This is a genomic window from Pseudomonas putida (assembly GCF_001976065.1).
In the GTDB taxonomy this organism is placed as follows: Bacteria; Pseudomonadota; Gammaproteobacteria; order Pseudomonadales; family Pseudomonadaceae; genus Aquipseudomonas; species Aquipseudomonas serbica.
The window spans coordinates 286,392-344,062 of sequence record NZ_MNAH01000006.1 but is presented as its reverse complement, the minus strand read 5'-3'; the positions used below and the strand labels follow the sequence as shown (position 1 = coordinate 344,062).

Genomic DNA, 57,671 nt, shown 5'->3' with positions numbered 1-57,671 from the left:
CGGGCGCCTCGGCGTCGACGAACCGCCGACACCGGGTACGTCGAAGGCGATGACTTCGAGGTCCGGGTCCAGCGCCGCGACGAACGGGAACACCAGCTCCAGGTTGGCGCCGATGCCGTTGAAAATCAGCAAGGGCGTCAAGTGAGGCTTGCCGGGGCGCACCGCCGTGCGGAGGGTCTGGCCATCCAGGTCGACGGTGCGGAATATGAACGGTTGCGGCATGCTTCTGGCCCTGTGGGTGGATCGTAATTCCTGACACACATCCTGTAGGAGCCGGTTTGCTGGCGATGCGTTCAGCGCGGTTTGCCAGTCTCACCGTGATGAGGCAATCGCCAGCAAGCCGGCTCCTACAAGTCTGTGGGTCTAGCGCTCGTGTACGTAAGTGCCGGGAGCCGCCTCGCCTGCCGGGTAAGCCTTGTTGCCCAGTTTTACCGGGGACTTTTTCAGTTCGCCGGAGCGCTGAGCCTGCCAGGCCTGCCAGTGCAGCCACCAGGAATCGGTGTGCTTGGTGGCGTTCTGTTGCCATTCATCGGCACTGCTCGCCGGTTCGGTGCTGGTCATGTAGCGGGATTTCGGATTGCCCGGTGGATTCAGGATGCTCTGGATATGCCCGCTGCTCGACAGCACGAATTCAACGTTGCCGCCGAACAGTTGCGCCGACTTGTAGCAGGACTTCCACGGGGTGATGTGGTCGTTGGTGCCGGCCAGGGAAAAGATGTCGGCCGTCACTTGCTTGAGGTCGATGGCGGTGCCGCACACTTCCAGTGCATTCGAGCGAATCAGTGGGTTGTTTTTGAACAGCTCGATCAGGTCGCCGTGGAATGCGGCGGGCAACCGGGTAGTGTCGTTGTTCCAGAACAGGATGTCGAACACCGGCGGTTCGTTGCCCAGCAGGTAATTGTTGACCCAGTAGTTCCAGATCAGGTCGTTGGGACGCATCCAGGCGAAGACTTTCGCCATGTCGCGGCCTTCCAGTACACCGGCCTGGTACGAGTGGCGCTTGGCGGCTTCGAGGGTCTGTTCGTTGACGAAGAGGGCGACGTCGCTGTCCAGGGTGGTATCGAGCACGCTCACCAGCAAGGTCAGGGCATTGACCTTGTTCTCGCCGATCGCCGCATAGTGGCCCAGCAGCGCGGTGCAGGTGATGCCGCCGGAGCAGGCCCCGAGCATGTTCACGTCTTTGCTGCCGGTGATCGCGGTGACCACGTCAACCGCTTCCTTGAGGGCTTCGATGTAAGTCGACAGGCCCCACTCGCGCTGTTCCTTGGTCGGGTTGCGCCAGCTGACAATGAAGGTCTGCACGTTGTTGCGCAGGCAGAACCGCGCCAGGCTCTTGTCCGGGCTCAGGTCGAATACGTAGAACTTGTTTATCTGCGGCGGCACCACCAGCAATGGTCGCTCGTGGACCTGCTCGGTGATCGGCTTGTACTGGATCAGTTCCAGTACATCGTTGCGGAATACGACCGCGCCTTCGGTCACGCCCAGGCTCTTGCCGACCTCGAACGCGCCCATGTTGACCTGGCTCGGCATGCCGCCGTTGTGTACAAGGTCCTTGGCCAGGTGCGAAAGGCCATCAAGCAGGCTTTTGCCGCCGGTTTCGAAAAAGCGTTTGACTGCCGCCGGGTTGGCTGCGGTGTTGGTCGGCGCCATGGCTTCGGTCATGAGGTTGATCACGAAGTGCCCGCGTGCCACATCCTTGGGGGTGAGGTTACTTTCGTCGATCCAGTCGTGGAGTTCCTTGCGCCACGCCAGGTAGGTTTGCAAATAACGTTTATAGAGCGGGTTCTGGCTCCAGGCCGGATCGGCGAACCGACGATCATCGCTGGTCGGTTGCAGCCCGGATTTACCAAACAGCACGTTCTTGAGTTCGAGGCCAAAATGCGCAACGTGCTTGACGCTGTGCACCGGTTGCCTGATGGCCTGCCTGAGCACCATTCGAGCAGAAGCCAGTAGATCCTTTCCACGCAGCCCAACGACAGGATTGAGCCCCAAGGTGTTTTCTGAGGCTTGATACTTCAACTCATCGTTACTCTTGTTACTCATCTACGACGCTCCATTGCCCTGAGACGAGTACCTTGATCCTGCTGTGTAGTCACACAACAACGGCAAGGTACTACTGCTTGGGTGACTTTAATTCTGCATCACTGCTTTTTAGTTCAGAGAGCACTGCAGGGAACTTGCCAATCCATTGGTTACCCGAGTTTAATTTTTTTCGCAAGCGGGCCAAGCGTCGGCCCTGAAGCCGAGCATTCAAACAGATGAAATTAGAAAATGCCCTCTAAAGAGCAAGAGGCTCGGGCTAGAGCATCAGCTTGACGACAGATTCGTTCGGGTCGCGGGTTTTCCCTGCGGCTTTGAGCTCGGCAAGATAATCCTCCCAGAGTGCGTCATGACGTCGCCCCAGTTCGTAGAGGTATTCCCAGGTGAACAGGCCGCTGTCGTGGCCATCGTCGAAGGTCAGCTTCAATGCGTACTGACCGGCAGGTTCTATCTTGCTCAGCCCTACGTTGATCTTGCCAAATTGCAGGATGGGTTTGCCGTGGCCCTGGACCTCGGCGGAGGGAGAGTGCACGCGCAGGAACTCGGCGGGCAGGGTGTATTCCTCGCCGGACGCGTATTTGAGCGTCAGGGTTTTCGAGGCTTTGTGCAGCTTGATGTCGGTGGGGAGCTGGGTCATGGCCGGATGTCCGATTAGGTGTGGGACCCCGATTCAAATGTGGGAGCGGGCTTGCTCGCGAAGGGGCCTTAACATTCAACATGGATGTTGATTGTCAGACCGCTTTCGCGAGCAAGCCCGCTCCCACAGGGTCCGTCATCGCTGTAAGTATGGCTTACAGGATATAACGGGACAGGTCTTCGTTCTGCGCCAATTCACCCAGGTGGCTGTTGACGTAGTCGGCGTCGATCTGGATCACCTTGTCGTCATGGACGCTGGCCAGGTCGCCGGCACTGAAAGACACTTCTTCCAGCAGGCGCTCAAGCAAAGTGTGCAGGCGACGGGCACCGATGTTTTCGGTTTTTTCGTTGACCTGCCAGGCGATCTCGGCAATGCGCTTGATGCCGCTCGGCAGGAACTCGATACCCAGGCCTTCGGTTTTCAGCAGTGCGCAGTATTGCTCGGTGAGCGAGGCGTGAGGTTCGCTGAGGATACGCTCGAAGTCTTCCGGGCTCAGGGCCTTGAGTTCGACACGGATCGGCAGACGACCTTGCAGCTCGGGCACCAAGTCGCTTGGCTTGCTCAGGTGGAACGCACCCGAAGCAATGAACAGGATGTGGTCGGTCTTGACCATGCCCAGCTTGGTGTTGACGGTGCAGCCTTCGATGAGCGGCAGCAAGTCACGCTGCACGCCTTCGCGGGACACATCGACGCCGCCGGAGTTGCCGCGTTTGGCGACCTTGTCGATTTCGTCGATGAACACGATGCCGTGCTGTTCGACCGCTTCCAGTGCCTTGGCTTTCAACTCATCATCGTTGACCAGGCGACCGGCTTCTTCGTCGCGCACCATCTTCAGCGCTTCTTTGACCTTGAGCTTGCGAGCTTTTTTCTTGCCCTTACCCATGTTGGCAAACAGGCTTTGAAGCTGGTTGGTCATTTCTTCCATGCCCGGTGGCGCAGAGATGTCGACGCCGGCCATTTCGGCGACTTCGATCTCGATCTCCTTGTCGTCCAGTTGACCTTCGCGCAGGCGCTTGCGGAACAGTTGGCGTGTGTTGGAATCAGCAGTCGGGGCATCGTCGTTGCTGAAACCCATGCGTGCCGGTGGCAGCAGGGCGTCGAGGATGCGCTCTTCTGCTGCGTCTTCGGCACGGTGGCGAACCTTGACGATTTCCTGTTCGCGCAGCAGCTTGATCGCGGCATCGGCCAGGTCACGAATGATCGATTCGACGTCGCGGCCGACATAGCCGACTTCAGTGAACTTGGTCGCTTCGACCTTGATGAAAGGTGCGTTGGCCAGTTTCGCCAGGCGACGGGCGATCTCGGTTTTACCGACACCGGTCGGGCCGATCATCAGAATGTTCTTGGGTGTTACTTCAACGCGCAGCTCTTCAGGCAGCTGCATGCGACGCCAGCGATTGCGCAGGGCAATGGCGACGGCGCGTTTGGCATCGTCCTGGCCGATGATGTGGCGATTGAGTTCGTGGACGATTTCACGGGGAGTCATGGACATAATATTCAAAGGACCTCAAGCAAGAATGAGCCGTGGCACAGGGCCAAGTCAGGCTTTACTCGGCGCAGTCCTGCTCCTCAATGGTCTGGGTGTGGTTGGTGAATACACAGATGTCGCCGGCAATACCGAGGGCGGTTTCAACGATTTCCCGGGCCGACAGGTCGGTTTTTTTCAGCAGTGCGCTGGCTGCCGCTTGTGCATAGGCGCCGCCGGACCCCATGGCGATCAGGCCGTCTTCAGGCTCGACCACGTCGCCGTTGCCGGTGATGATCAGGGAGGCGTCTTTGTTGGCGACCGCGAGCATGGCTTCGAGGCGGCTCAGGGAGCGGTCGGTACGCCATTCTTTAGCGAGTTCGACAGCGGCGCGTACCAGGTGACCCTGGTGCTTTTCAAGTTGGCCTTCGAAGCGTTCGAACAGGGTAAAGGCGTCAGCGGTGGCACCGGCAAAACCTGCAATGACCTGGCCGTGGTACAGGCGACGAACTTTTTTCGCGTTGCCTTTCATCACGGTATTGCCAAGAGAAACCTGGCCGTCGCCGCCCATGACGACTTTGCCGTGGCGGCGAACTGAAACGATGGTGGTCAAGGGAAGAGTCTCCACGCTGCGGGGCGAAAATGCCTTATGCCCATTCATATGGGGGTGGTGGAGAGGATTTCAACTGTTGGGCGGGAGAGGGGACGGGCGGTGGGAGACAGAAATGGCTTTGGTGATAATGAGGACGCCTTCGCGAGCAGGCTCGCTCCCACAGGATTTACGCTAACCCTGTGGGAGCGAGCCTGCTCGCGAAGAACGATGACGCGGTCTCAGCGGCTCTGGCGTTGTTGTAACAACAAATTGCTGAAGCCTGCGCCCGCCAATTGTTTCTGCGCCGTGGTCAGTTGCTCACGGTTGCTGAACGGACCGACCAGAACCCGGTACCAGGTCTCGTCTTTCACGGTGCCGGACTCAACCGCCACAGCCTGGCCGAGCAGGATGATCTGCGCGCGAACCTTATCCGCATCAGTCTCCTTGCGGAACGAACCGGCCTGCAGGAAAAACTTCGTCACAGGCGCCGCCTTGACCGGCGGTGCAGGAGGCGGAGTAATCCCGGACAAGGCAGCCTGGGCGCGCGCGGTGTCGATCTTCGCCGCTTCAGCCGGTGTCACCGGCGTGGTCGGAATGGCCGGTACCTGTGGCGTCGGCAGGGTTTTTTCCGGTACGGCATCCGGTGGCACTATGACTTCCGATTCCGGCAGCAGGGTGTAGAAGTCGTATTTCGGCTTCACCGGTTGCGTCGGGCTCGGCGGCGTCTTGTTAGCCTCGGCGATCTTGGTGGCTTTCTGTTGTTGCTCCACCTTCTCGCGCTTGACCGTGTCGCTGCCTTTGCCCGGCTCCAGCTTCATCAGGAAAACGATGAATGCGCCAACCGTCAGGCCAATGGCCATCCACAGCCAACCCGGGATCGGTTGTTTCGCTGGAGCTTGGTAACGGCTGGCGCCACGCTTGGGTGCAGGTTTTTTCTTGGCAGCCAACTTACATACGCTCCAGAGTTTCCAGGCCCAAGAGCTCCAGGCCTTGCTTGAGGGTGCGACCGGTCAGTGCGGCGAGGCGCAGGCGGCTCTGCATCTGTGCCGGGGTGTCGGCGGCGAGGATCGGGCAGTTCTCGTAGAAGCTGGAGAACAGGCCGGCGACGTCGTACAGGTAAGTGCAGAGAATGTGCGGCGTGCCTTTCTCGGCCACGTTGTTCAGCACTTCGCCAAACTGTGCGAGCTTTGCCGCCAGTTCGTGTTCGTGGGTGGCTTCGAGCACGATCTGGCCTTCGACTTCGCTGAAGTCCTTGCCGAGTTTGCGGAACACGCCTGCCACACGGGTGTAGGCGTACAGCAGGTAGGGCGCGGTGTTGCCTTCGAAGTTCAGCATCAGGTCGAAGTTGAAGCTGTAGTCGCTGGTGCGGTGCTTGGACAGGTCGGCGTATTTCACCGCGCCGATGCCCACGACCTTGGCGATGTTGCGCAGGTCGGCTTCGGCCAGCTCAGGGTTCTTCTCTTTCACGAGGGTGTAGGCGCGTTCCTGGGCTTCGGTCAGCAGGTCGATCAGCTTCACGGTGCCGCCATCACGGGTCTTGAACGGGCGGCCGTCAGCGCCGTTCATGGTGCCGAAGCCCATGTGTTCCATTTCCATTGGATGGGTCACGAAACCGGCCTTGCGCGCCACGGCAAACACCTGCTGGAAGTGCAGGGCCTGACGCTGGTCGACGAAGTACAGCGCGCGATCAGCCTTGAGCTTGCCGCTGCGGTAGCGTACGGCGGCCAGGTCGGTGGTGGCGTAGAGGTAGCCGCCATCGGCCTTGACGATGATCACCGGCAGCGGGTCGCCGTCGGCGTTCTTGAACTCGTCGAGGAACACGCACTGGGCGCCGTTGCTCTCGACCAGCATGCCAGCGGCCTTGAGGTCGTTGACCACGTTGATCAGGTCGTCGTTATAGGCGCTTTCGCCCATCACGTCGGCCATGGTCAGCTTGACGTTCAGCAGTTCGTAGATTTTCTGGCAGTGGGACAGCGAGATGTCCTTGAACTTGGTCCACAGCGCCAGGCAATCGGCATCGCCGGCCTGCAGCTTGACCACCAGGCCACGGGCGCGGTCGGCGAACTCTTCGGATTCGTCGAAGCGTTGCTTGGCGGCGCGGTAGAAATTTTCCAGGTCCGACAGCTCGTCGCTGGTAATCGGGTTTTCCTGCAGGTACGCCATCAACATGCCGAACTGGGTGCCCCAGTCGCCGACGTGGTTCTGGCGGATCACTTCATCGCCGAGGAACTCGAGTACGCGGGCCACGCCGTCGCCAATGATGGTCGAGCGCAAGTGGCCGACGTGCATCTCCTTGGCCAGGTTCGGGGCGGACAGGTCGACCACGGTGCGCTGCACTGGGCCGGCCTTGCGCACTCCGATGTTGGCGTCGGCCAGGGCGGCGTCCAGGCGCGAAGCCAGGGCATCGGTGTTCTGGAAGAAGTTCAGGAAGCCAGGGCCGGCGATTTCGGCCTTGGAGACGTTTTCGTCGGTGGGCAGCGCGGCGATGATTTTTTCCGCCAGGTCGCGCGGCTTCATGCCGGCCGGTTTCGCCAGCATCATGGCGATGTTGCTGGCGAAGTCGCCGTTCTTCTTGTCGCGGGAGTTTTCCACCTGGATCGCCGGCGACAGGCCTTCAGGCAACACACCTTCGTTGACGAGTTGGGTGATGGCTTGTTGGATCAGCTGACGAATGGTGTCTTTCATGGTCTTCTCTTTCGACCGCAAGCGCGGCGGCGCATCGTGCGCTGGTGGAAAAACTGGGCATTATCCGTTGCCCGGGCAAGCTTGCCAACTATAGCGGGCAGGTTATGGATATGTGGTGACAAATCGGCCGGCCCGTTCAATACAAATCGACGGGATCAACATCCAATGACCAACGCACCGCCCGCCCGCTCGGCATCTGTTCCAAAACCAGCAGCCAGCTGGCAAGCAACCGATGCAGCGGCGCCCGTGCGGTAGCCTGCAGCAACAACTGCGCACGATAACGCCCGGCCCGCCGCTCCATCGGCGCCGGCACCGGCCCGAGCAGTTCGATTCCGGTCAGATTCTGATCGGCGAGCAAACGCTCGGCCTCGCTGCACGCTTCATCAAGAAAGCCTTCGGCCTGACCCGGCTTGTGCGCTTCGGCCCGCAGCAGCGCCAAATGCGCAAACGGTGGCAATCCCGCCGCGCGCCGCTCGCTCAAGGCCTGTTCGGCAAAGGCGAAGTAACCCTGTTCAGTCAGTTGCACCAGCAACGGATGGTCGGCCAGGTGCGTCTGGATGATCACCTTGCCCGGCTCTTCCGCCCGGCCCGCGCGACCGGCGACCTGGACAATCAGTTGCGCCATGCGCTCGCTGGCGCGGAAATCACCGGAGAACAGCCCGCCGTCGGCATCCAGGATCGAGACCAGGGTGACCCGTGGAAAGTGGTGTCCCTTGGCGAGCATCTGCGTGCCGACCAGGATGCAGGGGTGACCTTTCTGGATAGTGGCGAACAACTGGTTCATTGCGTCCTTGCGCGATGTACTGTCGCGGTCGACCCGCAGCACAGGAAAGTCCGGGAACAGGATCCCCAGGCGTTCCTCGGCCCGTTCGGTACCGGCTCCCACGGGGCGCAAGTCGACCTTGCTGCACTTGGGGCACTGGCGCGGCACGCGTTCGACATAGCCGCAATGATGGCAGCGCAGTTCGCCGTAGCGCTGGTGCACGGTCATGCGCGCATCGCAGCGTTGGCACTCGGACATCCAGCCGCAGTCGTGGCACAACAGCGTCGGGGCAAAGCCGCGGCGGTTGAGGAATACCAGCACCTGTTGGCCGGCGGCAAGTGTCTGGCCGATGGCTTGTTGCATGGGGCCGGAAATGCCGCTGTCCAGCGGACGGCTTTTCACATCCAGGCGCAGGAATCGTGGTTGCTTGGCACCACCCGCGCGCTCGTTCAGCCGCAACAGTCCATAGCGGCCGGTGTAGGCGTTGTGCAGGCTTTCCAGCGAGGGCGTGGCGGAGCCCAGGACAATCGGGATGTTTTCCTGGCGCGCCCGTACCAGCGCCAGGTCGCGCGCGTGGTAGCGCAAGCCTTCCTGCTGCTTGTAAGAGCCGTCGTGTTCTTCGTCGATGATGATCAGTCCCGGGTTTTTCATCGGCGTGAACAGCGCCGAGCGGGTGCCGATAATGATGTCGGCTTCGCCGTCGCGGGCGGCGAGCCAGGCGTCGAGACGTTCGCGATCATTGACCGCCGAGTGAATCAGCGCGATGCGCGCATTGAAGCGCTGCTCGAAGCGCGCCAGGGTTTGCGGCCCGAGGTTGATTTCCGGGATCAGTACCAGCGCTTGCTTGCCGGCCTCCAGGGTTTCGCGGATCAGTTGCAGATAAACTTCGGTTTTGCCGCTGCCGGTAACTCCGGCGAGAAGGAACGCGTGATAACTGTCGAACCCGGCGCGAATGGCTTCATAGGCTGCCCGCTGTTCCGGGTTGAGTGGCAGTTCGGGTTGGGCCAGCCAGTGTTCGTGGCGGGCGCCAGGAGCGTGCCTGCGGATCTCGACCTGGACCAGTTCCTTGGCCAGCAACAGATCGAGGCTGTCCTTGCTCAGCATCAGCTTGCTCAGCAACTGATGGGCGACGCCGTGAGGGTGCTGGGCCAATGTTGCCAAGGCTTCGCGCTGGCGCGGGGCTCGGGCGATACGCGGGTCATCGAGGCTGGCGCCTGGCGCAGCGGACCAGAAGCGCTCCTGGCGCGCCTCGGCCAGTTCACCCTGGCGCAGCAACACCGGCAGTGCCCAGTTCAAGGTGTCGCCGAGGCTGTGCTGGTAGTACTGGGATGTCCACAGGCACAGCTTGAACAGCGCGGGCGGCAGCGGCGGCGTGGCATCCAGCAGTGCGAGGGCAGGTTTGAGTTTCTCCACCGGTACTTCACTGGTGTCGGTAACTTCCACCAGGATCCCGATCATCTCCCGTCGACCGAACGGCACCCGCAAGCGCATGCCGGGGTGCAACTGCGCACGCATCACGCCGGCCGGCGCCCGGTAGTCGAACAGGCGGCGCAGGGGCGAAGGCAGGGCGAGGCGCAAAATGGCGTCGGGCACGCGGGGGAGTCTCGATCAACAGGCAATGAAGGGTATGACACATAACCTAAGGGAGCGGGCTTGCTCGCGAAAGCGGTGTGTCAGACGCCTTGAATGCTGGCCGGCACACCGCTTTCGCGAGCAAGCCCGCTCCCACAAGGATCGCGCTTTGGATCGGGAGCCTAGCAGACGGTCGGTCTCAGGGACAGCTTGCGTGATTGGCATTGTCTGGTAGAATCCGCGGCCTAATTACGTGCGGTATTCAACAATAGTGTTGGGTGGCGGCACGCTAGCCAGAGGAAGACACCATGAAAGCTGATATCCATCCAGAATACCCAGCAGTTGCTGTTACCTGCAGCTGCGGCAACAAGTTCGAAACCCGTTCGACCTTCGGCAAAGCCCTGGCGATCGACGTTTGCAACGAATGCCACCCGTTCTACACCGGTAAGCAGAAGACTCTGGACACTGGCGGCCGCGTTCAGCGCTTCGCAGACCGTTTCGGTGCTTTCGGTGCGAAAAAGGCCTAAGGCCGATCAACCTGGGAAAGCGTTGCCGTTTTTCCATGCTGATAAAAAAGGCGTCCCCTGGGGCGCCTTTTTTGTGTCTGGGATTTGGCTGCAATGGCCATTTTTAAATAATTGTAGACATTTTTAATGTGGATTGTGAACAGTCTATCCCTTGTGTTCCGTGGCTCTTGGGCCAAAGTCGTAGGGACGGGTGCTTGACAGGGGTGACCGGTCAGTCTTGTGGGGATTTTGCGAGGCGCGTATCCTCGCTGACCAGTCTGTCCAACAGTAAAAGCGGAATGCCAAAATGTCTGATCTGAAAACTGCCGCTCTCGAATATCATGCCAATCCTCGTCCAGGGAAGCTGAGTGTCGAGCTCACCAAGGCCACCGCTACCGCCCGCGACCTGTCGCTGGCCTACAGCCCCGGCGTAGCTGAACCAGTACGCGAGATCGCCCGCGATCCTGAGCTGGCCTACAAATACACCGGCAAAGGCAACCTGGTTGCAGTCATTTCCGATGGCACCGCGATTCTGGGCCTGGGTAACCTCGGCCCATTGGCCTCCAAGCCAGTGATGGAAGGTAAAGGCGTGCTGTTCAAGCGCTTCGCCGGTATCGACGTATTCGACATCGAAGTCGACTCCGAAAGCCCGCAAGCCTTCATCGACACCGTCAAGCGCATCTCCATCACCTTCGGTGGCATCAACCTGGAAGACATCAAGGCACCTGAGTGCTTTGAGATCGAACGTGCCCTGATCGAGCAGTGCGACATCCCGGTATTCCACGACGACCAGCACGGCACCGCGATCGTGACGGCTGCCGGCATGATCAACGCCCTGGAAATCGCTGGCAAAACCCTGCCGCAAGCCAAGATCGTGTGCCTGGGTGCCGGCGCTGCCGCCATCTCCTGCATGAAATTGCTGGTGAGCATGGGTGCCAACATCGAAAACATCTACATGGTTGACCGTACCGGTGTGATTCACTCCGGCCGTGACGACCTGAACCAGTACAAGGCTGTTTTCGCTCACGCGACCGACAAGCGCACCCTGGCAGACGCCCTGCAAGGCGCAGACGTGTTCGTCGGCCTGTCCGGCCCGAACCTGCTGAGCCCTGAAGGCCTGCTGTCGATGGCGCCTAACCCGATCGTGTTCGCTTGTTCGAACCCGGATCCGGAAATTTCCCCGGAGCTGGCGCATGCCACCCGCAACGACGTGATCATGGCCACCGGCCGTTCGGACTACCCGAACCAGATCAACAACGTACTGGGCTTCCCGTTCATCTTCCGTGGTGCCCTGGACGTTCGCGCCAAGCGCATCAACGAAGAAATGAAAGTGGCTGCGGCCAACGCCCTGCGCGAATTGGCCAAGTTGCCAGTACCTCAGGAAGTGTGCGACGCCTACGGCGGCATCGCGCTGGAATTCGGTCGTGAGTACATCATTCCGAAACCAATGGACGCCCGCCTGATCACCGTGATCTCCGATGCCGTGGCCAAGGCTGCGATCGAGACCGGCGTGGCAACCCTGCCGTATCCGAAGAACTACCCGCTGAAAAGCGTGGATGACGTGTTCAACGGCTAAGTCGTTGTAGCGCTTCAACCAAAAGCCCCGGCTCATTTTGAGTCGGGGCTTTTTCGTATCTGTGAGTTTTGCGTCGAGGGTGCGGGCGCCGCTAATCCCAGTGGGAGCGGGCTTGCCCGCCAATACGGCAGCTCAATCAATGCAAGGCTGGCAGGCAATAAAAAGCCCCGCGCTTCACTCGAAGGCGGGGCTTTTTGCGCTGCTATACGGGATCAGAACAAATCAATCGGTGCCGCTTCATCCGCCGGCAGTGGGCTGCCTGGCGCAGTGCCGTTGCCCAGCTCATTGCCCGTCGGCGGCGTATCCTCGACCTTGAACAGTTCGAAGTAAGCCCCTGGCGTGCCTGGAGTGGCCGCACGACCACTGACAGGGTCTACCCGCAGGCTCAGGATGCCTTCCGGCTCCGGCTGGGTGTGTGGCGGCAGTCCTTCGAGCGCAGCCCCCATGTAGTTCATCCAGATCGGCAAGGCGACGGTGCCGCCGAACTCCTTGCGACCCAGGCTCTCAGGCTGGTCGAAGCCGGTCCAGACGGTGGTGACGTAATCGGCGTTGTAGCCGGAGAACCAGGCGTCCTTGGACTCGTTGGTGGTGCCGGTCTTGCCCGCGATGTCGCCGCGTCCCAGGGCCAGCGCGCGACGGCCAGTACCGAGCTTGATCACGTCTTCGAGCATGCTGTTGAGGATGTAGGTTGTGCGTCCGTCGACAATGCGCTCAGCCACGGCGGGTGCTTGCGCGGCTGGTGCCTCGCCCGGTACTTGGCCAGGTGTTGCATTGACCGTAAAGGCTTCGGCGGCAGGTGCGGCGATACCGTCGGTCGCGACAGCGCCTTTTGGCACGCTTGGCGGGTTGGCGACGAACAGCGTATCGCCGTTGCGGCTCTCGATCTTGTCAATGATGTACGGGGTGATCTTGTAGCCGCCATTGGCGAAGGTAGCCCAGCCCGTGGCAATTTCCATTGGTGTCAGGGTCGCGGTGCCCAGGGCCAGGGAAAGGTTGGGCGGCAGATCCTGCTTGTTGAAGCCAAAGCGGCTGATGTAGTCGATGGTTTTACCTACCCCCATTGCTTGCAGCAGGCGGATCGAAACCAGGTTGCGCGACTTGTAGAGCGCTTCGCGCAGGCGGATCGGGCCGAGGAAGGTGTTGGTATCGTTTTTCGGGCGCCAGACCTTGTCCAGGTACTCGTCGACAAACACGATCGGTGCGTCGTTCACCAGGCTGGAGGCGGTGTAGCCGTTATCCAGGGCGGCGCTGTAGACGAACGGCTTGAAGCTCGAGCCCGGCTGGCGCTTGGCCTGAAGGGCGCGGTTGTAGTTACTCTGCTCGAAGGCGAAACCGCCGACCAGAGAGCGGATGGCGCCATTTTGCGGGTCAAGGGAGACCAGTGCGCCCTGGGCTTGCGGGATCTGGCTGAACTTCAGCGTATTGTCCGCCTGGCGCTGCACGCGTATCAGGTCGCCGACCTGGGCTACGTCCGAGGGTTGTTTCGGATTGGGCCCCATGCTGTTGGTGTTCAGGAATGGGCGAGCCCATTTCATGCTGTCCCAGCCAACGTGCTCGCTGCCGGTGCGGGTCAGCACTTGCAGGCCGTTCTTGTCGACCTGGGTGACGATGGCCGGCTCGAGACTGCTGACGGTGCGTTGCTTGGTCAGTTCGGTCGCCCACGCCTCGCGCGTCTTGCCCGGCAGGCGCGACTCGGGGCCCCGGTAGCCGTGACGCTGGTCATAGGTCATCAAGCCTTCGTGGAGGGCGGTGTTGGCCATCTCTTGAAGGTTGCTCGGCACCGTGGTGGTGACGCGGAAACCTTCGGTGTACGCATCGCTGCCATATCGACCAACCATTTCGGCGCGAGCCATCTCGGCGATGTAGGGCGCGTTCACTTCTGGCGTTGGTACGTGATAGCTGGCGTTCAGTGGTTCGTTGATGGCGGCCGTGTAGTCGGCTTCGCTGATTTTGCCCAGCTTGTACATGCGCCCCAGGATCCAGTCGCGACGCTCCTTGCTGCGGGCCGGGTTGGCCAGCGGGTTGAATCGCGAAGGGGCCTTGGGCAGGCCGGCGATCATCGCCATCTGCGCCAGGCTGATGTCGCGAATCGACTTGCCGTAATACACCTGCGCCGCCGCTTCGATGCCGTAGGCACGATTGCCCAGATAGATCTTGTTGACGTAAAGCTCAAGGATTTCGTCCTTGGTCAGTTGTCGTTCGATCTGCAGGGCCAGGAGAATCTCGGTGGTTTTGCGCGAGAAGCTGCGTTCGCTGGTCAGGAAGAAGTTCTTCGCCACCTGCATGGTGATGGTGCTGCCGCCGGACTGGATATGGCCGCTTTTCACCAGCTGAGTGGCGGCGCGCATCAGGCTGCTGGGATCGACACCGTAGTGGTTGGCGAAGTTGTCGTCTTCAGCACTTAGTAACGCATTAATGAAATTGGGGGGAATGTCGGCGAAACGGATCGGTGTACGGCGCATTTCGCCGAATTCTGCGATCAACTTGTTATCGCTGCTGTAGACCCGCAAAGGGATCTGCAACTGGATGCTTCTCAGTGCCTCTACGGACGGTAATCCGGGACTAAGGTAAAGAAACGCCCCACTCAGACCCAGAAGCAGTCCGCAGAATACGGCGACGATGGACCAACCGAAAAATTTCAGCAGACGAATCAAGGCTTTTGGACATCCAGGGTAAAAAATGAATTTGGCATCAGGGTTCAGGCTAAGGAGAACGACCCGCGCTTGAGAAAAAGCGGAAAAAAACGCTGGGCATTATAAGCATTTTTCCGTCCATGGCGTTATTTGCGCTGCTGTCAAGACGGGTGGTTTGAACGCAACCCCCGTTATGGAGTCCGTAACACACGGAAAGTCATAGGGAATTGGTAGTGCTAGGACTCTTCAATAAAAAAGCCAGGTCGCTTCTGGGGATCGATATCAGCTCCACATCGGTGAAGCTGCTGGAGCTGAGCCGCCAGGGCAGTGGCTATCGGGTCGAAACTTACGCGGTCGAGCCGTTACCCCCCGGTGCGGTCATCGAAAAAAACATCACCGAGCTCGATGGCGTGGGCCAGGCCGTGGCGCGTGCGCTGGTCAAGGCCCGGACCAGCCTCAAGAACGTAGCCGTGGCTGTGGCCGGTTCGGCGGTGATCACCAAGACTATCGAGATGGAGGCCGGTCTTTCCGATGACGAGATGGAAGATCAGCTGAAGATTGAGGCCGATCAGTACATTCCTTATCCGTTGGACGAAGTTGCCATCGATTTCGAGGTCCAGGGCGCGTCAGCGCGCAATCCTGAGCGGGTCAACGTATTGCTCGCCGCCTGTCGCAAGGAGAACGTCGAGATCCGAGAGGCCGCCTTGGGCCTGGCGGGCTTGACTGCGCGCGTGGTCGATGTCGAGGCCTATGCCCTGGAACGATCTTGCAGTCTGCTGAAGAACCCGCGAGGGGGCTTCCAAGGGCGACTGGTGGCGGTGGTCGACGTCGGCGCAACCATGACCACCCTGAGCGTGCTGCATGACGGAAGGATCATCTACAGCCGCGAACAGTTGTTTGGTGGCCGCCAGCTCACCGAGGAAATTCAGCGCCGATATGGTCTGACCGTCGAGCAAGCGGGCCTGGCGAAGAAGCAGGGTGGTTTGCCTGACGATTATGCCAGTGAAGTCTTGCAGCCATTTCGTGAGGCGCTGGTGCAGCAAGTGTCGCGTTCGTTGCAGTTCTTCTTTGCTTCGGGCCACTACAAAACGGTCGACCACATTCTGCTGGCAGGGGGAACTGCGTCGGTCTCCGGCCTGGAGCAGTTGATCGAGCAGCAACTGGGTACGCCGACACAGGTGGCCAATCCGTTTTGCGACATGACCCTGAGCAGCAAGGTCAACGCCGCGGCGCTGACCAGCGATGCGCCCGCACTGATGATCGCCTGCGGGCTGGCCCTCAGGAGTTTCGACTGATGGCGCGGATCAATCTATTGCCCTGGCGCGAAGAGCGGCGCGAACAGCGGCGCAAGCGCTTTCTACTGATGCTGGTCGGTGTACTGGTGGGCTCGACGGGTGCGCTGTTCTTCGCCAACCAGGTCATCAGCAGCGCCATCGAGCGGCAGCTTGCGCGTAATGATTACATCGGCAGACAAATCGCCGTGGTCGACGAGCGGATCAAGCAGATCAGTGATCTCAAGGCCCGTCGCGAGCAATTGGTCGAGCGCATGCGCATCATCCAGGACTTGCAGGGCAATCGTCCGATCAGCGGGCGAATGTTTGATCAATTGGCGCGCACCTTGCCCGATGGGGTGTTTTTCACTGAAGTCAAAATGGCGGGCAAGACCTTGTCCATTACCGGGGCGGCGCAATCGAATAATCGCGTTTCAGACTTGATGCGCAACCTTGATGCGTCCGACTGGTTTGATGCGCCCAGCCTCACTGAAGTCAAGGCGACGACCGCTGGTCAGCTGGACCAGGCTAACGTTTTTCAGTTGACCGTTCGTCAGACCCAGCCTGCGGCCACGGAGGTCGACAAGTGAGTCCGTCCGAGTGGTTCGTAGGGCTTCGCCGGATCGACATCAACGATCTGGACACCAATAACATCGGTACCTGGCCACCCGCGATCAAGGTCCTGACGGGCATTGTGGTCGCAATCCTGGTGCTTTCGATCGGCTACAGCTTTTCCACGAGCGAGCTTGAAAGCCAGCTCGAACTCAAGCGCAAGGAGGAGTCGACCCTCAAGGAGCAATTTGCCAGCAAATCCCATTTAGCGGCGAATCTGGAGCTCTACACCCAGCAGATGAAGGAGATGGAGAACTCCTTTGGCGTGCTGCTCCGGCAACTGCCCAGCGACACCGAAGTCCCCGGCTTGCTGGAGGACATCACGCGAACGGGGCTGGGCAGCGGCCTGGAGTTCGAAGAGATCAAGCTGCTGCCGGAGGTCACCCAGCCTTTCTATATCGAATTGCCGATCCAGATCACGGTTACCGGCGCCTATCACGACCTGGCCACTTTCGTCAGTGGCGTGGCCGGGTTGCCGCGTATCGTCACCCTGCATGATTTCGACCTGGCGCCGGTCAATCCCGACGGCGGGCCGAAGTTGCGCATGAGCATCCTGGCCAAGACCTACCGCTACAACGACAAGGGGCTGCATCGATGAGCCCGCTTCGTGGTTATTCGCTGATGGTGTTGATGGCCATATTGGCTGGCTGTGGCGGCAGCGATGATTTCAGTGATCTGGACGCTTACATGAACGAAATGCGCCTGCGGGCACCGGGCCAGATTGAACCAACGCCGACATTCCGGTCTTACCCGACATTCACCTATAACGCCGCCAACCTGCGCAGCCCGTTTTCCCGGCAGGTCAAGGTCGATCTCGCACTCAAGCAGGGGGCGCGCAATGTCCAGCCGGACCCCAACCGGGTCAAGCAGTACCTTGAGGGTTTCAATATCGAGCAGTTTGAAATGGTCGGCACAATCTCCAATGCAGCGGGCTCCTTTGCCTTGTTGCGCGGCGCCGGTGGGGTGCATCGGCTGAAAGTCGGTGATTACCTGGGGCGTAACGACGGTCGGATAGTCGCCATCAGTGGCTCGCAAGTCGATGTGGTCGAAATCGTTCCCGACGGTGAAGGGGCTTGGCTGGAGCGGCCGCGGACCCTTCCTTTGAAAGAGCATTCATAGTGGAACTCGAACAATGAACAGGATTCTCTCCGCCCTCGGCGTATCGCTATGGATAGCGTTGCTGGCGCCGATGGTACAAGCGGCCAAACTCAAGGCGCTGGATGTCGCCGCTTTACCGGGAGATCGCGTCGAGTTGAAACTGGTGTTCGACGAGCCACCTCCGACGCCCCGTGGCTACACCACGGAATCCCCCGCCAGGATTGCCCTGGATCTGCCCGGTGTCGTCAGTCAATTGGCGAGCAAGACGCGGGACCTGGGCAATGGCAATGCCCGTAGCGCGACTGTGGTGGAGGCCAAGGATCGTGCGCGGCTGATCATCAATCTGACCCAGTTGAGCCCCTACGACTTCCGGGTCGAAGGCAATAATCTGTTTGTGGTGATCGGGCAGGGTGGCAAAGGCATGGCCCCGCGAGCGGCCCCTACCGCCGTTCCCGTCCAGGCCTCGAAACGTGCGGCTGCGCCGGCTGGCAAGGCCATTCGTGCGGTGGATTTCCAGCGTGGCACTCAGGGGGAAGGCAATGTCGTGATCGATTTGTCGGATCCGTCCATTGCCCCGGACATTCAGGAACGCGAAGGCAAAATCATTCTCGGTTTTGCCAAGACCCGATTGCCCGAGCCATTGCGCGTGCGCCTGGACGTCAAGGATTTCGCCACCCCAGTGCAGTTCGTCAATGCCAGTGTCATAGGGGATAGGGCGACGATCACGATCGAGCCCGGTGGTGCCTTCGATTATTCGACCTATCAGACCGACAACAAGCTGACCGTCAGCGTCCGTCCGATGACTGTCGACGACCTGCAAAAGCGCAACGCGGACCGTAATGCCTACAGCGGTGAAAAGCTCTCGCTGAATTTCCAGGACATCGATGTGCGCTCGGTGCTGCAACTGATCGCCGATTTCACCAACCTCAATCTGGTCGCCAGTGACACGGTGCAGGGGGGCATTACCTTGCGCCTGCAAAATGTACCCTGGGACCAGGCGCTGGACCTGGTGCTGAAAACCAAGGGCCTGGACAAACGCAAGGTGGGTAATGTGCTGCTCGTTGCGCCGGCCGACGAAATTGCGGCCCGTGAGCGTCAGGAGCTTGAATCACAGAAGCAGATTGCCGACCTGGCGCCGCTGCGTCGGGAACTGTTGCAGGTCAATTACGCCAAGGCGGCCGATATCGCCAAACTGTTCCAGTCGGTGACCAGTGCCGAGGCGAAAGCCGACGAGCGGGGGTCGATCACCGTCGATGAGCGCACGAACAACATCATTGCCTACCAGACCCAGGACCGGCTCGACGAACTGCGGCGAATCGTTGCGCAACTGGATATCCCGGTGCGTCAGGTGATGATCGAGGCGCGCATCGTGGAAGCCAACGTTGATTATGACAAAAGCCTCGGCGTGCGCTGGGGTGGCTCGATACAGAACAAAGGCAACTGGAATGTTTCCGGGGTCGGTAGCGGCGCCGACGCCAGTAGCGGTTCGCCGTTCGTCGACTTGGGTGCCGCCAACAACTCGTCGGGCATCGGCATTGCCTTCATCACGGACAACGTATTGCTGGACCTCGAATTGACGGCCATGGAAAAGACCGGCAATGGTGAAATCGTCTCGCAACCCAAGGTAGTCACCTCTGACAAGGAAACCGCGAAGATCCTCAAGGGCACCGAGATTCCCTATCAGGAAGCCAGCTCCAGCGGTGCTACGTCGGTCTCCTTCAAGGAAGCTTCGCTGTCGCTGGAGGTGACGCCGCAGATCACCCCGGACAACCGGATCATCATGGAGGTCAAGGTCACCAAGGACGAGCCGGACTACCTGAACAAGGTCCAGGATGTGCCGCCGATCAAGAAAAACGAAGTCAACGCCAAGGTCCTGGTGAACGATGGCGAGACCATCGTCATTGGCGGTGTTTTCTCAAATACTCAAAGCAAGGTTGTAGATAAGGTGCCATTTCTTGGCGATGTGCCGTATCTTGGCCGCCTTTTCCGGCGCGACGTGGTTTCGGAGAAAAAATCCGAGCTGTTGGTGTTTCTCACTCCGCGTATCATGAATAACCAGGCGATTGCTGTGAGTCGTTGATTCTGTGCGAAATTTGATACTTGTAGGACCGATGGGGGCTGGCAAAAGCACCATCGGCCGATTGCTGGCCAAAGAGCTGCGCTTGCCATTCAAAGATTCCGACAAGGAAATTGAATTACGCACGGGCGCCAATATCCCATGGATCTTCGACAAGGAAGGCGAACCGGGCTTTCGTGAGCGCGAGCAGGCAATGATTGCCGAGCTGTGCGATTACGATGGCGTGGTGCTAGCGACCGGCGGCGGGGCAGTCATGCGCGAAGCCAATCGTCGGGCGCTGCGCGCTGGCGGGCGGGTGGTCTATCTGCATGCCTCTGTCGAGCAACAGGTCGGTCGCACGTCCCGCGATCGCAATCGGCCCTTGCTGCGCACCGCCGATCCGGCCAAGACCCTGCGGGATCTGCTGGCGATCCGTGATCCCCTTTATCGGGAAATCGCCGATCTGGTGGTGGAAACCGATGAGCGACCACCGCGAATGGTCGTGCTCGATATCCTGGAGCGTCTGCAGCAATTGCCGCCCCGTTAAAGCGCTGCACGAAATGCGCTATCCTCGGCGTCCGGCCATGACCGCTCCAGGTTGTGGCGAACGGCCGACGAACGGCGTCACACCAGCAGTGGCCGTAGACATTCGTTAACTCAAGGCAGGTTGCCTGATTCCATCTTCACTGTGGGGACACATGCAGACACTCAAGGTCGATCTAGGCGAGCGCAGCTACCCGATTCATATTGGCGAAGGTTTGTTGGACCAGCCTGAGCTGCTGGCCCCCCATATTCGTGGACGGCAAGTGGCAATCATTTCCAATGAAACCGTCGCGCCGCTCTATCTCGAACGTCTGACCCGCAGTCTTGCGCAGTTCTCGGTAATTTCCGTGGTGCTGCCTGACGGTGAGGCCTTCAAGACCTGGGAAACCCTGCAACTGATATTTGATGGCTTGCTGACCGCGCGGCATGATCGACGCACCACGGTGATCGCCCTGGGGGGCGGTGTGATTGGCGACATGGCCGGTTTCGCGGCGGCCTGCTACCAGCGCGGTGTCGATTTCATCCAGGTGCCGACCACGCTGCTGTCGCAGGTCGACTCTTCGGTGGGTGGCAAGACCGGTATCAACCATCCGCTGGGCAAGAACATGGTCGGTGCCTTCTATCAGCCGAACGTCGTGCTGATCGACACCACTTCTCTCAATACCTTGCCGGCCCGCGAGCTGTCCGCCGGCCTGGCCGAAGTCATCAAGTACGGGCTGATCTGCGATGAGCCGTTCCTGACCTGGCTCGAAGACAACGTCGACCGCCTGCGCAGCCTGGATCAGCAAGCCCTGACCTATGCCATCGAGCGCTCCTGTGCGGCCAAGGCGGCCGTGGTCGGCGCCGACGAGAAGGAAACCGGTGTGCGGGCAACGCTCAACCTGGGTCACACCTTCGGTCACGCGATCGAGACTCATATGGGCTATGGTGTCTGGCTGCATGGTGAAGCGGTGGCTGCTGGCACGGTAATGGCTCTGGAAATGTCCGCGCGCCTGGGCTGGATCAGCGAGCAGGACCGCGACCGTGGCATCCGACTGTTCCAGCGTGCCGGCCTGCCGGTCATTCCGCCTGAAGAAATGACGGAAGCCGATTTTCTCGAGCACATGGCAATTGACAAGAAAGTGATCGACGGTCGTTTGCGCCTGGTGCTGCTGCGCCACATGGGCGAAGCGGTGGTGACCGACGATTATCCGAAAGAGGTTCTACAGGCCACGCTGGGAGCGGATTACCGCGCCCTGGCTCAGCTTAAAGGTTAATAAGAACGCGATGACTAGTTTGCATGCCGACGAGGCTTTCCTCGGCCACTACCAGTTGAGTCATGACCCTTTTGCTCCACGGGTCCCTGGCTTCAAGTTTTTCCCTGCCCAGCGCAAGCCGGTGCTGGGGCAGTTGCACCATCTGGCGCGTTACAGCCAGTTGCTATTGGTGGTCACTGGTCCCCAAGGCAGTGGCAAGACCCTGCTGCGTCAGGCCCTGGTGGCCAGCACCAACAAGCAAACGGTGCAGAGCGTGGTGGTTTCCGCCCGTGGCGCCGGTGATTCGGCTGGCTTGTTGCAGCAGGTCGCCCAGGCATTGAACGTTGGCCAGGCCGAGATCGGTGCAATCCTGAAACAGGTGGTTCAACTTGCTCTTACGGGGCAGGAGGTCTATCTGCTGGTCGATGATGCCGAGCAGCTTGACGAGTCTGCGCTCGAGGCCTTGATGGCCCTGGCCGCCGGTGCACCGGAAGGCCGTCCGCATGTGTTCCTGTTCGGCGAGTCGTCGATGATCGCTCAGCTCGATCAGTTGAGTCTCGAGGAAGAGCGCTTCCATGTCATCGAACTGCAGCCTTACACCGAAGAGGAAACTCGCGAATACCTGGAGCAGCGGCTCGAAGGCGCCGGCCGGGGTATCGAACTTTTCACTGCAAATCAGATCTCTGATATTCACGAAAGCTCCGAGGGTTGGCCTGGCAATATCAACCAGGTTGCCCGCGATGCGATGATCGAAGCCATGATTGCCAGCCGCTCCGCGGTGAAGCGTCCAAGTATGGGGTTCAATATGCCGAAGAAACACGTATTGGCGATTTCCGCCGTCGTTGTGGTCGCGGTAGCTGCCGCCTGGTTGATGCCGGGTCGCAGCAAGACACCGACCACGGGGGCGCCTGCCAACGAACAGGCGCAACTACCGCTCGGGCAGGGGTCGCCACAGTCTGGCGGTGCGCCGGCCGTTGAATTCGCCGGCAATACGCAGCCAATGCCATTGCCGTTGGTCGGCAATTCGCAACCGGTCATGCGCGAGCCATTGGCCGAAGCGGCAGGCGGTATTACCGAAGGCGATGACGGCGTACCGGTCGAGGGTTCCAGCGCGACCCCGCCAACCGTGACCACCATTGCACCGCCGACAGGCGTTCCGGCTGGCCCTGCGCCAACGCCGGCAGCCAAACCGACGCCTGCACCGACCCAGGTCGCTACCGCCAAACCGGCGCCTGCCCCGGTTGCCAAGCCTGCACCGGCTCCAGCGCCGGCCAAGCCTGCCGCCGTTGCCGCCAAACCGGCCGAAAAACCGGCGACCGGCGCCAAGGCTGCCGGTGGCACCTGGTACGCGGGCCAGGCGCCGGGGAACTACGTGGTGCAGATCCTCGGCACCAGCTCGGAAACGGCCGCGCAAAGCTTCGTCAAGGAGCAGGGCGGCGAGTACCGTTATTTCAAGAAAGTCCTCAACGGCAAACCGCTCTACGTGATCACCTACGGCAGTTTCGCCAATCGTGATGCAGCCGTTTCCGCCATCAAGGCCTTGCCAGCGAAGGTTCAGGCTGGTAAACCTTGGCCACGCTCTGTCGCCAGCGTCCAACAGGAACTGGCAACAGCTCGCTGAAGATTCGGCGGCCTTACCCAGGCCGCCTCTCCAAGCACCTCAAAATTTCTGCACGGCATGCCGCCTCTACAGGCCGCGTGCCTTGTGGTGTCTGCGTCACAGTAGTCTTTGAGTCGTTGCGGTCAAAATTAAAAAAGTTTTGACTAGCACAGCAGATCGCTTTAAACCTTTCACAAATGCGACATAGATTTGCGACATTTCGTCGCCAAATTTGTGAGGCCAAGTGTCGGTGTGTACAATGACCTCCCTTTTGCCCCCGCAAAGCTGGCGTACGTTCGGCGCGGAAGGTAAGTGGTTGAATTGAAAAGAAATTTGCCTCGATAAGAGGCAGCCTGGTGAGAAAGTGTCTATGAAAGCAGGTCTGTACCAACCAGATGAATTCAAGGATAACTGCGGTTTCGGCCTGATTGCCCATATGCAAGGCGAGCCCAGTCATACCCTTTTGCAAACGGCCATCGAGGCCCTGACCTGCATGACCCACCGCGGTGGGATTAATGCTGACGGCAAGACCGGCGACGGTTGCGGTCTGCTGATTCAAAAGCCGGACGTGTTCCTGCGAGCCATCGCCCAGGAAACCTTCGGTGCCGAACTGCCCAAGCAATACGCCGTGGGCATGGTCTTCTTCAACCAGGACCCGGTCAAAGCCGAAGCGGCTCGCGAGAACATGAATCGCGAGATCCTGGCGGCCGGCCTGCAGTTGGTCGGCTGGCGCAAAGTGCCGATCGATACCAGCGTCCTCGGCCGCCTGGCCCTTGAGCGCCTGCCACAGATCGAGCAGGTGTTCATCGGTGGCGAAGGCCTGAGCGACCAGGACATGGCCGTCAAGCTGTTCACTTCCCGTCGTCGCTCGTCGGTGGCCAACGCCGCTGATACCGACCACTACGTCTGCAGCTTTTCGCACAAGACCATTATCTATAAAGGCCTGATGATGCCGGCGGACTTGACCGCCTTCTATCCGGACCTGAGCGATGAGCGCCTGCAAACTTCGATTTGCGTGTTCCACCAGCGCTTCTCCACCAACACCCTGCCGAAATGGCCGCTGGCTCAACCGTTCCGCTTCCTGGCGCACAACGGCGAGATCAACACCATCACCGGCAACCGCAACTGGGCCGTGGCCCGTCGTACCAAGTTCAGCAACGACCTGATGGACCTGGAAGAACTCGGCCCGCTGGTCAACCGCGTCGGTTCCGACTCCTCGAGCATGGACAACATGCTGGAGCTGATGGTTACCGGTGGCATCGACCTGTTCCGTGGCGTGCGGATGATCATTCCGCCTGCGTGGCAGAACGTCGAGACCATGGACCCGGACCTGCGGGCGTTCTACGAATACAACTCGATGCACATGGAGCCGTGGGACGGCCCGGCTGGCGTGGTAATGACCGACGGTCGCTACGCGGTGTGCCTGCTCGACCGTAACGGTCTGCGTCCGGCGCGTTGGGTCACCACCAAGAACGGTTTCATCACCCTGGCATCCGAAATCGGTGTCTGGAACTACCAGCCGGAAGACGTGATCGCCAAGGGCCGTGTTGGCCCGGGCCAGATCTTTGCCGTGGACACCGAAACCGGTCAGATCCTCGACACCGATGCCATCGACAACCGCCTGAAGTCCCGTCATCCGTACAAGCAATGGCTGCGCAAGAATGCCCTGCGCATCCAGGCGACCATGGAAGACAACGACCATGGTTCGGCGTTCTACGACGTCGATCAGCTCAAGCAATACATGAAGATGTATCAGGTAACGTTCGAAGAGCGCGACCAGGTGCTGCGTCCGCTCGGCGAACAAGGTTACGAGGCCGTCGGCTCGATGGGCGACGATACGCCGATGGCCGTGCTGTCCCAGCGCGTGCGCACGCCGTACGACTATTTCCGCCAGCAGTTCGCGCAAGTCACCAACCCGCCGATCGACCCGCTGCGTGAAGCCATCGTCATGTCGCTGGAGATCTGCCTCGGTGCCGAGCGCAACATCTTCCAGGAGTCGCCGGAACACGCCTCGCGCGTGATCCTCAGCTCGCCGGTCATTTCCCCGGCCAAGTGGCGCTCGCTGATGAACCTCGATCGTCCGGGCTTCGAACGCCAGAAAATCGACCTCAACTACGACGAAAGCATCGGCCTGGAAGCCGCGATCCGCAACGTTGCCGATCAGGCTGAAGAAGCCGTGCGCGCCGGTCGTACCCAGATCGTCCTGAGTGACCGTCACATTGCCCCGGGCAAGTTGCCGATCCACGCCTCCCTGGCCACCGGTGCGGTACACCACCGCCTGACCGAGAAGGGCCTGCGTTGCGACTCCAACATCCTGGTGGAAACCGCGACCGCACGTGACCCGCATCACTTCGCCGTGTTGATCGGTTTCGGCGCCTCTGCCGTCTATCCGTTCCTGGCTTATGAAGTGCTGGGCGACCTGATCCGTACCGGTGAAGTTCTGGGCGACCTCTACGAGGTGTTCAAGAACTACCGTAAAGGCATCACCAAGGGCCTGCTCAAGATCCTGTCGAAGATGGGTATCTCGACCATCACTTCGTACCGCGGTGCGCAGTTGTTCGAGGCTATCGGCCTGTCCGAGGAAGTCTGCAACCTGAGCTTCAAGGGCGTACCGAGCCGCATCAAGGGTGCGCGCTTTGTCGACATCGAAGCCGAGCAGAAAGCCCTGGCTACTGAAGCCTGGAGCCCGCGCAAGCCGATCCAGCAAGGTGGCCTGCTGAAGTTCGTCCACGGTGGCGAATATCACGCCTACAACCCGGACGTGGTCAACACCCTGCAAGCCGCTGTGCAGCAGGGCGACTACAGCAAGTTCAAGGAATACACGTCGCTGGTGGACAACCGCCCGGTGTCGATGATCCGCGACCTGCTGAAAGTCAAAACCCTCGACACTCCATTGGACATCAGCGAGATCGAACCACTGGAATCGGTGCTCAAGCGCTTCGACTCCGCCGGTATCTCCCTGGGCGCCCTGTCGCCGGAAGCCCACGAAGCCCTCGCCGAAGCCATGAACCGCCTCGGTGCGCGTTCCAACTCCGGTGAAGGCGGCGAAGACCCGGCGCGCTACGGCACCATCAAGAGCTCGAAGATCAAGCAGGTTGCCACCGGCCGTTTCGGTGTGACCCCGGAATACCTGGTCAATGCTGAAGTGCTGCAGATCAAGGTTGCCCAAGGCGCCAAGCCGGGCGAAGGCGGTCAACTGCCAGGCGGCAAGGTCAACGGTCTGATCGCCAAGCTGCGTTACGCAGTGCCGGGCGTGACCCTGATTTCGCCACCGCCGCACCACGACATCTATTCGATCGAAGACTTGTCACAGCTGATTTTCGACCTCAAACAAGTCAACCCGAAGGCGCTGGTTTCGGTGAAGCTGGTCGCAGAAGCGGGTGTCGGCACTATTGCTGCCGGTGTGGCCAAGGCTTATGCGGACCTGATCACCATCTCCGGCTACGACGGCGGTACCGGTGCATCGCCGCTGACCTCGATCAAATACGCGGGCGCTCCGTGGGAACTCGGCTTGGCCGAAACCCACCAGACCCTGCGCGGCAACGACCTGCGCGGCAAAGTGCGGGTACAAACCGACGGCGGCCTGAAAACCGGCCTCGACGTGATCAAGGCAGCCATCCTTGGCGCTGAAAGCTTCGGCTTCGGCACCGCGCCGATGATCGCCCTGGGCTGCAAATACCTGCGCATCTGCCACCTGAACAACTGCGCCACCGGCGTCGCAACCCAGAACGAGAAGCTGCGCAAGGATCACTACATCGGTACCGTCGACATGGTGGTGAACTTCTTCACCTACGTCGCTGAAGAAACCCGTGAGTGGCTGGCCAAGCTGGGCGTGCGCTCCCTCGAAGAGCTGATCGGTCGTACTGATCTGCTGGAAGTCCTCGAAGGCCAGACCGCCAAGCAACATCACCTGGACCTGACCCCGTTGCTGGGCAGCGACCACGTCCCGGCGGACAAGCCACAGTTCTGCGGTGTTGAGCGTAACCCGCCGTTCGACAAGGGCCTGCTGGCCGAGAAAATGGTCGACATGGCCACTTCGGCGATCAACGACAAGAGCGGCGCCGAATTCGCCCTGGATATCTGCAACTGCGACCGTTCCATCGGCGCGCGGATCTCCGGTGACATCGCGCGCAAGCACGGCAACCAGGGCATGGCCAACGCGCCGATCACCTTCCGCTTCAAAGGTACGGCCGGTCAGAGCTTTGGTGTATGGAACGCCGGCGGTCTGAACATGTACCTGGAAGGCGATGCCAACGACTATGTCGGCAAAGGCATGACCGGCGGCAAGCTGGTCATCGTTCCGCCGAAGGGCAGCATCTACAAGACCCAGGACAGTGCCATCATCGGCAACACCTGCCTGTACGGCGCCACTGGCGGCAAGCTGTTCGCCGCCGGTACCGCGGGCGAGCGTTTCGCCGTGCGTAACTCCGGTGCCCACACCGTCGTGGAAGGCACTGGCGATCACTGCTGTGAGTACATGACCGGTGGTTTTGTCTGCGTCCTGGGCAAGACCGGTTACAACTTCGGCTCTGGCATGACCGGCGGTTTCGCCTACGTGCTCGATCAGGACAACACCTTCGTTGACCGGGTCAACCACGAACTGGTGGAAATCCAGCGGATCAGCGGCGAGGCGATGGAAGCCTACCGTAGCCATTTGCAACGCGTGCTGAACGAGTACGTCGAGGAAACCGACAGCGAGTGGGGTCGTGAACTCGCCGAGAACCTCGATGACTATGTGCGTCGTTTCTGGCTGGTCAAGCCCAAGGCTGCCAACCTGAAATCGTTGCTTTCCAGCACCCGTGCCAACCCGCAGTGATATGCGCCTGAAGAGTTTGATGAGGTTTTAACAATGGCTGAACGTCTGAATAACGACTTCCAGTTCATCGATGTCGGGCGCAAGGATCCGAAGAAGAAACTGTTGCGTCAACGCAAGAAAGAGTTCGTGGAAATCTACGAACCCTTCAAACCCCAGCAGTCGGCCGACCAGGCCCACCGCTGCCTGGGTTGCGGTAACCCGTATTGCGAATGGAAGTGCCCGGTGCACAACTTCATTCCCAACTGGCTCAAGCTGGTGGCCGAGGGCAACATCCTCCAGGCTGCCGAGCTGTCGCACCAGACCAACACCCTGCCGGAAGTCTGCGGCCGGGTGTGCCCGCAGGACCGTCTGTGCGAGGGTGCCTGCACCCTCAACGACGGCTTCGGCGCGGTGACCATCGGTTCGGTGGAGAAGTACATCACCGATACCGCGTTCGCCATGGGCTGGCGCCCGGACATGTCCAAGGTCAAGCCGACCGGCAAGCGTGTCGCGATTATCGGCGCCGGCCCGGCGGGCCTCGGTTGTGCCGACGTGCTGGTGCGCGGTGGCGTGACCCCGGTAGTGTTCGACAAGAACCCGGAAATTGGCGGTCTGCTGACCTTCGGTATCCCCGAGTTCAAGCTGGAAAAGACCGTGCTGAGCAATCGCCGCGAAGTCTTCACCGGCATGGGCATCCAGTTCCGCCTCAACACCGAGGTGGGCAAGGACGTGACCATGGAGCAACTGCTCGAAGAATACGATGCGGTATTCATGGGCATGGGCACCTACACCTACATGAAGGGCGGCTTCGCCGGTGAGGATCTGCCAGGCGTCTATGATGCCCTGGACTTCCTGATCGCCAACGTCAACCGCAACCTGGGCTTTGAAAAGTCGCCGGAAGATTTCGTCGACATGAAAGGCAAGAAGGTCGTGGTCCTGGGTGGCGGCGACACGGCGATGGACTGCAACCGTACTTCGATCCGCCAGGGCGCCAAGTCGGTGACCTGCGCCTATCGTCGTGACGAGGCGAACATGCCGGGCTCGCGCAAAGAGGTGAAGAACGCCAAGGAAGAAGGCGTGAAGTTCCTCTACAACCGCCAGCCGATCGCCATCGTTGGCGAAGACAAGGTCGAAGGCGTGAAGGTGGTCGAGACCCGTCTCGGCGAACCGGACGCCCGTGGCCGTCGCAGCCCCGAGCCGATCCCGGGCTCCGAAGAGATCATCCCGGCCGACGCCGTGGTCATCGCCTTCGGTTTCCGCCCAAGCCCGGCACCGTGGTTCGATCAGTTCGCCATCCAGACCGACAGCCAGGGCCGTGTCGTGGCCCCGGAACAAGGCCAGTACAAGCACCAGACCAGCAACCCGAAAATCTTCGCCGGTGGCGATATGGTTCGCGGTTCTGACCTGGTGGTGACGGCGATCTTCGAAGGCCGCAATGCCGCCGAAGGGATCCTGGATTACCTGGGCGTCTAACCCCGGCGCCTGAGCCAAACGCAATAACCCTGTGGGAGCGAGCCTGCTCGCGAAAGCGGTCTGCCAGCCAACTTCAATGTTGGATGTGCCGGCTTCTTCGCGAGCAGGCTCGCTCCCACAGTTGTTTTAGGGCGTTGCGGAAAATCGTGTTCCAGCGCGACAAATTGACCCGATAGACAAAAGGCTGACCTGCATTCGTGCCTTTTGCGTCGCGCTCTGAGAAAATGCCCGCACTTTTTTTCCGGATGCCGACATGACTGCCCTGAAGAACGACCGTTTCCTGCGCGCCCTGCTCAAGCAACCCGTAGACGTCACCCCTGTGTGGATGATGCGTCAGGCGGGTCGCTACCTGCCTGAATACCGCGCCAGCCGTGCCAAGGCCGGCGATTTCATGAGCCTGTGCATGAACCCGGCGTTCGCTTGCGAAGTCACGATGCAGCCGCTGGACCGTTATCCACAACTGGACGCGGCGATCCTTTTCTCCGACATCCTGACCATCCCCGATGCCATGGGCCAAGGCCTGTACTTCGAAACCGGAGAAGGTCCGCGCTTCAGGAAAGTCGTCAGCACCCTGGCCGACATCGAAGCCCTGCCGATTCCTGATCCGCACAAAGACCTGGGTTACGTGATGGATGCGGTCAGCACCATCCGCCGTGAACTGAACGGCCGCGTGCCGCTGATCGGTTTCTCCGGCAGCCCTTGGACCCTGGCCACCTACATGGTCGAAGGCGGCTCGTCGAAAGACTTCCGCAAGACCAAGGCCATGCTCTACGACAACCCCCAAGCCATGCACTTGCTGTTGGATAAACTCGCGCAGTCGGTCACCAGCTACCTCAACGGCCAGATCATGGCCGGTGCGCAAGCCGTGCAGATCTTTGATACCTGGGGCGGCAACCTGTCGGCGGCGGCGTACCAGGAGTTTTCCCTGGCGTATATGCGCAAGATCGTCAGCGGTCTGATTCGCGAGCACGAAGGTCGCAAGGTTCCGGTCATCCTGTTCACCAAGAATGGTGGCCTGTGGCTGGAAAGCATTGCTGACGCTGGCGCGGATGCCCTGGGCCTGGACTGGACCTGCGACATCGGCAACGCCCGTGAGCGTGTCGGCAGCAAAGTTGCCCTGCAAGGCAACATGGACCCGACGGTGCTCTACGCCAAGCCGGAAGCGATTCGTGCCGAAGTCGGGCGTATTCTCGCCAGTTACGGCAAGGGCAGCGGCCACGTGTTCAACCTTGGCCATGGCATCACCCCGGAAGTCGATCCGGAACACGCTGGCGCCTTCCTGCGCGCGGTGCATGAGTTGTCGGCGCAGTATCACGAATAATTACGTCAAAGTTGATTAAAGCCCGTCTGGCCTGGCGCCAGGCGGGTTTTTTTATATGTTTTATTTTGTCTCTGGTTTAATTGTTGCCTCTTGTAAGATTTATTTTCTTTCTTTGTCAGATATCGGGCCGGAAAGAAATATCCTCATGTAATTGGCGATTTTTCCTACATATTAAGCTCTTTCATCCGAGTATATTTGCGAATCCGTGCTCACCAGCGTTGAGCTCAATTGCAATTAATGGTGCCTGCAATGCGCGCCTTAATTCTCGATAAGCAGTCTGGAATTTATTGGATGAAAAATACTTATTGCAAGGGAAGTGCGTTGGCCGCCTGCACTTCTTCTATGATCCTGTTATCGGCAATGTTGGCATCACAAAGTGTTTCCGCGCATGGCTATCTGGAAGTGCCGCCTTCGCGCGCGCTGGCTTGCCAGAAAGGCTTGAATACCAAATGTGGTGGTGCCCAATACGAACCTCAAAGTGTCGGTGAAACCTTCAAGGGCTTCCCGGCGGGTATTGGCGGCGCGCCTCTGCAAGGGCCAGTCGATGGCAAGATCGCGAGTGGCGGCCACTCGTTGTTCTCCGCCCTGGACGCCCAGTCGGCCGCCCGTTGGCACCTGACGGAAATCAAGGATCGCAACATCGATTTCCAATGGCAGTACACCGCTGTGCATCCGGCCACCAAGCATGAATATTTCATCACCCGCAACGGCTGGAACCCCAACGAAGCACTCAAGCGTGCCACGTTCGAAAGCACGCCGTTCTGCACTATCGATGGCGGTAACCAGAAGCCGGTGACGGGTGCCAAACATAACTGCAACATCCCCACGGACAAGTCCGGCCAGCACGTCATCCTGGCGATCTGGACGGTTGGTGATACCGATGCAGCGTTCTATAACGCGGCGGATGTGAACATTCTTGCAGAACCAGAACTACCGGGCGGTTGGTCCTCCGTGGGCAGCATCTCGCCGTCGACCTCGTTGCTGGTCGGAGACAAGGTCAAGGCGCGCGCGTTCTCCGCCAATGGTGAAAACCCCGACTATAGCGTTGAAATCTCCATCGACAGTGCCGAGGAAGGTTCGCCAAACAACTGGTCGTTCAAATTGGCAGAAGCCATCAACAAGGCTCACGCGCTCATCCGTGCAGGTGTTCGTGATGAAAGCGGCACGATCGAACCAGTCAAGGGCAACAACAGCGTATATGCGCAAAAAGACAGCGGCGTAACCCGTTACGAATTGCAACTGGACATGAAGGAAGATGCAGCGGCGAAGCTGTCAGTCGGCGCCATGCAGCCGCAGTATGTTTTGGTAAAAGGTCAGGCCAAGGTCGATTTTGGAATGATCTCCAATCGCAAGATGAACGTCGAAGCAATTCTGTTCGACCAGAACAACAAGCCGGTGGGCTCGACATCGACACAGGCGGACAGTGGTTCCAACTGGCTGGCCATCGATATCCGCAGCAATCCCGGGGCACATACCCTGACACTGGTTGGCACCACTCTGGATGGCCGGACCACCCGACAGGACACCCAAACTATCAACGTGACCGGTGAAGGTGCCGGTGCCGACTACGACTTCGTGTTCCCGGAAGGCATCAGCGAGTACACCGCCGGCACCAAGGTACTGCAACCGAAGACCAATGAAGTATTCGAGTGCAAGCCATTCCCTGAATCGGGTTATTGCAAGCAGTACAGCCCGTCTGCCAATGGTTTTGAACCCGGTGTCGGTGCGCACTCGCACATGGCCTGGAACAAAATCTAAGTTCTTTGGCAGTACTTCAGGTGACCTGTGAAAGGTTGCCTGAAGGTTCATTTTTTTATCGAGATGCAAATGACGGTTTCCGGTTATTCCAGACAACGCGTGCTGCTGCACTGGATATCGGCAGCGATCATCTTGTGGACTCTGGCTTCCGGGTTCTATGTATCTGTCGTAAATGTATCCGTCCCGGTTAAGCAGTCGGTGGCATTCATCAATGTTTCGCTGACCACAGTATTCATACCGTTTTTTATCTGGCGAGTTTGTATTTTTGTCTATCACACTTTGCATGCAAGGAAGGTGGCGGCATCGACGGGGCAAAGGCTCGTGGGACTTGCTCACGTACTGATCTACCTTACGGTGAGCATTGTTTTAGTGACCGGTGTGCTGATGATGGATCGCCCCATCAATGTGTTCGGCCTGGTCGAGATCCCTCAACCTTTAGGCAATTCCTTCCTCATCGCGCAGTTCACCACGGTTCATGTATGGGCGTGTGGGGTTCTTTCGGCACTGATTGCACTGCATGTCGGTGCCGTGATCGTGCACGAGATTTGCGGCCGCCGGGTACTGCGGCGGATGTCGTTATGAGGATGCGGCAATTATTCGATCGAGCGCCTCCCTGGTGAAGAACTCGTTGAAGCTGATGAGCCGTTTTAGCCTGCTGGTCATGCCGTTGGGTTATGCCGTGCTGCTGATCTGGCAGGAGTGGCACTTTCGTGAGCGCCTGGCCTCGCCGCCACTACCGGTATGGGCACCCACCGCTGTTCCCGTGCACATACCGCTGGATGCTACGGCGGTCGCATCGGTGCTGGGCCTGACACAAGGAACCTCATTGCTTGCCAGTGCCGAGCCGCTGACCTTGCAGGCCAGCTTTGTGCTCAGCAACGGTTTGTCCAGAGCGTTGCTCGCCGACGCCCAAGGCTCGCGCATCTACCAGGTGGGCGAACGCTTGCCCGGTGGCAGCGTTCTGCGTCGCGTCGAGGCCAATCAAGTGGTGCTGTGGAACAAGGGGCGGGAGGAGCGGTTAGCGCTGCAACCGTCTGCCGCCAGCTTCCTGCGTCGATTCGAGTCGCCGGGTGACACACAGTCTTCCGCGGTTTCCACGCGTTATCTACGCCCGGTTTCCGGGCTGTCAGAGTGATCTACATCATGAACAGTTTCGTTGGCGTGCAGGCCTTGCGCTCCATGTTTTTACTTGTCGTTTTGGCGAGCCTGGCCTTGCCGGGCACGGTGCGGGCTGCGCAAGAAAAGTGGCAGCTGGCGATGAATTACGCCGAGCTGCGCGACATCGTTGAAGAGATCTCCGGCATTCTGGGGACCACCGTGGTGCTTGATCCCAGGGTCTCCGGTCGCATCACCGTGATGTCTCGGCAAGCCCTTGATCGCGAAGGCGTCCGCCGTTTGTTCTACTCGGTGCTCGACGCCCACAATTTCACGGTGATCGATGAAGGTGACCGGATCCTGATCACGCCAGTGACCGAAGCCAAGACGCGCGCCGGCACCAGTCCTGCAAAAAACGCTACGCCCTCGCAATTTGTCACCCGGGTGATCGAGCTTAACAACAGCAGTGCCGCCGACATCGCCGGGCTGGTCCGACCCCTGGTCTCGGCCAACGGTTATGTCGGGCCGTCTGTGTCGACCAATGCGGTGGTGATCACGGAAACGGCTGCCAATGCGCAACGCATCGGCCAGGTCATCCGCCAGTTGGACTCCGGACAAGGCAATATGCACGCGGTGGTGCAATTGCGCCACGCCAGGGCCAGCGACGTGGCCCCCGTGATGGAAGCGTCCCTGGGCAAGCGCACTGCCGAGAGCGCGATCCAGGTATTGGCCGACACCAGGACCAACCGCCTGATCCTGATTGGCCCGTCAGCCGTTCGCCAACGCTTGGCCGAGCTGGCGCGCGGTCTCGATATTCCTGCCACCGAGACGCCGGACAACGCCCGGGTGATCCGCCTGCGTCACAGCGATGCCAAGCAGCTCGCAGAGATTCTGGAAAGCATGGGGCAAGGCCGAAAGGCGACTCCCACCCTTGGCAACAGCAAGGATGTAACGCCTGGCACGGCCTTCATGATCAAGGCCGACGAAAGCCAGAACGCGCTGGTGCTGATCGCCGAGCCAGAGCAGGTCAGGACCATCGAAAGTATCGTGCGTCAGTTGGACCAGCCGCGCGCCCAAGTGCTGATCCATGCCGCCATCGTCGAGATTTCCGGGGACATCGCCGAGGCGGTTGGCGTGCAGTGGGGCATCAGCACGGGGGATGCGAAGGGCTTCATCAACTTCCCCGGCACGGATATCCCCATTGTTGGCGGCCTGGATTTCGACGAGAAAAAATCCGCACCCGAAGGCGCGCTGTTGCGCCTGGGCAGTGATCGTTTTGGCGCATTGATTTCGGCACTGGCCAGCAACACCAACAGCAACCTGCTCTCCACGCCAAGCCTGTTGACCCTGGACAATCAGGAGGCGCACATCATCGTTGGCCAGAATGTCCCGTTCAAGACCGGCTCTTACGCCACCAACAGCAATGGTGCGGACAATCCGTTTACCACTGTCGAACGCAAGGACGTGGGCATCAGCCTGAAGATCAAGCCGTACATCAACGAAGGCTCGACGCTGAGGCTGGAGGTCGAGCAGGAAGTGTCGGACATCGCGCCCTCGGTATCGGGCATCGACTCTTCGGACCTGATCACCAACAAGCGCGCCCTCAAGAGCACCATCCTGGCCGACGATGGCGAGATCATCGTGATCGGCGGCTTGATCAGAGACAGCGTCAGGACCCAGAAAAGCGGGGTGCCGTTACTGCGGGATATTCCTTATCTGGGCGCGCTGTTTCGCTGGAACCGCGATACCCAGAGCAAAAGCAATCTCATGGTGTTCCTGCGACCAACGATCGTGCGCAGCAAGGAAGACCTGAGCGGCATCAGCCAGCAGCGTTACAACGCCCTGCGTGACTTGAGCCAGTCAGGGGCGCTGGATAACAACTCATTGCTGTTGCCGGCGGATTCGCGCCAGCTGTTCGAACCGGCTTCCGGTGCCCCGGTGTTCGACCTGCGCAAGCCGGCGTCGCCTGCGCCATGACCCAACTGCCCTTCGGTTTTGCCCGTCGATTCGGTGTGCTGCTGGAGTGCGAAGACGGCGAGTCGAGCCTTGCAGTGCGGGCCGATACGCCACTGACCGCCCTGGCGGAAGCTCGCCGGGCATGTGCTCGCGAGCTGCCGCTTCGAGTGCTGGAGCCCGCGATATTTGCCACACGCCTGGCAGCCGCCTACCGCGAAGGCCAAAGCGCCGCCGAGCAGGTTGCCCAAGGGCTGGACGAAGAACTGGACCTGCTCAGCCTGGTGGACAAGGTGCCGCAAACTGCCGATTTACTCGAGCAGCAGGGCGATGCGCCGATCATCCGCCTGATCAATGCGCTACTCAGTGAGGCCATGCGCGAGCAGGCCTCGGATGTGCATCTGGAAACCTTCGAGCAGTACCTGTCGGTGCGCATGCGAGTCGATGGGCAATTGCGTGAAATGCTCCGGCCTCGACGTGAATTGGCGACGCTGCTGGTGTCACGCATCAAAGTCATGGCGCGCCTGGATATCGCTGAAAAACGCGTGCCCCAGGATGGGCGGATGGCCTTGCGCCTGGCCGGGCATGAAGTGGATGTGCGGGTCTCGACCCTGCCCTCGGCACACGGTGAACGGGTGGTACTGCGCTTGCTCGACAAACAGGCCGGGCGCCTTGAGTTGTCGCGCCTGGGCATGCCGGACGACATCCTGCGCGACCTGCGCCACCTGCTGGGTAAACCCCACGGCATTCTGCTGGTGACCGGGCCCACCGGTTCCGGCAAGACCACCAGCCTGTACGCGGCGCTCAACAGTCTGAACGACCAGACCCGCAACATCCTCACGGTTGAAGACCCCATCGAATACCACCTGCCGGGTGTCGGGCAGATGCCGGTCAATCCGAAAGTGGACATGACCTTTGCCCGGGGCTTGCGCGCGATCCTGCGCCAGGATCCGGACGTGGTGATGGTCGGCGAAATCCGTGACTGCGAAACCGCTGAAATCGCCGTGCAGGCTTCCCTGACCGGTCACCTGGTGCTCTCCACGCTGCACACCAACAGCGCGGTCGGCGCGATGACGCGCCTGGCAGACATGGGGGTCGATAGCTACCTGCTGGCGTCGTCGCTGGTGGGTGTCCTGGCGCAGAGATTACTGCGCACGTTATGCCCGCATTGCAAGGCGCCCTACAGCGCGGATGCGGCCGCCTGCCAGCGTCTGGGACTGGGCGTGGCATCGTTGCAACTGTTCCGGGCCGTGGGGTGCGAGCAGTGTCAGCACGGCTATCGCGGGCGCGTCGGCATTTATGAACTGATCAGCGTGACACCGGCATTGGCAGCGCTGATTCACCAGGGGGCGAGTGAGCAGGCCTTGGCCATCGAAGCACGCCTGACGTCGCGCAGTCTGTTCCAGGACGGTCGCCAGCGGGTGCTGGATGGATTGACCAGTCTCGACGAGCTGCTACGCGTGACTCGGGAGGACTAGGTCATGCCGACATTCGATTATCGGGCTGATGACGATCAGGGGCACCGGCGCAAGGGGCGGCTGGAGGCCGACACTCCCCGTCATGCGCGACAGCTGTTGCGTGAGCGCGGGTTGTGGCCGCGGGACATCAAGGAAATCCGGGTCAGTGGAGGCGCAAACAAGCAAGGTAACGCAGGGCGGTTAAGTGCCGCCGACCTGGCGCTGCTGACCCTGCAATTGTCCACGCTGGTTCAGGCCGGTTTGCCTCTGGAGGAATCTCTCGAGGCAGTGGCGAAACAGACTGCCAAGCGCCGGGTTGCCAGTTTGCTGTCGGCGGTCCGGAGCCGGGTCATGGAAGGCCATGCCCTGGCCGCTGCGTTGGCGCAGTTTCCCAAGGCGTTCCCGGAACTGTTTCGTGCCACCGTGGCCGCCGGCGAACGTTCCGGTCATCTGGGTCATGTGCTGGAGCAATTGGCCGCGTATACCCAGGCCCGCCAGGCCTCGCGGCAAAAAATCCAGATGGCGCTGGTGTACCCGTTGATCCTGATGTTGGCCAGCCTGGTCATCGTTGGCTTTCTGCTCGGTTACGTGGTGCCGGACGTGGTGAAGATTTTCGTCGACAGCGGCCAACCATTGCCGTGGTTGACTCGCGTGTTGATCCGTTCCAGTGACGGGTTGCGCAACCATGGCCTGTTGTTGCTGGCCGCGCTGGTGCTGCTGATCGCCTTCTGGCGCTGGAGTTTGAGTCAACGGGCCTGGCGCCTGCGCTGGCATCGTCTGGCGCTGAAACTGCCTGTCTGTGGCGACGTGCTGCGCGCCATGGAAGCCGCACGATTTGCCAGCACCCTGGCCATCCTCGGCAAGAGCGCCGTGCCCCTGGTCGATGCCCTGGAAATCGCCGCGGCGGTGATCGGCAACCTGACCATCCGTGCGCGAATGACCGACGTCGCCCGCTCGGTCCGCGAAGGTGGAACCCTGACCCATGGCCTGGAACTGAGCGGCGACATCCCGCCGATGATGCTGCACATGATTGCCAGCGGCGAGCGTGCGGGCGAACTCGATCGCATGCTGGCCCGTGCCGCCGAGCAACAGGAAAACAGCCTGGCGGCACGTATTGCCCTGGTGGTGAGCCTATTCGAGCCGGCCATGCTCGTGCTGATGGGCGGCGTCGTGCTGCTGATTGTCCTGGCCATCCTGCTACCGATTCTCAGCCTCAACCAATTGGTGAATTGATCCATGAACGATTTACGTCACAGAGCTTCCCAGCACGGTTTCACCCTGATCGAGATCATGGTGGTGGTGGTCATCATCGGCATCCTGGGGGCCATCGTGGTGCCGCAGTTCATGAGCCGTCCCGATCAGGCCAAAGTCACCGCCGCCAAAGTCGATCTCCAGGCCATCGGCACCGCCCTGGAAATGTATCGCCTCGACAACTTCCACTACCCCTCCACGCAGCAAGGGCTGGAGGCCTTGAGCAAGCGGCCTTCCGGGTTGCCCGCGGCGCGCAGCTGGAACCCTCAGGGTTACCTGAAAAGCTTGCCCGTTGACCCGTGGGGCACGCCCTATCAGTACCTCAATCCCGGTGTGAAGTCGGCTGATGGCGGCTACGACTTGTATTCCCTCGGCTCCGATGGCGTCGCGGGCGGCGAAGGGCACGCGGCGGAAATCGGCAACTGGGGTGGTTGAAGCATGCCACGCCGTTGCCGGGGATTTACCTTGCTGGAAATGATGATCGTGATCGTCCTGATCGGCGTGCTGGTGGGTATGGTGAGTCTGGCCGCTGGCGATAACCCGGTTCAGCAGGCCAGGCAGGAAGCGCGCACCCTGGCGGGTGTCATTGGCCAACTGCGGGAACAGGCCGTGCTCGAGGGGCGGGAATACGGTCTGCGACTGAGTGTCGAAGGGTATCGGTCAATGCGCCTCGAAGGGCGTGGCTGGGAGCCGCTGCAAGCCTTCTACCGCTGGCCCGATGGCGTGCGATTGAGCCTTGAGCAGGAAGGGTATTCCCTAAGCCTGGGCGCTGACGCCGGCCCGCCTCAGGTTCTGCTGTTGAGCAGCGATGAAACCAGCAGCTTCACACTGCAGTTCGCTGGCAGGGACAAAGTCTGGGCGAGCCTGTCCAGCGATGGCATCGGCGAGGTCGTGATCGATGACTGAGCCGTCGTCCATACCGCGCATGGGTGGATTCACCTTGCTTGAAGTCATGGTGGCCCTGGCGATTTTCGCGACCCTGGCAACGGCCGTGCTGTCCGCCAGCCAGTACGTTGTGAGGCAGGCTGGCGGCGCCGAAGAACGCCTTCTCGCAGGCTGGGTGGCGGACAACCGACTGAACGAGTTGCGCCTGCAATCGTCCCCCGTGATTGAGCAGCCACAACGGCAGGTGAGCATGGGGGATCGCGACTGGGTCGTGCGTCAATTCGTCGGCATGGCGAACGATCCGCATGGGGTGGTGGTGGAGGTCGAGGTCGGCCTGGCCGGTCGCAACCAGACCCTGTTCCGCGCCATCGGCTGGATAGCTAATCGTCATGAATAATCAAGGCGGCTTCACCCTGCTCGAACTGGTCATTGCCATTGCGATTTTCGCATTGCTGGGGCTGGCCAGCTGGACGCTGTTCGACGGTGTGGTGCGCGTGCAACAGGGCACCCTGAGCCACGAACGTGAACTCAAAAACCTGCAACGCGCCGTGGCATTGATCGAGCGCGACCTGCTGCACATCGCGCAACAGCCTGTCCTACTTGACCCGACGCAGTTACAACTGGTGCGCAGCAATTGGCGTAACCCGCTGGACCTGCCGCGCAGTGAGCGACAGGTGCTGACCTACCGACTCGACAGCGGCGTGTTATGGCGTGATAGCCGGGCAGAAGGGGCTCTGAGCGTGCAGCGTCAAAAACTGCTCGACAATGTTCGAGACGTGCGTTGGCGTCTGTACGACAGGCAGGTCGGTTGGCTCGGCGATTGGCCATCCGGACAGGCCCCGAAGGCACCGTTGGCTGTGGAAATGCAGCTGTCGGCCGGACGATTCGAGGCGATTCGCCGGGTGCTGTTATTGCCGGGAGCGTTGCCATGAGGTCGGGTCAACGCGGTGTTGCGTTGATCAGTGTGTTGTTGGTCATGAGCCTGGCGCTAGTGATCATCGGCGGCATGCTGCGCAGCCATCGCACGTTACTGCAAGGCATCGGGCAACAGTTACAGCAGATGCACCTGCGACAACTGGCCGTAGCCGGGGAAACCAGAGGCCTCGGTTTGCTCAAGGCCCAGCAGAAAGACAGCGACCTGATTGCTCAGCCGTCCAGCGCTTTCGCCATGGAAGATGCGCAGATACGTGTCGAAATCGAAGACCTGGCCGGGCGCTTCAACCTCAATGCCCTGTTGATTCAGGGCCAGGTCGATCAAGTCACGCTCAATCGCTGGGCGCGTTTGCTGGCGCTGCTCGAGCTACCGCCGGTGCAACTGGAGCAAGTGGGGGCGCTGCGCGAGCTCAGCCAACTGCGGTTGCTTCCCGGTGTCGACGCCGAGCTGTTGCGGCACCTGGCGCCCTGGGTCGCACTGTTACCGGCAGAGGCCGCGACGAACGTCAACACGGCGCCGGCCCTGGTGTTGCGCACGCTCGACGGCATCGAGAGTTCAACGGCCGAAGCCCTGGTGCGCCAGCGTTCTACGGCAGGTTGGCCAAGTGTTCAAGCCTTTACCCAGGATCCGCTGTTATCCGGTTTGGGCTTGAGCAGCCATGGCCTGGGCGTTGACAGCCGCTGGTACCGGATCACCGTGCTAGTGACCCAGGGACAGGGCCATCTGCGGCTGGCCACCGATGTCGAGCGCGACCCGAAGACGCGTCACCTGAACGTCCTGCAACGGCGTGTTCTACCCTCGAACCCCAACGAGATACCGCAATGAAAACCTGGCTTTACCTGACAGCCGACGGCTTGACCCATTCCACGGTCGCTTGGCCGTGTTGTCGTTGGACGTCGACCGGCAAGCGGCAACTCCTGCCCTTGAGCCAAGCGGCACAAGTACTGGCTGGACAGGCGGTCGATCTGCTGTTGCCCATGGAATTGTGCAGCTGGATGCTCAGCGATCCGTGGCCGTCCAGGCGCCAGCCGGATGCCCGGGCCATTGCGTTCGCCGTCGAAGAGCAATTGAGCGAAGTCCTGGAAAGGCTGCACCTGAGCACCGGTGCGCGCGATTCACAGGGCCGCTATCCGGTGCTGGTGATCGACCGCGAACGATTTACCGCCGTGCTCGCGCTGCTGGCTGAAGTGGGTCTTGAAGTGCGCTCCGTGTTTGTCGATGCCGATGTGTTGCCCTGTGACCAGGCGCTGGGTATCCGCTGGTTTGGCCGCTGGTTGCTCGGAGGCGGCTTGCCCGCTCGTCTGGCCGTGTCGGATGACGGGTTGCTGGCGCTCAAGCCAGGTTTGCCCATGGACGTGCAGTGGCGCGACGAGCGTCAGGACTGCACAGATATCGATCAATGGCTGACCTCGGTAAATGGCCAGGCGATCAATCTGTTGCACGGTGATTTCGCGGCACCCCGCAAGCGCCTGCCCTGGCGGCTCGGCGGGCTGGTCGTGCTGGCGCTGTTGCTGCTCGACTGGGGCGCCAGCCAGGCACGTATCGGATTTCTCGAAAGCCAGAGCCACCAGCTCTACAGCCGCAACGAACAGCAATTCAAGACGCTTTACCCGGACCAGACCCGCATCGTTGACCTGGCGTTACAGCTCAATGCCTTGCAAAGCCCGAATGCGGCCCCCCAGGACGGCCAGATCGCCGGGCTGGTCAAACTCGTCGAGCAAGTCATCGGTGCCAGCAACGCCGATGTCCAGCGTATTGAGTTTCGCGAAGGCGACGGCTGGAAAGTCCGGCTGACGGCCAATAGCTTTACCGAGCTGGAGTTATTGCGTGAACGTGGCCGACAGCAAGGCCTGCCGGTGCGACTCGACAGCGCGAGCAAGGAAGGCGATCGGGTGCAGGCGACCCTGACCCTGGAGCAAGGCACATGAAACTGAGCGGATTGATTACATGGCCGGAGAGGGTGCCGCGCTGGCAACGTCTGTCGCTGCGCGAGCGATGGTTGTTGCTGATGTTGGGTGCGTTTGCCTTGGGCGTCGCGGCATTCAGCCTGGTCTGGCAACCGACCCAGCAGCGACTTGCGACTGCCGAGCGGCAACATCATCAGCAACTGGCACTGGCCGCACAACTGCAACTGGCGCGTCCGCGCAGCGCGCGCAAAGCAGTCGCCCAGCCGCTGTCGCTGCACGTCAGCGAAAGCGCCACCGAGGCGGGGCTGGAACTGCATCAGGTCAATACCGACGGCGATCAGTTGCGCCTCAGTCTCAGCGGCGACGCCAAGGTATTGCTGGCCTGGCTGGACCGCATCGAACGCAATGGCACCGTGCTGCAATCCTTGACCCTGGAAAAGCGCAACGCGGTGCTGGAGGCGCGGGTGGTGCTCAGATAGTCGCGCCGGCGCCCGGCAGGGGCGGCAACTTCGCCAGCTTCAAGGCGGCCAGTAATGCCACGATCAGCAAGGCGCCGATGAACAAGCCGATGCCGTTCCAGCCGCCCAAGTGCCAGAACACGCCGCCCGCCGTACCAGCGATGCTCCCCCCGGCGTAGTAGCAGAACAGGTACAAGGACGATGCCTGGCCCTTGGCCTTGGTGGCACGGCGGCCGATCCAGCTGCTGGCGACCGAGTGGGCACCGAAAAAGCCGAACGTGAAGACCAGCATGCCGAAGATGACCAGCGGCAATGGCGTAAACATGGTCAGGGCGAGGCCGCAGATCATCAGCGCGATCGTACTCCAGAGCACTTTGCGGCGGCCTATCTTGTCGGCCAGCGAGCCGATCTTCGCCGAGCTGTAGATACCCGAGAGGTACACCACCGAGAGCAGTCCGACGAAGGCCTGTTCCATGTGATACGGCTCGGCCAGCAGGCGGTAGCCGATGTAGTTGAACAAGGTGACGAACGCACCCATCAGCACGAAGGCTTCGAGGAACAGCAGCGGCAGGCCGGCGTCGCGAAAGTGCATGGTGAAACCGTCAACCAGGCTACGCGGGTGCAGCGAGCGGGGGCTGAAGTTGCGCGACTCGGGAAGAATTTTCCAGAACAGCGCTGCCGCAATCAGCGCCAGGCCGCCGATCACCAGCATTGCCGTGTGCCAGCTGACGAAGTCGATCAATACGCCGGTAATAAGACGCCCGCTCATCCCGCCGATGGCGTTGCCGCCAATGTACAAACCCATCGCGAGGCCGATGTGCTGCGGGTGAATCTCTTCGCTCAAATAGGTCATCGCAACCGCTGCCAGGCCGCTCAATGACAAGCCGATCAGTGCACGCATCGCCAGGACACCATGCCAGCTCGGCATCATCGCACTGGCCATGGTGCACAGTGCGGCGGCGAACAACGCCGCCACCATCACCTGTTTACGCCCGACGCGGTCGGAGATCGGGCCGGTGATCAGCAGGCCGATGGCAAGCATGCCCGTGGCCACCGACAGGATCAGGCTGCTCTGCGCCGCGTTGATGGAGTATTCGTGGGACAACAACGGCATCATCGGTTGCACGCAGTAGAGCAGGGCGAAGGTAGCGAAGCCACCGCAGAACAGCGCCAGCACGGTGCGCATGAATGCCGGGGTGCCTTTTTCGATGTAGATCTGCGCGAGCTCGGCGGCGACTTCGCCTTGGGCGGCGGGTGGAATTTCATGAGCGAGTGGAGCGACAGCAGTTTTCACGTTGGACCTCGGAGGAGCGCAGCCGGTCAGGCAATGAAAAAAGCATATAGCTGGCTAATGATTCAATCCAATATATTGTTCGACCTGTTTGATAGCTTTAACGACCTAATGGGGTGTTCATGGAATTTCGTCATCTGCGCTACTTCATCGCCGTCGCCGAAGAACTGCACTTCGGCCGCGCCGCACAGGTGCTGGGCATCTCGCAGCCGCCGCTGAGCCAGCAGATCCAGGCGCTGGAGCAGGAGCTCGGCGCGCGTTTGTTCGAGCGTACCAATCGTCGGGTCGAGCTGAGCGAGGCCGGTCGACTGTTCCTGGAAGAGGCGCGGCTGGTGCTGGCGCAGGTCGACAAGGCGGCGGATGTTGCGCGGCGGGCACAGCTGGGCGAGCTGGGCGAACTGAAAATCGGCTTCACCTCGTCGGCACCGTTCAACTCAACGATTCCCCAGGCGATTTTCTCTTTTCGCCAGCGTTTTCCGGCAGTGCACCTGAACCTGCGGGAAATGAGCAGCACCCAGGTGGCCGATGCGCTGGTGGATGAGTCGATTGAAGTCGGCATCATGCGCCCGCTTGGGCTGCCCGATTCGCTCAGTGTGGTCGAGCTGATGCGCGAGCCGCTGGTCGCCGTTCTCAGCGCCAAGCATCCTTTGGCCAATGGCAGTGAAGAAGGCTTGTTTCTGTCAGCGCTGGCCCTCGAGCCGTTCGTTTTTTTTCCGCGCAGCTACGGCAGTGGCCTGTACGCGCAACTGCTCAGTTTGGCCCGTGACGCCGGCTTCAGCCCGCACTTTGCCCAGGAGGCTGGCGAGGCGATGACCATCATTGGCCTGGTGGCTGCGGGGCTGGGTGTGTCGGTGCTGCCGGCGTCTTACCAGCGAATGCGCATTGATGGCGTGGTTTATCGACCGCTGCTCGATCCAGCGGCGGTGTCGGCGGTATGGCTGGTGCAGCGCAAGGACCAGAAGTCGCCGATGGCGCGGGCGTTTGTGGAACTGCTCACACGCAAGGTTGAACCGCTGTAGGAGCGAGCCTGCCCGCGATGGTCGTTAACGATGACGTGGGGTTTCTGGGTGCACACAGTGTTCTTTGGTTCATCGCGAGCAAGCTCGCTCCTACAGGCTCAGATTTTTCGCCGCTGCTCGTGGGACATTTCTGAACTATCCCGAAGGGGCTACAGCGCCTTGCGGCGTTGCCTACAACTACTCCAGAATCCGCCGGCTTGTGCGCTTTGAGGGCCATCGGTAGCTTGAACCGGGTCACTGATTGTCAGTGATCGGGTTTAGTAGCCCGTTGTTATACGAAGCGCATTGGCGCTCCCGATAGGCAGGTATGCCAATACCTGCCCTTGACGGTAGCTGTGCGCAGGGCGCCTTTGGGCGCGCCGGTTCGTGTAACCCGGTCTACTAACCTGCGTACAGCTGCCACCCTTTTGATCAGTAGCGATTCGGTGTGGCCCCCACTGTCAGGACGCTGAATCATGACCAATAGCTCAAACCCACCGGATACCGACCCAGATATTCCACACCAAGCCAGCCATATCTTCCTCATCGCCCCCGAAATCGACAACCACACCCTTCTGGAATACGCCTGCGTTTCACTGGCATCAGCCAATGTCATGGCGAGCGATTTCGCGAGGAGCCTGAACGCCACGCAGAGCCACACACTGCTGGGGATTCAGCAATCGATCATGCTGGGGGAACTGGCGGTGAATCGGGTCCTGGATAACCTCGATCCACCTTGATCATGTTGTTCGGGTGTTCCCGAAAGGGGCTTGCGAGACTCTGAGGATCCTGGGCAACCAGCCATCGCAGAGCCAGGCAGGTAAAGGGCGATGACAAGCCGACCTGTCTGTGAAGGGGCGCCGAAAGGCGCCCTTTGTCGTTTCTGGCCCTACGCCCAGCGCTTGAAAATCAACGAAGTATTCACCCCGCCAAACGCAAAATTGTTGTTCATCACATACTGGTTGCTCATCTGCCGGAACTCGCCACGCAGATAGTCCAGCTTGCCGCAGTGCGGGTCGACTTCATCCAGGTTCAGGGTGTGGGCGTACAGGTCGCGGTTCATCATTTCGATGCTGAACCAGGACTCCAGCGCGCCACAGGCGCCCAGGGTGTGGCCGAGGAAACTTTTTTGCGAGCTGATTGGCATGTGTTCGCCGAACAGGCTGCTGGTCGCGAGGGTTTCGGCGATGTCGCCCTGTTCAGTCGCCGTGCCATGACCGTTGACGTAGCCGATGTCGGCCGGACTCAAGCCTGCGTCTTCCAGGGCCAACTCCATGGCGCGGCGCATGGTGACTTGCTCAGGGCGGGTGGTGTGCTGCCCGTCGGCATTGCTGCCGAAACCGACGAGTTCGGCATGGATGCGGGCACCCCGGGCCAGGGCGTGCTCCAGTTCTTCGAGCACCAGCATGCCGCCGCCTTCTCCGATCACCAGGCCGTCGCGGCCTTTGTCGTAGGGGCGTGGGGTGGTGTGCGGGGCGCTGTTTTTCAGGCTGGTGGCGTAGAGCGCGTCGAAGACCATGGCTTCGGTCGGGCACAGTTCTTCGGCGCCGCCAGCGAGCATCAGCGGCAGGCGGCCGAACTTGATGGCCTCATAGGCATAGCCGATCCCTTGGCTGCCGCTGGTGCAAGCGCTGGAGGTGGGGATCAGGCGGCCGGTAAGACCGAAGAAGATGCTGATGTTGGCGGCCGTGGTGTGCGGCATCATGCGCACGTAGGAGTTGGCGTTCAGGCCTTCGGCCACCGAATTGAGCAGCATGTTGCCGAACGCCTTGATTTCGTCGGTGCTGCCGGTGGAGGAACCGCAGGCGACGCCCATGCGTCCGTCCTTGATCGATTCGTCACCGAGCAATCCGGCGTCGGCCAGTGCCTGTTCCGCCGCGCCGACGGCCAGCCGTGAAACGCGACCCATGCTGCGCAGTTGTTTGCGCGTCCAGTGGCTCGGCACCTTGAAGTCATCGATGGGGCCGGCCAGGCGCGTATTGAGTTCGGTGAAGCGGTCCCATTCATCCATTCGACGAATGCCACTGCGGTTGGCCGCGAAATGGCCGGCGATGGTTTCCCAGTCGCTGCCCAGGGAGGTGATGCCGGCCATGCCGGTGACGACGACGCGCTTCATCAGCACAGGCCTCCGTTGACGGCCAGAACCTGCCGGGTGATGTACGAGGCTTCCGCCGACATCAAAAAGTTCACCGCGCCGGCCACCTCTTCAGGGGTGCCCATGCGCCCAGCGGGGATCATTTTCATCAATTCGTCCACCGGCACGTTTTCATCGAGCATGGCTGTGTCGATAAGGCCGGGCGCGACACAGTTGACGGTGATCTTGCGCTTGCCCAACTCGATCGCCAACGCCTTTGCCGCGCCGATCAAGCCGGCCTTGGAGGCGCTGTAGTTGACCTGGCCGCGATTGCCGATCAAGCCGGACACCGAGGTGATGCAGACAATTCGCCCGGCGGCGCGACGACGGATCATCGGCATCATCACCGGGTGCAGCACGTTGTAGAAACCGTCGAGGTTGGTGCGCATCACCACATCCCAATCATCCTCGCTCAGCGCCGGAAAAGCACCATCACGCGTCAGGCCGGCGTTTAGCACCACGCCGTAATAGGCGCCATGGGTTTCGACGTCCGCCTCGAGAATGGCTTTGCAACCGGCGCGGTCCGACACGTCGAATTGCAGGACGCGCGCAGTGCGACCCAGTGCCTCGATTTCACCTTGTACGGCTTGGGCATCCGCCAGGCCACTGCGGCAATGCAGCACGATGTCATGCCCGGCCCGGGCCAGGCGCAAGGCGATGGCGCGGCCGATGCCACGGCTGGAACCGGTGACCAGTACGGATTCAGTCATGACTGGACTCCTTCGGATTCATGAAGATATTGGGCCGCTTGAGGCGGGCGATACACGTTCAGTCGGGCGCTGGCGTGAATACCGGGTGCGGTGATGTGGCACTCGAACACGCCCATGCCGTTGTCGTCTTCCAGGGAGCGCATGCCGTGCAGGGTCAGCTCGGTGCCGGCCGGGAAACGATCGACGTTGCATTCGAACTTGCGAGAACCGAGCAAAAAGCCCAGTTCCACGGCATCGCCGCGCTGGCGCGCATGGCAGCCGGCGAAGGCCGCGACGCTCTGGGCCATCAGTTCAATACCGACCCAGGCGGGCAGGCTGCCGTCGGGGAGGTTGAACAGGCCGTCGGGCTTGACGCTGAGGCGGGTATGAATCTGTTCTTCATCGAATGCCAGGATCTGCTCGATGAGGATCATGTCGCCAGCATGGGGCAACAGTTCGGCGAGCGGCCAGTCAATCATGGGGCGTCTCCGATAATCAGGCTGACGTTGTTGCCACCGAAGGCGAAGGAATTGCTCATCAGGTAGCGAGGTCCAGTGGACGCCAGGCGATCGGCGGGAGTCACCCATTTCAGGGCCGGCAGTTGCGGGTCGGGCTGGCCGTCCCAAACGTGCGGCGCCAGGCGGTGCTCGTGGTTGTCGCTGCTCAGGCTCAACCAGCAGAACGCAGCCTCCAGCGCCCCGGCCGCGCCAAGGGTATGACCGGTCATGGGCTTGGTCGAAGAACAGGGCACACCGGCCGGGAACAACGCGGCTACCGCGTGGCTTTCCATGGCGTCATTGTGTTGGGTGGCGGTGCCATGCAGGTTCAGGTAGGCGATCTGCCCGGGTTGCAGTCCGGCTCGGCTCAAGGCCTTGCGCATCGCCTGTTGGGCGCCACGGCCGGAGGGTTCCGGGGCGGAAATGTGGTGCGCATCGGAACTGGCGCCACTGCCCAGCAGGGCAATCGGCTGGCTGTCGCCAGGCTGTTTGCTCATCAGGAACAGCACGGCCGCTTCGCCGATATTGATGCCATTGCGGTTAACCGAAAACGGATTGCAACGTTGTCCGGACACCGCTTCGAGTGCCGAGAAGCCGTTGAGGGTCAGCTTGCACAGTGTGTCGACACCACCGCACAGCACCACGTCGCATATCCCCAGGTCGAGCAGGCGCTGGGCACTCATCAAAGCGCGGGCGCTGGAGGTGCAGGCGGTGGAGATCACGTAGGCCGGGCCGCTCAATTGCAGCCAGTCGGCGAGAAAGTTCGCCGGCGCGCCGAGTTCCTGTTGCTGGTAGTCGTAGTCGGCCGGGAACTGCTGTTCGCGCACGTAGAGGGCCAGGCCCTGGCTGGCTTCATCGATGCCCGAAGTGCTGGTGCCCAGCACGATCCCGATACGGTCGCGGCCATAGCGCCGGATGGCCTGATCGATGTCGGGGCGAATCTGCAGCGCGGCCTCCATCAGCAGTTGATTGTTGCGGCTGCGTTGGCAGGTCAGTTCGACGGGAATCGGCACGAGTTCACCCGTGACCGCACCCACCGGCAATGATCGCTCTGCCACCCAGCCGGTCTCGCTACGCATGCCGGAGCAATCGCCGGCAAACAGGTTGCGGGCGACTTCCTCCTTGTCGCGACCGAGGGCACAGACGACCCCCAAGGCATTGAGGTAGACCGTCATGGCGTGTCACCGCTCAGGGGCGTGATTTGATATTTCGGGCCTTTGGGCAGGTTCAATTCGAAGCTCAATGGTTGTGAGTAACGGACATCCCAGCGCTCTGGCAGCGAGCGTTGTGCCCCGTGTTGCCATGCGCCCGGATAGTTGCCAGACAGTTCATCCCTGGGGGTCAGCGCAAACAGCAGCGCGGCGAACAGCTCCCGGGCTTCCGGGTTCGGCGGCAACAGGCCATCGGCGTGCCAATGGCCATCGATCAGTTTCTGGCGTGCCTGCGGAATACCCAGCAAGTCCATCATCGACCAGCGGATGGCAGGGCCTTCACGCTGGATGACCAACACCCAGTCCAGGCGCTGATCAGCCTGCAAGCGCTGGATGTGCAATTGCAGCGGCAACGCCATACTCGGGGTCTGCTCGGGCAGTGGCGCCTGGCTGGCGCAGGCACTCAAAAGCAGGATGCAACCGAGCAGCAGGCATCGCATCATCAGGCACACCCTTCAACGGGTTGGCAAACCACGTTGTCCAAGTCGCTCATGTCGCATCCCTTGCACAGAGTTCTGACAACATTCGCAGTCGACGTTTCGGTTCGGCGACGAACGGATTGCGCTCGTCCCAGGCATACCCGGCGAGGATCGAGCTGATCATGCGGCGGATTTCCGCAGCGCCATCCGGGTAATAGATCACGTCCTGGAAAGTCCCGGCGTACCAGCCCTCGACGTAGCAGCGGAATGTATCGACCCCGCGCTTGAGCGGTTCGGCAAATTCACGCTGCCAGTCCACGGACTCGCCTTGCAGCTGGCGGTGCAGGACGCCTGCGGCCATGCTCGCCGAGCGCATGGCGATGGTCACGCCGGAGGAAAACACCGGGTCGAGAAATTCCGCGGCATTGCCCAGCAAGGCGAAACCTCGTCCGTGCAGGGTTTTGACGTTGGCCGAATAACCGCCGATGGAGCGGGCCGGCGTATCCCATACGGCTTTTTCCAGTACCCCGGCCAGGCTGGGGGTCTCGGCGATGAAACCACGCAGGCATTCATCAAGATTATCACTGCGGCCTTCGAAGTGTTCGGCTGCTGCGACCACACCGACCGAGCAGCGGCCATTGCTGAACGGAATGGTCCAGAACCAGACGTCACGCTGGGTGGGATGGGTGGTGATGAGGATCTTGGTACGGTCGAAGTTCGGGTGGTCGATATGGTCTTCGACATGGGTGAACACCGCCTGGCGTACCGGGAAATTCGACGGTGCTTCAAGGTCGAGCAAGCGCGGGAGGACGCGGCCGTAACCACTGGCGTCGAGCATGAAGTCAGCTTCGATGCGGTACTCGCTGCCGTCTTCGCGGCGAACGCCGAGCAGCGGGTTGGCCTGCTCGATATCGACGCTGACGATGGTTTCGCCATAGCGGATTTCCACGCCTTGCAGCGCGGCCTGATCAGCCAGCAGTTTGTCGAAATCGGCGCGCTGCACCTGGAAAGTCGTTGGCTTGCCTTGCGTGAATGTGTCGCCGAAATCGAAGGTGCTGTAGCGCTCGCCCCAGGCAAACGCGGCCCCGGTTTTCAGCTGGAAACCCGCCGCATTGACGGCGTCGAGCATGCCCGCTTCTTCGACGAAATCCAGGCAGTGGGATAACAGGCTCTCGCCGATGGAAAACCGCGGGAAATGCTGGCGCTCGATCACCAGCACGTCATGCCCCTTGCGCTTGAGCAGCGCGGCGGCGATGGCCCCTGAGGGACCCGCGCCGATGACCACGATCTGACGACGTTGCATTTCAACGGTTGGCATGGGGGCTCCTTGCCTGGGCGGCAGCTATCAAAGGGATCCGGTGCATGCCGGCCAGTGCCGGCAGCAGGGTCGCGATCAGGCCCATCAGCATCAACGCAAAGTACAGCGCCGGGCTGATGAGCTGTTGTTGCAGCAGCAGATTGAGGAAGACGATCTCGCTCAGGCCGCGAATGTTCAGCAGCACACTTTCCCGCCAGCGGCTGGCGCCCTGGAACGAAGCGCCGGCCCAGCCAAGGCCGAGCCAGTTGCCCAGCAGCTTGCTGGCAATCGGCAACAGCAGCAGGGCCGCCAATTGCATCCAGCCGAGGCTGTCCATCGCGCTGTGCACGTTGATCTGCACGATACCGAACGTGAGTATCAATGGAATGGCGATGTACGTCTGCAAGCGGTTCATCCATATTGCCGGCAACGGCAGCACCAGCGGTGCCTTGAGCGCCGCCATGATCAGTACGTAACCGATGCCGAAAATCAGCGCATTGAGCTTGTAGTGTTCGGCCACCACCAGCAACGCGAAAAAACCCAGGCTGTACAGCCAGGTTTGCCGTAGGCCCAACAACCGCAGCAGCACGGGCAGGCACGCGCCGGCCAAGGGTAGCAACAGGCTGCTCAGGTGCAGGCTGCCTTGGCCCAGGGCGAACAGGGTCCAGCAGGCCAGGTCGATGATGATCGCGGTCTGCACCAGTCGCCGGGTGGCGCTGTGCGGGTAATTGATGTGCCGCAGGTACAGGTACAACACCGGGATCGCGGTGATCGCGAACAGCAGGCCGACCGCCAGCGAGCTTATCCAGGGTTGCGGCGGCAACAGCCAGATGGCCGTGGCCAGGCCGCAGGCGAACGGGATGGAGAAACTCGGCAGGGCGATTTTCAGGCTCTGGCGGTCCAGTTGCAGGTCGATCACATCGCTGAGGATATACCCCAGCAGCAGTGCGAAACTCAGGCTGTAGAGGTTCTTCAACCAGCCTGGTGACACCAGCGCCGCGCCGCTCAGTTGCCATTGCGGTTCGATCCAGAAGTACATCAGCAACGGCAAGCCGAGGGTCGCCAGCAGCAACTGGCTGACAATGGGAATCAGGCCGAAATGGCGCCCGACCCGGGTCGCCACGGCGAACAGTACCAGGGCCATCGCCCAGAACAGCCCGATCATCATGCGGTTGGCTCCGTGAGGCTGGCGGCGTGAACCTGGCGACCGGCCCAGGGCGCGAGCAGGAAGCTGAAGATCAGGCCCAGGCTCACCGACAGGCCGAAATTGCTCACCGCGGGTGTGCTCGATACCGCCAGCAGGCCGAACGACAGCCAGGTGGTCAATGCGGCCAGCAAGGTGCCCAGCAGGCTCACGGCGGCGCCGCCGACCTGTTCGCGCATGAGGATGGCGTAATCGACGCTGATCGCCGTCACCAGCAGCAGTCCGAACAGGCTGAACAGGGTCAGCGGCTGCCCCAACCAGCCAAGGCTGGCCAGGCTGCACAAGGCCGCCAGCAACGGCAGGGAGACGATGCGCAGCGCGCCGCCAAGCCCGAACGGCAGGATCAGCACCAGTACGATCAGCACGCAGGAGGCGAGTTTCAGTTCGGCGGCGCTGATCTGGGTGGCGGCGAACACGCTGTTCAGCTCGCCCAGCCGATCCACCAGCTTCACGCCAGGCAAATCCTCAGCCTGTACCCGTAACAGGGCAGGATTGTTCAGGCCCTGCAAGCTGACCATCGCTGCCACGCCGTCGGCGGTCGGTCCCAGCCATAACAGGCGATAGGGCTCGGCCAATGGGCCGGCCAGCGCGCTGTCGATGTCTTCGACGGGCAGTGCCTGCAATTGGCTCAACTCCGCCTGCAACGCCTGCGCCGGTACGCCGACATCGAGCAACGGTTGCCAGTACGATGGCAGTTTGCTCAATGCCTCGCGAACCTTGCGCTGTTCGCTGGGCGGGCTGACCAGTTGATTGAGCGACAGGTAACCCTGGAGTTTCTCCAGGCCAACCAGCTGATCCAGGCGTTCACTCAGGGCGCTATGGCGTTCGAGCAATTGCTGCTGGTCGGCGGCCTGCACCAGGAAGAACTGGCTGGTGGGTTGATAACCCGTGATTCGCGCAATGGTCTGCGCTTCGTCGGTCAACTGCTGCGGCGCACCCACCCACTGGCGGATGTCGTTACGGGTCTGGAGTTGCACCAGGCCGCCGACACAAAAAGCGATCAGCAGCGCCAGCAATACCGGCGTGCTCAAATGCCGAAGCAACGCTTCGCGGCACAGCAGTAGATATTCGCAAAGGCGTAGCGGCCATTGCGCCGGACGCAGTTCGGCACCCTTGAGCAGCGCCGGTAGCAGGCACACCGCGGACAAATAGGCACCCAGCAGGCCCGCTGCCGAGAACACGGCAATCTGGGTCAAGGCCGGGAAGGGTGTCCAGGCCAGGGCCAGGTAGCCGATGGCGCTGGTGACCAGGCTCAGGGTCAGCCCCGGCAAGGTCAGGCGCAACGCCGGCCAGCTATGCCAGGGTTTCAGGCTCCAGCTCTTGGACAGGTAATGCAGCGGGTAATCGACGGCCACGCCGATCAGGCTCGAACCCAGTACCAGCGTCATCACATGCATGTGGCCGAACAGTGCCACGCAGGCTACCGCGCCAAACAGCATGCCCACCAGCACCGGAACAAATGCCAGCAGGACACGCCAGCGGCGAAAGGCCAGCAATAGCAACAACAGGATGCCGACAGTGGCACCGCCACCGACCCAGGTCATTTCCCGGGACGCCTGGCGCTGGCCGTTGGCCGCGTACAACAAGCCACTCGCGGCGAGCAGTTGCACGTCGGCCCTGGCGGCCTCCTCGCGACTGTACTGGAGCAGGTCGGCCACTTGCAGCGGCAGGTTCATGTCGAAGGCGTTGCCGGTGGCCCGCGCCCGCAGCAGCACCCAGTGCTTGCCATCGGCCTCGGCGATCAAGGCGCCACTGCCAATGTCCAGTTGCACGGCACCGTGCTGTGGCTGGCTGTTCTGGATGCGTCCGGTCAGGCCCAGCCAGTCATCCTGGCTGGGCACCAGGCTGAAGCCGGTGAAGGGGTCAAACAGCGCCTGCACCCGTTGCTGGATAAAGGCATCGGGGTGCTCGATCAGTTGCTCGCGATCGTCTGCCGCGAGCATGGCCAATCGGCCTTGCAGCAGTTGCGTGCGTAACGCCGGCAAGTCGGCCTGCAGGTTCCATTGGACCTTTTCGAACAGGCCGCTGGCCTGCCACTGATCCCCCAGTGTTTGCGCCATGGCAATGGCTTTTTGGCGATCGCCGTGGCCGACCAGCACCAGCATTTCGCGGTTCAATGGTTCCTGCATGCGTTGCTCGGCGCGCAGTTCCAGCGCATCCGGTGCGGTGCCGGGCACCAGTTCCATCAGGTTGGCCGACAGCGGGGCGCCGTCGCGCCATTGCCAGCCGGCGAGCGCCAGCACTGCCAGCAGCAGGATCAGGAACAGCCACGGCAGCCTGCGTTCACTCGGCAAAGTCATGCTGCTCCGTGTCGCTCAACGGTTGCGCGCTGGTGCTGTCCTGCATGCGCAACAGCGTGCTATCGCCCTGGGTTTCCAGCAACTCGATGCTCTGGACCAGTTCGCCGCCGGTGATGTTGATCTGGTTGAATACCTGCTTGAGCAGCATCGAGCGCGGCATCAACGTCAGTGTCCAGTTCTGTGCATCGCCACCGAGCGACAGCTCGAAGTCCCGTTGCAGTCCACTGCTGTCGCCTTGCAGGACAGCCAGGAACAAGCGGTTCTGCTCGGCACCGGCACTCTTGGCGGGCAACATCTGCCAGCCACTGGCATCACGCCGGGCAATGCCTGCGGAGGTGATGCGGTAGTCCTGTTGCAATGGCGTTTTCAGCAGCCACAACAAGCCGTGATTCTTCGCCAGGACGAAGGTGCCCTTGCTGGTCAGTGGCTGGGGCAGGGCCCGCAGGCGTTTTTCCTGGATAAAATTGCCGTGGATGACATCGGGCCTGGCCAACTGCTCGCTGAGCTGTTGCAGGTCGAACGCATTGGCCAGCCCTGGAATGCCGAGTAACACGCAGAACACTGTAGGAGCGAGCTTGCTCGCAAAAAACCTGAGAGCGCCGCGGGGTGTCAGGTGCCCAGCGTCACCGTTAACGGCCGTCGCGGGCAAGCCTGCTGCTACAGAGGAACGGCGCAAGCAGAAAATCATGGCAGGACCCTCTCCACGGCGTCGGTGAACACCTTCGGCGAGGCCAACTGCATTTCGCGATTGCTCATGTCGACGGCGACCTGAACGGACACGGCGCGGGTCAGGCGTTCGCCGGTGTCCAGGTCACTGATCAGGTAGTTGATCTTCAACCGGTTCTCCCATTCCACCAGATTGGCGCGCACGTTGAGTTTCTGGCCGAACGCCGCGCCGCGTACATAGCGCAATTGCAGGTCGATCACCGGCCACGCATAGCCCGACTCGGACATCGCCGTGTAGTTGTGGCCGATCCTGTCCAGCAAGGCGCAACGGGCGATTTCCAGGTATTTGACGTAATGGCCGTGCCAGACGACGTTCATCTGGTCGACGTCGAAGAACGGCACGACGATTTGTGTATCGGTGTGAAGCACTCCCTTGCTACGCATGCAGCCTCCAGTGTTGTGTGGCGATTCGTTGCAGGCACAGGCGCAACTCACCTTCCAGCGCGCGGTCTTCGATGACCGGCGGAAAATCCTCGGCCAAGGCTTCGTGCATGGCGGCCAACGCGGGCGGCAGCGGCCGCGCGTCTTCGGCCTGGGCGCGCAGCCAGACGCCCTGGTTGGCCGCCAGCAAGGTGGCGGCGGCGACCTGCTCGGTCAACTCCAGCACGCGGATCGCATCGCGGGCCGCGATGGTGCCCATGCTCACCTTGTCCTGGTTGTGGCATTCGGTGGAACGCGAGAAAACGCTGGCAGGCATGGTGTTTTTCAGCGCTTCGGCGGTCCAGGCGCTGGTGCCGATCTGCACGGCCTTGAAGCCATGGTTGAGCATGGCGCGGTCGGCCGTGGCACCGGACAGGTTGCTTGGCAAGCCGTGGTTGTAGCGTTCGTCCACCAACAGGGCGAGTTGTCGATCGAGCAGGTCGGCGACGTTGGCCACGAGGTTTTTCAGGCTGTCCATGGCGAACGCGATGTGCCCACCGTAAAAGTGCCCGCCGTGCAGCACGCGCTCGGCCTCGGCATCGATGATCGGGTTGTCATTGGCACTGTTGAGTTCGATTTCAATGAACGAGCGCAGCCAGTTCAGGCTGTCGGCCAGCACGCCGAGGACATGCGGCGCGCAACGCAGCGAGTAGCGATCCTGCAGCCGATGCAGCGGCGCGGTCGGCGCGTCGATGGCCAGGTCCTTGCGCAGCCACGCGGCGACTTGCATCTGTCCCGGGTGCGGTTTGGCGGCGAACAGGCGCTCGTCGAAATGCTCCGGGTTGCCTTGCAGCGCCACCACGTTCAGCGCGGTGATGCGTGTGGCCAGTTGCAGCAGGTAATCGGCGCGGGCGTAGGCCAGGCAGGCCAGCCCGGTCATCACGGCAGTGCCGTTCATCAGTGCCAGGGCTTCCTTGGGCCGCAGCACCAGCGGCTGCCAGCCGAGTTCTCGGTGCACGTCGGCAGCTTGCCGGCGTTCGCCGCGATACATCACTTCACGCTCGCCGGACAGCGTGGCAGCGACATACGACAGCGGCGTCAGATCACCACTGGCGCCCACCGAACCTTCTTCCGGAATCAGCGGCAGGATGTCGTGTTCAAGAAACGCTTGCAGGCGTTCCAGCAACTCCACGCGAACCCCCGACACGCCCTGGCAGAGCGACTGCAAGCGTGCCGCCAATACCGCGCGGGTGGCCTGCGCGTCCAGTAGCTTGCCCAGGCCGCAGCCGTGGAACGTGTACAGATGACGCGGCAATGCCTCGACATGATGCAGCGGCACCGCCACCACGCAGGAGTCGCCGTAGCCGGTGGTCACGCCGTAGATCACGCCTTCCTTGTCCAGCAGGGAATCGAGGAACTGCGCGCCCTTGGCGATGCGTTGGCGGAACGGCGGGTCGCCCTGCAACTGCGTCGGCGCCTGGCGGTTGGCCAGGGCCAGCACATCGTCGATGCGCAAAGGGCGTTCGCCGAAGATTACAGGCTCAAGCGTTGGCGTCGTCATCGGTCTTCCAGAAAGGGTAAAAGTTGAACCATTGTTGAGGCGCTTCGAGGCAATAGTGACTCAGGCGTTCGGCATAGCGGGAGGCCCACTGATGAATGACCTGTTCGCGGTCGTTGCGTTTCCAGGTGATCGCTTCAGCAAAAGGTTCGAGGGTCAGTCGATAGTTGCCATCGGGTTTCTTCAGGCACAACAGCAGGTTGACCGGGCATTTCAGCAGTCCGGCCAAAAGCCACGGCCCTTGCGGGAATTTTGCCGGGTGACCGAGGAAGTCCACCGTCACGCTACGCCCGCCGTGCAGCGGAACGCGGTCGCCAGCAATGGCCAGCCATTCGCCGCGCTCCAGGCGTTCGTGCAGTTGCAGCATGATCACCGGGTCCAGTTCACTGACCTGGATCAGACGCAGATTGGTCGCACCGGCTTCACCCAGCAAGCGGTTGAAGCGCTCGGCGTGCTTGGTGTGCACCAACACGTTCATGGTGACTTTCTCGCCGATTTCCGCCAATGCGCGGCAGACTTCGAGGTTGCCCAGGTGGGCGCCCACCAGCATTTGCCCGCGAGTGCCGCGTAACTGTTTGCGCAGCAGCGCCGGGTCGATGATTTCGATCTGTTCGATGCTCAGCTTGCCGTTCCATACGTCGAGCTTGTCGAGCAGGGAGTCGGCGAAGGCCATGAACTGGCCGAACACTCGCCAATGGCTCGGGCGAAGTTCGTCGCGACCGCTCCAGTCGGCGAGTCGTTGCTGGTACTGCCAGGCACTGAGGCGGGCGCTGCGGCCGAACAGGAAAAAGTACAGGACGATGCCATACAGCAGCG

The 57,671-nt window shown here is 61.1% G+C and carries 50 protein-coding genes (2 of these 50 cut by a window edge); 28 read left to right on the top strand and 22 right to left on the bottom strand.

Annotation, left to right across the window (positions count from 1 at the left end; all coding sequences use genetic code 11):
• From phaZ to BKX96_RS21745, 8 genes are all read right to left on the bottom strand, one after another.
• Positions 1-222, bottom strand: partial view of a poly(3-hydroxyalkanoate) depolymerase gene (phaZ, locus tag BKX96_RS21780; RefSeq protein WP_046816948.1) — the 5' portion only. Its footprint begins 633 nt before the window's first position; only the first 222 of its 855 coding nucleotides appear in the window; it begins with the start codon at positions 220-222; its stop codon lies off the left edge, out of view.
• 141 nt (positions 223-363) lie between these two features.
• On the bottom strand, positions 364-2,043 hold the full coding sequence (gene phaC, locus BKX96_RS21775; RefSeq protein WP_046816949.1) for a class II poly(R)-hydroxyalkanoic acid synthase: 1,680 nt from the start codon (positions 2,041-2,043) through the stop codon (positions 364-366).
• Positions 2,044-2,299: 256 nt separating this feature from the next.
• Complete coding sequence (locus BKX96_RS21770) at positions 2,300-2,677, bottom strand: gamma-butyrobetaine hydroxylase family protein (protein WP_046816950.1); 378 nt, start codon at positions 2,675-2,677, stop codon at positions 2,300-2,302.
• A gap of 154 nt (positions 2,678-2,831) precedes the next feature.
• Positions 2,832-4,169, bottom strand: a complete 1,338-nt coding sequence (hslU, locus tag BKX96_RS21765) for an ATP-dependent protease ATPase subunit HslU (RefSeq protein WP_046816951.1) — start codon at positions 4,167-4,169, stop codon at positions 2,832-2,834.
• Positions 4,170-4,224: 55 nt separating this feature from the next.
• Complete coding sequence (hslV, locus tag BKX96_RS21760; protein WP_007975582.1) at positions 4,225-4,755, bottom strand: ATP-dependent protease subunit HslV; 531 nt, start codon at positions 4,753-4,755, stop codon at positions 4,225-4,227.
• A 218-nt stretch (positions 4,756-4,973) separates the two neighbouring features.
• The gene (locus tag BKX96_RS21755) at positions 4,974-5,681 is read right to left on the bottom strand and encodes an SPOR domain-containing protein (RefSeq protein ID WP_046816952.1); all 708 of its coding nucleotides are present in this window, start codon (positions 5,679-5,681) and stop codon (positions 4,974-4,976) included.
• 1 nt (position 5,682) lies between these two features.
• On the bottom strand, positions 5,683-7,419 hold the full coding sequence (argS, locus tag BKX96_RS21750) for an arginine--tRNA ligase (RefSeq protein WP_077185453.1): 1,737 nt from the start codon (positions 7,417-7,419) through the stop codon (positions 5,683-5,685).
• 136 nt (positions 7,420-7,555) lie between these two features.
• Entirely contained in the window at positions 7,556-9,775 is a 2,220-nt protein-coding gene (locus tag BKX96_RS21745) for a primosomal protein N' (RefSeq protein ID WP_077185452.1), read from the bottom strand.
• 287 nt (positions 9,776-10,062) lie between these two features.
• Between BKX96_RS21745 and rpmE the strand changes: the two genes are divergently transcribed.
• Positions 10,063-10,281: a 50S ribosomal protein L31 gene (rpmE, locus tag BKX96_RS21740; protein WP_008047849.1), complete on the top strand. Its 219-nt coding sequence runs from the start codon at positions 10,063-10,065 to the stop codon at positions 10,279-10,281.
• Positions 10,282-10,567: 286 nt separating this feature from the next.
• Complete coding sequence (locus BKX96_RS21735; RefSeq protein WP_077185451.1) at positions 10,568-11,836, top strand: malic enzyme-like NAD(P)-binding protein; 1,269 nt, start codon at positions 10,568-10,570, stop codon at positions 11,834-11,836.
• Positions 11,837-12,048: 212 nt separating this feature from the next.
• Here the strand turns inward: BKX96_RS21735 and BKX96_RS21730 are convergent, their stop codons facing one another.
• A complete protein-coding gene (locus BKX96_RS21730) occupies positions 12,049-14,487 on the bottom strand; it encodes a penicillin-binding protein 1A (protein WP_410454544.1) in 2,439 nt (812 codons plus the stop codon).
• 215 nt (positions 14,488-14,702) lie between these two features.
• Between BKX96_RS21730 and BKX96_RS21725 the strand changes: the two genes are divergently transcribed.
• The 24 genes from BKX96_RS21725 (at position 14,703) to BKX96_RS21605 (ending at position 42,192) form a co-directional block, all read left to right on the top strand.
• Positions 14,703-15,764 carry a pilus assembly protein PilM gene (locus BKX96_RS21725; RefSeq protein ID WP_077185449.1) on the top strand — a complete coding sequence of 354 codons (1,062 nt, stop codon included), beginning with the start codon at positions 14,703-14,705 and terminating at the stop codon, positions 15,762-15,764.
• The gene (locus tag BKX96_RS21720) at positions 15,764-16,330 is read left to right on the top strand and encodes a PilN domain-containing protein (RefSeq protein ID WP_046816958.1); all 567 of its coding nucleotides are present in this window, start codon (positions 15,764-15,766) and stop codon (positions 16,328-16,330) included. Before BKX96_RS21725 ends, BKX96_RS21720 begins: the two co-directional genes overlap by 1 nt.
• Positions 16,327-16,950: a type IV pilus inner membrane component PilO gene (locus BKX96_RS21715; RefSeq protein ID WP_046816959.1), complete on the top strand. Its 624-nt coding sequence runs from the start codon at positions 16,327-16,329 to the stop codon at positions 16,948-16,950. Before BKX96_RS21720 ends, BKX96_RS21715 begins: the two co-directional genes overlap by 4 nt.
• The gene (locus BKX96_RS21710; RefSeq protein ID WP_046816960.1) at positions 16,947-17,471 is read left to right on the top strand and encodes a pilus assembly protein PilP; all 525 of its coding nucleotides are present in this window, start codon (positions 16,947-16,949) and stop codon (positions 17,469-17,471) included. The genes BKX96_RS21715 and BKX96_RS21710 overlap by 4 nt, the downstream gene beginning before the upstream one ends.
• Positions 17,472-17,484: 13 nt before the next feature.
• The gene (locus BKX96_RS21705) at positions 17,485-19,530 is read left to right on the top strand and encodes a type IV pilus secretin PilQ (RefSeq protein WP_077185448.1); all 2,046 of its coding nucleotides are present in this window, start codon (positions 17,485-17,487) and stop codon (positions 19,528-19,530) included.
• Positions 19,531-19,534: 4 nt separating this feature from the next.
• Positions 19,535-20,053, top strand: a complete 519-nt coding sequence (aroK, locus tag BKX96_RS21700) for a shikimate kinase AroK (RefSeq protein ID WP_032831512.1) — start codon at positions 19,535-19,537, stop codon at positions 20,051-20,053.
• Between the two features lie 151 nt (positions 20,054-20,204).
• Positions 20,205-21,305: a 3-dehydroquinate synthase gene (gene aroB, locus BKX96_RS21695; RefSeq protein ID WP_077185447.1), complete on the top strand. Its 1,101-nt coding sequence runs from the start codon at positions 20,205-20,207 to the stop codon at positions 21,303-21,305.
• Between the two features lie 10 nt (positions 21,306-21,315).
• The gene (locus tag BKX96_RS21690; RefSeq protein ID WP_077185446.1) at positions 21,316-22,905 is read left to right on the top strand and encodes an AAA family ATPase; all 1,590 of its coding nucleotides are present in this window, start codon (positions 21,316-21,318) and stop codon (positions 22,903-22,905) included.
• A 349-nt stretch (positions 22,906-23,254) separates the two neighbouring features.
• Complete coding sequence (gene gltB, locus BKX96_RS21680; RefSeq protein WP_077185445.1) at positions 23,255-27,700, top strand: glutamate synthase large subunit; 4,446 nt, start codon at positions 23,255-23,257, stop codon at positions 27,698-27,700.
• A gap of 33 nt (positions 27,701-27,733) precedes the next feature.
• Entirely contained in the window at positions 27,734-29,152 is a 1,419-nt protein-coding gene (locus BKX96_RS21675) for a glutamate synthase small subunit GltD family protein (RefSeq protein ID WP_046816965.1), read from the top strand.
• A 253-nt stretch (positions 29,153-29,405) separates the two neighbouring features.
• The gene (gene hemE, locus BKX96_RS21670; protein ID WP_046816966.1) at positions 29,406-30,473 is read left to right on the top strand and encodes a uroporphyrinogen decarboxylase; all 1,068 of its coding nucleotides are present in this window, start codon (positions 29,406-29,408) and stop codon (positions 30,471-30,473) included.
• 291 nt (positions 30,474-30,764) lie between these two features.
• On the top strand, positions 30,765-32,231 hold the full coding sequence (gene gbpA, locus BKX96_RS21665) for an N-acetylglucosamine-binding protein GbpA (RefSeq protein WP_077185444.1): 1,467 nt from the start codon (positions 30,765-30,767) through the stop codon (positions 32,229-32,231).
• A gap of 27 nt (positions 32,232-32,258) precedes the next feature.
• Complete coding sequence (locus BKX96_RS21660; protein WP_316252130.1) at positions 32,259-32,813, top strand: cytochrome b; 555 nt, start codon at positions 32,259-32,261, stop codon at positions 32,811-32,813.
• Between the two features lie 55 nt (positions 32,814-32,868).
• Entirely contained in the window at positions 32,869-33,366 is a 498-nt protein-coding gene (locus tag BKX96_RS21655; protein ID WP_046819965.1) for a type II secretion system protein N, read from the top strand.
• Positions 33,367-33,374: 8 nt separating this feature from the next.
• Positions 33,375-35,303: a type II secretion system secretin GspD gene (gene gspD, locus BKX96_RS21650; RefSeq protein ID WP_077185469.1), complete on the top strand. Its 1,929-nt coding sequence runs from the start codon at positions 33,375-33,377 to the stop codon at positions 35,301-35,303.
• A complete protein-coding gene (gene gspE / locus BKX96_RS21645) occupies positions 35,300-36,757 on the top strand; it encodes a type II secretion system ATPase GspE (RefSeq protein ID WP_077185442.1) in 1,458 nt (485 codons plus the stop codon). Before gspD ends, gspE begins: the two co-directional genes overlap by 4 nt.
• A 3-nt stretch (positions 36,758-36,760) precedes the next feature.
• On the top strand, positions 36,761-37,969 hold the full coding sequence (gene gspF, locus BKX96_RS21640) for a type II secretion system inner membrane protein GspF (RefSeq protein WP_046819938.1): 1,209 nt from the start codon (positions 36,761-36,763) through the stop codon (positions 37,967-37,969).
• A 3-nt stretch (positions 37,970-37,972) separates the two neighbouring features.
• Positions 37,973-38,422 (top strand): type II secretion system major pseudopilin GspG, encoded by a 450-nt coding sequence (gene gspG, locus BKX96_RS21635; protein ID WP_077185441.1) that lies wholly within the window; start codon positions 37,973-37,975, stop codon positions 38,420-38,422.
• Between the two features lie 3 nt (positions 38,423-38,425).
• Positions 38,426-38,893: a type II secretion system minor pseudopilin GspH gene (gene gspH, locus BKX96_RS21630; RefSeq protein ID WP_077185440.1), complete on the top strand. Its 468-nt coding sequence runs from the start codon at positions 38,426-38,428 to the stop codon at positions 38,891-38,893.
• Positions 38,886-39,269 carry a type II secretion system minor pseudopilin GspI gene (gene gspI / locus BKX96_RS21625; RefSeq protein WP_046819935.1) on the top strand — a complete coding sequence of 128 codons (384 nt, stop codon included), beginning with the start codon at positions 38,886-38,888 and terminating at the stop codon, positions 39,267-39,269. The genes gspH and gspI overlap by 8 nt, the downstream gene beginning before the upstream one ends.
• Positions 39,262-39,804 carry a type II secretion system protein GspJ gene (locus tag BKX96_RS21620; protein ID WP_077185439.1) on the top strand — a complete coding sequence of 181 codons (543 nt, stop codon included), beginning with the start codon at positions 39,262-39,264 and terminating at the stop codon, positions 39,802-39,804. Before gspI ends, BKX96_RS21620 begins: the two co-directional genes overlap by 8 nt.
• Positions 39,801-40,631: a type II secretion system minor pseudopilin gene (locus BKX96_RS21615; protein ID WP_077185438.1), complete on the top strand. Its 831-nt coding sequence runs from the start codon at positions 39,801-39,803 to the stop codon at positions 40,629-40,631. The genes BKX96_RS21620 and BKX96_RS21615 overlap by 4 nt, the downstream gene beginning before the upstream one ends.
• A complete protein-coding gene (gspL, locus tag BKX96_RS21610; RefSeq protein WP_046819932.1) occupies positions 40,628-41,734 on the top strand; it encodes a type II secretion system protein GspL in 1,107 nt (368 codons plus the stop codon). Before BKX96_RS21615 ends, gspL begins: the two co-directional genes overlap by 4 nt.
• Positions 41,731-42,192, top strand: coding sequence for a type II secretion system protein M (locus tag BKX96_RS21605; RefSeq protein ID WP_046819931.1), 462 nt, complete (start codon positions 41,731-41,733; stop codon positions 42,190-42,192). Before gspL ends, BKX96_RS21605 begins: the two co-directional genes overlap by 4 nt.
• Here the strand turns inward: BKX96_RS21605 and BKX96_RS21600 are convergent.
• Positions 42,185-43,465 carry an MFS transporter gene (locus tag BKX96_RS21600; protein ID WP_046819930.1) on the bottom strand — a complete coding sequence of 427 codons (1,281 nt, stop codon included), beginning with the start codon at positions 43,463-43,465 and terminating at the stop codon, positions 42,185-42,187. The genes BKX96_RS21605 and BKX96_RS21600 overlap by 8 nt on opposite strands.
• Positions 43,466-43,584: 119 nt before the next feature.
• On the opposite strand from BKX96_RS21600, the gene BKX96_RS21595 reads away from it, so the two are divergent.
• Positions 43,585-44,481, top strand: coding sequence for a LysR family transcriptional regulator (locus tag BKX96_RS21595; protein ID WP_046819929.1), 897 nt, complete (start codon positions 43,585-43,587; stop codon positions 44,479-44,481).
• Positions 44,482-44,936: 455 nt separating this feature from the next.
• A complete protein-coding gene (locus BKX96_RS21590) occupies positions 44,937-45,200 on the top strand; it encodes a DUF6124 family protein (protein WP_077185437.1) in 264 nt (87 codons plus the stop codon).
• 149 nt (positions 45,201-45,349) lie between these two features.
• Here BKX96_RS21590 and BKX96_RS21585 read toward each other — a convergent pair whose 3' ends face one another.
• The 12 genes in view from BKX96_RS21585 to BKX96_RS21530 are tightly spaced (at most 46 nt apart) and all read right to left on the bottom strand, a layout consistent with a single transcriptional unit that may run on beyond the window.
• On the bottom strand, positions 45,350-46,576 hold the full coding sequence (locus BKX96_RS21585; protein WP_046819927.1) for a beta-ketoacyl-ACP synthase: 1,227 nt from the start codon (positions 46,574-46,576) through the stop codon (positions 45,350-45,352).
• A complete protein-coding gene (gene fabG / locus BKX96_RS21580) occupies positions 46,576-47,304 on the bottom strand; it encodes a 3-oxoacyl-ACP reductase FabG (RefSeq protein ID WP_046819926.1) in 729 nt (242 codons plus the stop codon). The genes BKX96_RS21585 and fabG overlap by 1 nt, the downstream gene beginning before the upstream one ends.
• The gene (locus BKX96_RS21575; protein WP_046819925.1) at positions 47,301-47,762 is read right to left on the bottom strand and encodes a hotdog family protein; all 462 of its coding nucleotides are present in this window, start codon (positions 47,760-47,762) and stop codon (positions 47,301-47,303) included. Before BKX96_RS21575 ends, fabG begins: the two co-directional genes overlap by 4 nt.
• Entirely contained in the window at positions 47,759-48,955 is a 1,197-nt protein-coding gene (locus BKX96_RS21570; protein WP_077185436.1) for a beta-ketoacyl-[acyl-carrier-protein] synthase family protein, read from the bottom strand. The genes BKX96_RS21575 and BKX96_RS21570 overlap by 4 nt, the downstream gene beginning before the upstream one ends.
• On the bottom strand, positions 48,952-49,434 hold the full coding sequence (locus BKX96_RS21565) for a hypothetical protein (protein WP_046819923.1): 483 nt from the start codon (positions 49,432-49,434) through the stop codon (positions 48,952-48,954). The genes BKX96_RS21570 and BKX96_RS21565 overlap by 4 nt, the downstream gene beginning before the upstream one ends.
• A 46-nt stretch (positions 49,435-49,480) precedes the next feature.
• Positions 49,481-50,728 carry an NAD(P)/FAD-dependent oxidoreductase gene (locus BKX96_RS21560; protein WP_046819922.1) on the bottom strand — a complete coding sequence of 416 codons (1,248 nt, stop codon included), beginning with the start codon at positions 50,726-50,728 and terminating at the stop codon, positions 49,481-49,483.
• Positions 50,715-51,875: a cation:proton antiporter gene (locus BKX96_RS21555; RefSeq protein ID WP_077185435.1), complete on the bottom strand. Its 1,161-nt coding sequence runs from the start codon at positions 51,873-51,875 to the stop codon at positions 50,715-50,717. The genes BKX96_RS21560 and BKX96_RS21555 overlap by 14 nt, the downstream gene beginning before the upstream one ends.
• Positions 51,872-54,211, bottom strand: a complete 2,340-nt coding sequence (locus BKX96_RS21550; RefSeq protein WP_077185434.1) for an MMPL family transporter — start codon at positions 54,209-54,211, stop codon at positions 51,872-51,874. Before BKX96_RS21550 ends, BKX96_RS21555 begins: the two co-directional genes overlap by 4 nt.
• The gene (locus tag BKX96_RS21545) at positions 54,195-54,899 is read right to left on the bottom strand and encodes an outer membrane lipoprotein carrier protein LolA (protein WP_077185433.1); all 705 of its coding nucleotides are present in this window, start codon (positions 54,897-54,899) and stop codon (positions 54,195-54,197) included. Before BKX96_RS21545 ends, BKX96_RS21550 begins: the two co-directional genes overlap by 17 nt.
• Complete coding sequence (locus tag BKX96_RS21540; protein WP_077185432.1) at positions 54,896-55,321, bottom strand: acyl-CoA thioesterase; 426 nt, start codon at positions 55,319-55,321, stop codon at positions 54,896-54,898. The genes BKX96_RS21545 and BKX96_RS21540 overlap by 4 nt, the downstream gene beginning before the upstream one ends.
• Complete coding sequence (locus BKX96_RS21535) at positions 55,314-56,858, bottom strand: HAL/PAL/TAL family ammonia-lyase (RefSeq protein ID WP_077185431.1); 1,545 nt, start codon at positions 56,856-56,858, stop codon at positions 55,314-55,316. Before BKX96_RS21535 ends, BKX96_RS21540 begins: the two co-directional genes overlap by 8 nt.
• Positions 56,839-57,671 carry the 3' portion of a lysophospholipid acyltransferase family protein gene (locus BKX96_RS21530; RefSeq protein WP_077185430.1) on the bottom strand. It continues 109 nt past the right edge of the window, so 833 of the gene's 942 nt are visible here — the last part of the coding sequence; the start codon falls outside the window, past its right edge; the stop codon is at positions 56,839-56,841. The genes BKX96_RS21535 and BKX96_RS21530 overlap by 20 nt, the downstream gene beginning before the upstream one ends.

Coding starts and splice junctions, on each gene's coding strand:
- gspI (WP_046819935.1), top strand. CDS start 38,886: ATGACTGAGCCGTCGTCCATACCGCGCATGGGTGGATTCACCTTGCTT.
- BKX96_RS21705 (WP_077185448.1), top strand. CDS start 17,485: ATGAACAGGATTCTCTCCGCCCTCGGCGTATCGCTATGGATAGCGTTG.
- BKX96_RS21565 (WP_046819923.1), bottom strand. CDS start 49,434: ATGATGCGATGCCTGCTGCTCGGTTGCATCCTGCTTTTGAGTGCCTGC.
- gspD (WP_077185469.1), top strand. CDS start 33,375: ATGAACAGTTTCGTTGGCGTGCAGGCCTTGCGCTCCATGTTTTTACTT.
- argS (WP_077185453.1), bottom strand. CDS start 7,419: ATGAAAGACACCATTCGTCAGCTGATCCAACAAGCCATCACCCAACTC.
- BKX96_RS21545 (WP_077185433.1), bottom strand. CDS start 54,899: ATGATTTTCTGCTTGCGCCGTTCCTCTGTAGCAGCAGGCTTGCCCGCG.
- BKX96_RS21585 (WP_046819927.1), bottom strand. CDS start 46,576: ATGAAGCGCGTCGTCGTCACCGGCATGGCCGGCATCACCTCCCTGGGC.
- BKX96_RS21540 (WP_077185432.1), bottom strand. CDS start 55,321: ATGCGTAGCAAGGGAGTGCTTCACACCGATACACAAATCGTCGTGCCG.
- BKX96_RS21595 (WP_046819929.1), top strand. CDS start 43,585: ATGGAATTTCGTCATCTGCGCTACTTCATCGCCGTCGCCGAAGAACTG.
- rpmE (WP_008047849.1), top strand. CDS start 10,063: ATGAAAGCTGATATCCATCCAGAATACCCAGCAGTTGCTGTTACCTGC.
- BKX96_RS21615 (WP_077185438.1), top strand. CDS start 39,801: ATGAGGTCGGGTCAACGCGGTGTTGCGTTGATCAGTGTGTTGTTGGTC.
- hslU (WP_046816951.1), bottom strand. CDS start 4,169: ATGTCCATGACTCCCCGTGAAATCGTCCACGAACTCAATCGCCACATC.
- gbpA (WP_077185444.1), top strand. CDS start 30,765: ATGAAAAATACTTATTGCAAGGGAAGTGCGTTGGCCGCCTGCACTTCT.
- gspF (WP_046819938.1), top strand. CDS start 36,761: ATGCCGACATTCGATTATCGGGCTGATGACGATCAGGGGCACCGGCGC.
- BKX96_RS21655 (WP_046819965.1), top strand. CDS start 32,869: ATGAGCCGTTTTAGCCTGCTGGTCATGCCGTTGGGTTATGCCGTGCTG.
- gltB (WP_077185445.1), top strand. CDS start 23,255: ATGAAAGCAGGTCTGTACCAACCAGATGAATTCAAGGATAACTGCGGT.
- BKX96_RS21590 (WP_077185437.1), top strand. CDS start 44,937: ATGACCAATAGCTCAAACCCACCGGATACCGACCCAGATATTCCACAC.
- aroB (WP_077185447.1), top strand. CDS start 20,205: ATGCAGACACTCAAGGTCGATCTAGGCGAGCGCAGCTACCCGATTCAT.
- BKX96_RS21770 (WP_046816950.1), bottom strand. CDS start 2,677: ATGACCCAGCTCCCCACCGACATCAAGCTGCACAAAGCCTCGAAAACC.
- BKX96_RS21560 (WP_046819922.1), bottom strand. CDS start 50,728: ATGCCAACCGTTGAAATGCAACGTCGTCAGATCGTGGTCATCGGCGCG.
- BKX96_RS21720 (WP_046816958.1), top strand. CDS start 15,764: ATGGCGCGGATCAATCTATTGCCCTGGCGCGAAGAGCGGCGCGAACAG.
- gspL (WP_046819932.1), top strand. CDS start 40,628: ATGAAAACCTGGCTTTACCTGACAGCCGACGGCTTGACCCATTCCACG.
- fabG (WP_046819926.1), bottom strand. CDS start 47,304: ATGACTGAATCCGTACTGGTCACCGGTTCCAGCCGTGGCATCGGCCGC.
- BKX96_RS21555 (WP_077185435.1), bottom strand. CDS start 51,875: ATGATGATCGGGCTGTTCTGGGCGATGGCCCTGGTACTGTTCGCCGTG.
- BKX96_RS21575 (WP_046819925.1), bottom strand. CDS start 47,762: ATGATTGACTGGCCGCTCGCCGAACTGTTGCCCCATGCTGGCGACATG.
- BKX96_RS21735 (WP_077185451.1), top strand. CDS start 10,568: ATGTCTGATCTGAAAACTGCCGCTCTCGAATATCATGCCAATCCTCGT.
- gspG (WP_077185441.1), top strand. CDS start 37,973: ATGAACGATTTACGTCACAGAGCTTCCCAGCACGGTTTCACCCTGATC.
- BKX96_RS21605 (WP_046819931.1), top strand. CDS start 41,731: ATGAAACTGAGCGGATTGATTACATGGCCGGAGAGGGTGCCGCGCTGG.
- BKX96_RS21570 (WP_077185436.1), bottom strand. CDS start 48,955: ATGACGGTCTACCTCAATGCCTTGGGGGTCGTCTGTGCCCTCGGTCGC.
- BKX96_RS21675 (WP_046816965.1), top strand. CDS start 27,734: ATGGCTGAACGTCTGAATAACGACTTCCAGTTCATCGATGTCGGGCGC.
- BKX96_RS21690 (WP_077185446.1), top strand. CDS start 21,316: ATGACTAGTTTGCATGCCGACGAGGCTTTCCTCGGCCACTACCAGTTG.
- gspE (WP_077185442.1), top strand. CDS start 35,300: ATGACCCAACTGCCCTTCGGTTTTGCCCGTCGATTCGGTGTGCTGCTG.
- hemE (WP_046816966.1), top strand. CDS start 29,406: ATGACTGCCCTGAAGAACGACCGTTTCCTGCGCGCCCTGCTCAAGCAA.
- phaC (WP_046816949.1), bottom strand. CDS start 2,043: ATGAGTAACAAGAGTAACGATGAGTTGAAGTATCAAGCCTCAGAAAAC.
- BKX96_RS21535 (WP_077185431.1), bottom strand. CDS start 56,858: ATGACGACGCCAACGCTTGAGCCTGTAATCTTCGGCGAACGCCCTTTG.
- gspH (WP_077185440.1), top strand. CDS start 38,426: ATGCCACGCCGTTGCCGGGGATTTACCTTGCTGGAAATGATGATCGTG.
- BKX96_RS21710 (WP_046816960.1), top strand. CDS start 16,947: ATGAGCCCGCTTCGTGGTTATTCGCTGATGGTGTTGATGGCCATATTG.
- BKX96_RS21620 (WP_077185439.1), top strand. CDS start 39,262: ATGAATAATCAAGGCGGCTTCACCCTGCTCGAACTGGTCATTGCCATT.
- BKX96_RS21550 (WP_077185434.1), bottom strand. CDS start 54,211: ATGACTTTGCCGAGTGAACGCAGGCTGCCGTGGCTGTTCCTGATCCTG.